Raw genomic sequence first — 49,225 nt, 5'->3', positions numbered from 1 at the left:
ATCGCCACCCGCTGGCGCTGCCCGCCGGACAGCGCCTTGGGCTTGCGGTCCAGGTAGTCGCTCAGGTCCAGGATCTTCGCCGCCTCCTCCACCCGGCGCTTCCGTTCCGTCGCGTCGATCTTGGCGATCTTCAGGGCGAAGCCCATGTTCTCCGCCACGCTCATGTGGGGGTAGAGGGCGTAGTTCTGGAAGACCATCGCGATGTCCCGGTCCCGCGACGGGACGTCGGTGACGTCACGGTCCCCGATGAGGATCCGCCCCTCCGTGACCTCCTCCAGCCCGGCGAGCATGCGCAGGGTCGTGGACTTCCCGCAGCCGGAGGGCCCGACCAGGACGAGGAACTCCCCGTCGGCGATCTCCAGGGAGAGGTCGGTGACCGAGGGCGAGGCCGCCCCGGGGTACTGGCAGGTGACGTGGTCGTAGTGCACGGAAGACATGGTGGTTACCTCTTTCCCGGCAGGCACGTGCCGGACGATCCGAAGGAGAAGAGCACCCCCGCAGGTGACGGGGGTCACTGTGAGCCTAGTCACGGTCCGCGCCCTCGCCAATTCGGGACGTCCGGCGGCGTCACGAGAAGGGCGAGCTGCGGCCTCTTGAATCGGGTATTCCGATTTGGTGTACTCGACGAAGAGTCCGGCAGGAACGAGGACGGCCACCGGGCCGATTTCTGGTGAAGAATTCACCGCCCGTCGATGCGCCGACTCCGGCCGGGCCGGACATTGTTATCCGCCCCGAATTGCGACCATTCCCCCGGTCGGCGGACGAGAACGGGACCGGCGTATTCCGCGCCGTTTCACGACCGCCGGCGACCACGGCCGTTTCGACGGGCCCGTGCGACGCGCATCTCCCAGCGAAAGGCTGTGTTTCCATGCACTACCCCAGTTCCGGCGTCGAGGCCCGGGTGCGCAGGTTCCGCGCGGAGTACCTCCGGCCGGCCCTCCACCGGCGCAGCGCGCCGCTGCGGCTCACCGCCTGGGAGGTGCCGGACGAGCCCGTCCCGTTCGCGGAGGCGGTCGGCAGATCGTTCACCCCGTTCGCCGCAGGGTCCGCGTGGGGCAGACCGTGGGGCACCGTCTGGTTCCACGCCACGGGGTCCGTTCTCTCCGGGTGGCGCGGGGAAGCGGGAACCAGCGCGGAGCTCGTGGTCGACCTCGGCTTCAACGACGCGCTGCCCGGGTTCCAGGCCGAGGCCACCGTCTACACACCGTCCGGCCGGATCGTGAAGGCGATCGAGCCGATGAACCGGTCCGTGGCGCTCGAGGGCCTCGTGGGCGATGACGGCCTGGTCGATCTCTACATCGAGGCCGCGGCGAACCCTCGCGTGAAGCTCCGCGACCTGTTCACCCCGACGCCGTACGGCGACAAGGCGACCGCGGGGACGGACCGGCTCTACCGTCTGGGACGAGCGGACGTCGCCCTGCTGGACCAGGAGGTCTGGGAGCTCGAGCAGGACTGCGCGGCACTCGTGGGCCTGCTGGAGCAGCTGCCCGAGTCCTCCCAGCGCCGCGCGGGCATCCTGCAGGCCCTCGACCAGGCCGTCGACGCCATGGACCCGGACGACATCAGCGGCACGGCGCCGGCCGGCCGCGCCGTTCTGGCCCCGGCGCTGTCCCGGCCCGCGTCGGCCAGCGCCCACCGGTTGCACGCGGTCGGGCACGCGCACATCGACTCGGCGTGGTTGTGGCCCACCCGGGAGACGGTGCGGAAGGTCGCCCGGACCTTCTCCAACGTCTGCGATCTCATCGACTCCCACCCCGGGTTCGTGTTCGCTGCCTCCTCCGCCCAGCAGTACGCCTGGCTCAAGGAGTACTATCCCGACCTGTTCGAGCGGGTCCGGGAGAAGGTCAGGAGCGGGAACTTCGTCCCCGTCGGCGGCATGTGGGTCGAGTCGGACACCAATCTGCCGGGCGGCGAGGCCCTGGTGCGCCAGTTCCTCGCCGGCAAGACCTTCTTCCTGCGGGAGTTCGGCGTCGACACCGAGGAGGTGTGGCTGCCGGACTCCTTCGGCTATTCGGCGGCCCTGCCCCAGATCGTCGCCGCGGCCGGGGCCCGGTGGTTCCTCACCCAGAAGATCTCCTGGAACGAGACCAACGTGATGCCGCACCACACGTTCTTCTGGGAGGGCATCGACGGCACACAGGTCTTCACCCACTTCCCGCCCGTCGACACGTACAACTCCGATCTCGGCGCGGCGGACCTGGCCCGGGCCGAGAGCCAGTACGCCGAGAAGGGGATCGGGACGACGTCGCTGGTCCCCTTCGGGTACGGGGACGGTGGCGGCGGACCGACCCGGGAGATGCTGGCGGCCGCGGCCCGGACCCGGTCGCTCGAGGGATCGCCCACCGTCACCCTGTCGAGCCCGCGGGCCTTCTTCGAGGACGCGGAGTCGGAGTACCCGCAGCCGCCCGTCTGGTCCGGGGAGCTGTATCTGGAGTTCCACCGCGGCAGCTACACGTCCCAGGCCCGCACCAAGCGCGGGAACCGGCGCTCGGAGCACCTGCTCCGCGAGGCGGAGCTGTGGGCGACGACGGCGGCCGTCCGCGTGGGGGCCCCGTACCCGGCGGCGGCCCTGGAACGCATCTGGCACACGGTCCTGCTCCAGCAGTTCCACGACATCCTGCCCGGCACGTCGATCGCGTGGGTGCACCAGGAGGCCGAGCGCAACTACGCCGAGGTCGAGGCCCGGCTGGAGTCGATCATCGGGGCGGCCGTCACGGCGCTGCTGGGCGAGGGCGAGAACTCCGTCGCGCTGAACGCCGGCCCCTACGCGGTGGGCGGCGTCCCGGCCCTGGGCGGCGGCCGCGCCGTCGCGCACGGCACGACGCCGAACGGCCGGGCGGAGCGCCGCATCGAGCGGGTCGACGGGGGGTACGTGTGCGACAACGGCCTGGTGCGTCTGCGGGTGGACGACGCCGGGCTCATCCGGTCGATGGTCGACCTCCGGGCCGACCGGGAACTCCTCCCCGCCGGCCGGACGGCGAACCTGCTGCAGCTGCACCGTGACACGCCCACGCAGTGGGACGCGTGGGACATCGACGACCACTACCGCCGCACCACGGAGGACCTGGACGCGGCGGCCGGCGTGGGGATCGAGCGCCGCGGGGACCGTGACGTCCTGGTGGTCCACCGCGAGTTCGGGGCCTCCTCCGTGACCCAGACGCTGAGCCTCGAGCCGGGCAGCCCGACCGTCGAGATCCGGACGGAGATCGACTGGCACGAGCGCAAGAAGCTGCTGAAGCTGGCCTTCCCGTTCGACATCCACGCCGATCGGGCCACGTCCGAGATCCAGTTCGGACACGTCCATCGCCCGACGCACGCGAACACCTCGTGGGACGCGGCGCGCTTCGAGACCGTCGCGCACCGCTGGGTGCACGTCGGCGAGGCGGACTACGGGGTCGCGGTGGCCAACGACGCGACCTACGGGCACGACATCACCCGCAGCCGCAACGGCAGCAGGGACAGCGCGACGACGGTGCGGCTGTCCCTGCTGCGGGCCCCGGTGTTCCCGGACCCCGGGGCCGACCAGGGCAGGCACACGATGAACGTCTCCCTGCGGGTGGGTGCGGCCGTCGCCGACGCCGTGCGCGAGGGCTACCGCCTGAACCTGCCGGTGCGCACCGTGGAAGGGGTCGGCGACACCGAGATCCGGCCGCTGTTCACGGTGAGCAACGACGCCGTCGTCGTGGAGGCGGTGAAGCCGGCCGAGGACGGCGGGGGCGACGTGGTCGTGCGGCTCTACGAGGCGCACGGGACCCGGGCACGGGCCGCCGTCCGCGCCGACTTCCCCACGGCGTCCGTCACGGAGACGGATCTGATGGAGCGCGACGTGCCGGCGGGCGCGGTCACGGCGGTGGACGGGAACACGGCGCACCTCGAGCTGAGGCCGTTCCAGCTGCTGACGCTCAGGTTCTCACCGGAGGCACGCGGTCCGGCCGCGGGGCGCGACCGGGACGGCTGAGGGCGGACCGCCGCCCCACCCGCGGACGGTCAGCCGGCCGGCCGCGGAGCGAGCCGGAACGCTCCGTGCACGGGCTCCGTGGCCAGCGCCCGGACGTCCGTGATGCCCTCGGTCCCGAGGTCCCTGGTCAAGGACGCGCGCAGCGCGGGCTGGTGGGCCGCGAGGCCGCCCCCCAGAACCACCGGGCCGTCGACGCCGAGGCGGGAGGCGACCTGGAGGACGTCCCTGACCAGGTACGCCGCGCCGAGTTCGATGAGGTCCCGGCTGGGCGCGTGGCCGTCCGCGGCGGCGCGGAAGACCACCCTCGACTTGTCCGCCCAGTAGCGTCTGTCGGTGCCGCCGTGGAAGTGCGCGATGAGCTCGGTGGGCAGCGTGAGCCCGCAGGTCTCCAGCAGGGCGGCCCCCAGCTCGTCGACCGGCAGACCCATGTCGGCCCGGCGGAGGGTGTGGCGCACCGCCTCGCGGCCGAACCAGTAGCCGCTGCCCTCGTCCCCGAGCAGGTACCCCCACCCGCCGGCACGTGCCTCGGTGCCCGCGTCGTTGACGCCCCAGACCGCGGATCCCGTCCCCGCGATGACGGCGATGCCCGTGGTGGTCTCGCCCGCGGCGAGGATGAGCCGGGTGTCGTGGACGACGGTGATCTGGGCACGGCCGGTGTGGGGTGCGATGAGCCCGCGCAGACGTTCGGCGTCCTCGCCGGTGTCGACACCGCCGGAACCGACGACGACGGCCCGTGCGTCGCCGGCGTGCAGGCCCGTGAGGAGCTCGGCCAGGCTGCTCGCCGCCGTGGCCCGTGAGACGTTCTGCACGTTAGCGCTGCCCGTGGTCAGCTCGCGGGTGACGACGCCGTCCTCGAGACGGATTCCGTGCGTCTTCGTCCCGCCGATGTCCACACCGATGACCACTCCGCCGGCGCTGCCCGGCGGACCGTCCGACCGCGAGTCGTTCATGGACGCCTCTCCGGACCCGACGTCGTCTGACCGACCCACTCCAGGGCCGCCGCCGCGGTCCACGCCTGCGACAGGCTGCCGAGCGGTTCGCCCGTCAGCGGTTCGTAGTACTCGCCGAAGGCGAGGTCCGAGAGCTGCTGGAGCGACACGGAGCGGAGCTGCTCGTCCAGGTCGAACTGTCCGTTGCGGGCGCCGGCCCAGCCGAGCAGCAGGTTCAGGAACGGCCACACCGGGCCGCGCCAGTAGGTCCGCGGCCGGAAGGCCGGGCTCGAGGGCGAGGTCGAGGGAGGCAGCGGGAAGCGCAGGGACGGGTGGCCCATCCAGTCCGGACCCTGCAGCAGCGACCGCTGCCGGTCGAGGAGATCGGCGTCGCCGCCGGCGACCAGGGGGGCGAAGCCGGAGACCGTGGCGGTGGAGATCCACTGCCGGGCGAGAACGTCGTAGTCCCGTGCCAGCCCGGTGTCGGGGTCGACCGTCGAGGCCACTCCGTCGCGGAACCGCCGGGCCGTCTCCCGCAGCTCCCGGGCCTCCGCGTGGCGGCCGATCTCCTCGCCGAGACCGGCGAGGACCTCGCTGGCGGCGGCCATGATCCCGGAGAAGAACACGTCCCGCACCCGGAAGTCCACGGTCCGCTCCACCAGCTCGTCGTCGAACCCGACGGAGGCCATCTGCTGGACGAGCCACAGGTACTTCGTGTACTCGGCGTCGTCGGGCCTCTCGTCGACATTGCCGACGTGCTGCGTGTCCTTCCGGACGAACGGCTCCACGTCGCCGGGGACCACGCGGGCATAGGGCCCGTCCCAGCGCGGGGAGTTGTCGAAGCCCGACTCCCAGCCGTGGTGGATCTCGATCAGTCCCACGCCCTCGGGGTCTCGCACGCCCGCCAGCCAGCGGTGCCAGGCGTACCACCCGTCGAAGGACTCCCGCAGGAAGGACTCGGCCGCGGCCTGGTCGGCCCCCCCGTTCTCCCGTGCCCGGTCGACGACGTGCCGCAGGGCGATCGCGTGCACCGGAGGCTGGCAGATGCCGGTGCTGCGGACGCCCTCGGGGCGGGCCGCCGCCCCGGCCGTGCCCCACCGGTCGAACCCGGGGAAGTACCGGGTGTCGTCGTCGCTGAAGACGATGTGCGGGAGCATGCCCGTGCTCCACTGGGCGTCGATGACCGTGCGCAGCTCGGTGATCGCCCGGGGAACGTCGAACCGGGCGAGACCGATCGCGACGAAGGCCGCGTCCCAGCTCCACTGGTGCGGATAGAGATCGGGGGCCGCCGTGGTCATCGTGCCCAGGTCGTTGAGCCGCAGGACCTCGATCGCCCTGGTCCGGATCTCGTCCAGGGCAACGGTCTCGGTGTTCATGTGGCCTCCAGTGCCATTGGGGTCCCGGTCGGGGATGCTTGTCGGGTGCGGTGCGCGCGGCCGCTCATCCCTTCACCGCGCCGCTCGTGAGAGCGCCCACGATGAACCGCTGCAGCAGCACGAAGATGACGATGATCGGCAGGACGCTGATCAGGCTCGCCGCGGCGAGGTAGTGCGTGGTGATCGCCTCCGAGGTCGACTGGAGGTTGATGATGCCCACGGAGACCGGGAACATCTCGCGGTCGTCGAGGAGGATGAACGGGATCACGAACTGCGACCAGCTCTGCACCCCCACCAGGATCGCCACGGACGCGATGCCGGGAGCGGCCAGAGGCAGCAGGATCTTCAGCAGCAGCTGGAGACGGTTGCAGCCGTCGAGGGTCGCGGACTCGTCCAGCTCCCGCGGGATCGAGTCGAAGTACCCCCGGAGGAACCACGTGGCGACCGGCAGGCCGATCGCCACGTAGACGACGATCAGGCTCCCGTAGCTGTTGAGCAGGTCCACCTGGGCGAAGACCCGGTACAGCGGGATCGCGACCACCACCGGGGAGACCATCTGGAAGACGAGCACCAGCAGGAGCGCGGTGCGCTTGTACCGGAAGTTCATCCGCGAGAACGCGTACGCCGAGGGGATCGCGACCAGCAGGACGAGCGCGATGGTCGAGAGCACGATGAGCAGGGAGTTGGCGAGGTACCGCCCCACGGGGGTCCGCTCGAAGACATAGGCGTAGTTCTCGAACTTGGGGTCCGTCGGGAACAGCAGGGGCGGCGAGGCGAAGAGCTCCGGCACGTCCTTCAGCGAGAGTGAGAGCACCCAGAGGAGCGGGAAGATGAAGAACAGCGTGATGACGGCGAACATCAGGTAGTAGACGGCGTCGACCAGGCGTTTGCGGGCGGTCTTGGAGAGGCGCTGACTCTTGACGTTCGTCATGCCTTCTTCGCCTCCTTTCCCTTCTCGAGGAACCGGAAGTACACAACGGTCAGGGCGACGTTGATGACGAGCAGCAGCGTCGCGGTGGCGGCCCCGCTGCCCAGGTCGAAGTTGTTGAAGATCTGGTTGTAGATGCTCAGCGCGATGACCTCGGTGCTCCTGCCCGGCCCGCCTCCGGTCATGGCCATCACCATGTCGAAGGTGTTGAACGTGTCGACGATGATGACGATCATGTTCACCAGCAGGACGGGAAGCAGGATGGGGATGACCACCCTGAAGAGCCGGTTGACGGCCCCGGCCCCGTCCATCTTGGCGGCCTCGATCACGTCCTGCGGGAACGTCTGGAGACCGGCGTAGATGAAGATCATGCTGAACGCCGTGCCACGCCAGATGTTGGCGACCGTCACCGCGATCAGGGCGTTGGTCGGGTTGGACAGGAAGGCGATCGGGTCGTCCACGCCCACGAACGTCAGGAAGTAGTTGAGGATTCCGGTCTCGCCCTCGGCGTAGAGCAGGCTCCAGATGACGCCGATGATGACCCCGGGGATCGCCCAGGCCGAGAGCACGGCCGTTCTCGTGATGACGGTTCCCCGGAGGTTCCGCTTCGTGCCCTGGTCGAGCATCAGCGCGATCGCGAACCCCAGCAGCATCTGGAAGGCCACGCTGAACCCGACGAACAGCGCGGTCACCGTCAGCATGTTCGCGAAGCTGGGCGCCGTGAAGAGCGAGGTGTACGAGCCGATCGTGTACTCGTAGTCCGTGCCCACGAGATCGGCGTCCGTGAAGCCGAGGCGGACGATCTCGATGATGGGATAGAGGAAGACCGCGATCAGGATGAGCGCCAGGGGCAGCACCCAGGGGATCGGGGTGTCCCCCATGCGGGAGAGCAACGATCGCCTGGGCGCCGCGCCGGCGCGCACCGCGGTCTCGGATGCATGTGTCATGGGGGACCCCCGTCTCCGGTCGGTCAAGCTACTGGACTGCCGACCAGGCGTCGTCCAGGGCCTGTTCCGGCGACTTGCTGCCGGAGACCACGCTCGAGACGGCGACCTGGAGCTCGGTCGAGATCTGCTGGTACGAGTCGGCGGAGGGCCGCGACCGGGCGTACTCGGACAGGTGCTGCTGGAAGGTCTCCGAGAACTCGTCGCTCTCGTAGTCGGGGAGCTCGTAGACGGTCTCCCGGACGGGCAGGCTGCCGTGGGCCCCCGTCCAGGAGGCCATGCCCTCGTCGGTGACGAAGGTCTCGGCGAGGAAGTCGACGGCCGTCTGCTGGGTCTCCTCCTCCTCGGCGAAGACGCCCCACGCCCAGCCACCGGCGGTGGTCGCGATCTCCGCGCCCTCGCGGTGGGGGATGGTGGCCACCGCCCAGTTGGCGGCGTCCTCCTCGCTCAGCAGCTCCTTGATCTGCGCGAGCTGCCAGTTCCCGCCCAGGAACATGGCGACGTTGCCGGAGGCGACCTCGGAGTTGAGGTCGTCCTCGGAGCCGTAGGAGGAGACCCGCTGCGGCGTGATCCCGCTGTCGACCGTCTCCTGGAGGAAGGTCAGCACGTTGAGCATCGCCTCCCGGTTGGCGCCCTCGCCGAAGACGGGGTTGCCCTCCTCGTCCACGAGCTCGCCGCCCTGGCCCCAGAACATGGGCAGCACGGTCGCCACGATCGTGCCCTCGCCGCGGCCTCCCGGGTACATGAACGCGGTGTGGCCGTCATCGGTCAGCTGCCGGCCGACCTCGAGGGTCTCGTCCCAGGTCTTCGGCGGGGTCGGGACGAGGTCCTTGCGGTAGAACATGACGCGGACGTCGGTGGTGAACTGCATGCCCTTGATCTCGCCCTCGGGGGTCTCCATGATCTCCTGGGCGAAGGGGAAGTAGTCGTCGAGCGCGATCCCGTGCTCCTCCAGGTACGGATCGAGCGGCTGCAGGTGCTCGTAGTACCGCGGCAGCAGGTGGGCGTCGATCTGTGCCACGTCGGGAGCGCGGCCCTGGGACGCCTGGGTCAGGATCCGGGCCATGGCGTCCTGGATGTCCGAGGAGTACGCCGTGAGTTCGATGTCGGCGTCGCGCTCCTCCTCGAAGGACTCGACGCTCTCCTCGAGGTAGGCTCCGACCGCCGAGTTGGGCGAGTCGAAGGTGTACGAGGGGTGCGCCGAGATGTCCAGGGTGTCGCCCCCGCCACCTCCGCCCCCGCAGCCGGTGAGCACGAGCGCCCCCGCCATCAGGCCGGCGGTGTGGGTCTTCTTGAGCAGTTTCACGATCATTCCTCCATGGATGGTTTTCCGTGCATTTCCGGTCCGGAAATCTTTTCGCCGGGAAATGCCTGCGAGCGGGCCCCGCACTCACGCTCAGAATTCGACGTCGAATTCGGTCGAATTCGCACGGGGCGCGACGTCGTGTCCGCGCGGCCGGATATCCGGTGAATTCCGGCCACGCATTTCAGGACGTGATCTGCGTCATATGGGCCACGCTATGGCAAGATATTCGCCCGGTCCAGAGGGCGCGCGCCGCCCTCCGCCCGGACGGCCGGCGGCCGGCGGCGCGGACCACGCCGCGAGCAGCGGCCGGGGTGGATCCGGGTGGTGGTTCATGGACGGCTCCGATCAGGGGTGCGACGTCGAGGTCATCCGCCGGTGCGGACGTCCGCCCGCCCCGCCCGGGTGACCGGGGACACCGTCTGTCCCACGTGGGACACAGAAGGCCCGCCCGGAGACCGGCGACGGTGCGAAGGGGTGATGTGTGACCCACACTACACACATGTCCCACGTGAGCCAAGCCCCTTGTCCCACGATGGACAGATCGGCGTCCGCTTGCTAGCGTCGCCAGCGTGAGCGACGACGTGACGGCCGACGACGGCCCGGCGGACCGGAGCACCCCTGTCGTGCGCCGCGCGACGACGGCGGACGTGGCCGGCCTCGCCGGTGTCAGCCTCAAGACCGTGTCCAGGGTGTTCACGGGAAGCGCGGGCGTCTCCGCCGGGACCCGGCGGAAGGTGCAGGAGGCCGCCCGTGAGCTCGGCTTCCGCCCCAACTACATCGCCCGCGAGCTCCGGTCCGGCGGGATCTCCACGGATGTCGGTTTCGTGATCGGCGACCTGGGCAACCCCTTCTACTCCAAGGTCGCGGCCGGAGTGGAGCGGGTGCTGTCCGACCGCGGGCTGACGATGATCCTGGCCGCCACCGAGGACGAGGCCGGCGAGGAGCCGCGGGTCGTGCGCGCCATGCTGGACCGGGGTGTGCTCGCCCTGCTCCTCGTGCCGATCGCCGACGACCACTCGTACCTGCGGACGGACAACGTGGCCGGGGTGCCGGTGGTCTCCGTGGACCGGCCCCTGAGCCACCTCGCCGGCGACGCCGTCGTGCTGCGCAACGCGGACGGGGCCGCCCGGGCCGTGCGGCTCCTGCTCGACAGCGGCCACCGGAGGATCGCCTTCGTCGGCAGCTCCGCCGGTCTCTACTCGCACGGGGAGCGGCTCAGCGGCTGCCGGCTGGCCCTGGAGGAGCGCGGACTCGTGCCGGACCCGGCCCTCGAGCGGACGGACGCACCCACCGTGGAGACGGCCGAGGCCGCCTGCGAGGAGCTCCTGCGGATGGCCGATCCGCCCTCCGCGATCTTCGCCGCCAACAACCGGGCGGCCGTCGGCGTCTACACGGCGCTCCGCCGACGCGGGTCGGACACGGCCCTGGTCGGCTTCGACGACTTCGACCTCGCCGACGCGCTCGGCATCACCGTGGTCTCGTACGACCCGGTGCGGATGGGGGTCTCGGCCGCACAGCGCGCACTCGCCAGGCTCGCCGAGGGGCGGGAGCCGGAGCCGGTCCGGACCGTCGAGATCTCGACCTCGCTCACCGTCCGCCGATCCCACCTGTCCCTGCCCTGACCCCGGCCCCGCCGAGCGGGCTCCGGCCACCGGGCCCCGCCGCACCGTGCCGGCGGGGCCAGAAAGCGACCCCGACATGCACCTGCTGCGCAACACGGTACGGCCCTACCCCTGGGGCTCCCCCACGGCCATCGCGGACCTCCTCGGACGGGCTCCCGGCGGCGGGCCCGAAGCAGAGCTGTGGATCGGCGCGCATTCGGACTCCCCCTCCGTCGCCGTCCGGCCCGAGGGCGATCCGGTGCCGCTGGACGCCCTCATCGCGGAGGATCCGGTGCACCACCTGGGACGCGCCGTGCACGAGCGCTTCGGCGGGCACCTTCCCTTCCTGGTGAAGGTCCTCGCGGCGGAGTCCGCCCTGTCCCTCCAGGTGCACCCGACGCGGGAGCAGGCCGCCGCGGGCTACGCCGCGGAGAACGCCGCGGGGATCCCCGCCGGCGCCCCCCACCGCAACTACAAGGACGCGAACCACAAGCCGGAGATGATCCTCGCGCTCACCACCTTCGAGGCCCTGTGCGGCTTCCGCCCCCCGGAGGAGTCCTCGGCCGTGTTCGCCGGTCTCGCCGAGCTGCTGCCGGCGGACTCCGAGGAGTCCCTGTTCCTGGCCACGGTCGCCGCCGACCTGCGGTCGGGGGACCGCCCCTCGGCGGTCCGGCAGGAGCGCTCCCCGGGGGCCGGACTGCGCGCGGCCTTCTCCCGGCTCGCCACGGAACGTCGGTCGGCGGGCAGTGCCCTCGCCGCCGTCACCGGGCTCAGCGGCACCGGCGGTTCCGCGCTCGAGCAGGACCTCAGGACGGTGGCCGAGCTGGACGCGGAGCACCCCGGGGACCCGGGCGTGCTGATCGCCCTCCTCCTCAACCGCGTGGCCCTGCGGCCCGGCCAGGCCCTGTACCTGCCCGCCGGCAACATCCACGCCTATCTGCACGGACTCGGGATCGAGGTCATGGCGTCCTCCGACAACGTCCTGCGGGGCGGGCTGACCACCAAGCACGTGGACGTCCCCGAGCTCCTGAAGACCGTGGTCTTCGAGCCCCTGGCGCCTCCGGTGCTGGCGCCGGAGCGCACCGCGCCCGGCCAGGAGCTGTTCCGTCCGCCGTTCGAGGAGTTCCAGCTGCAGCTCCTCCGGCTGGAGCCGGGGACGGCGAACGGGCGGGGCGCCCCCTCCCGGGCGCAGCTCGTCCAGGAGGGACCGGTCGTCGTCCTGGCCGTGACCGGCGACGTCGACGTCCAGGCGGGCCCGGAGCGCCTGACGCTCCCGCGCGGGGAGTCCGTCTTCGTCCCGGCCGCGGAGTCCCCGGTCGTCCTGAGCGCGGGGAGCTCCGACGCCCCCGCCGGCGGCACGCTCGCCGTCGCCGTGACCGTGGCCCGTGGCGCCGCGGCCCCGCCCGGCTCCTCCCCGGGCGTGCCCGGGTAGAGTCCGAGGCCCGGCCGTCCCTCCGACGGCCCGGGAGACGACCGGACAGACAATTCGGAAAGACGACCGGAAAGAGACACCGTGAGCGAGAGCGCCCTGACCCGACGGCACGACCCCGCCCGGCGCGGCTTCGGCAGCGACAACCACGCCGGGGTCCACCCCGAGGTGCTCCGGGCGCTGGCCGCCGCCAACGGCGGCCACGTGGCCGCCTACGGCGCGGACCCGTACACCGAGGCGCTGCAGGACGTGACCCGCCGGCACTTCGGGGAGCGGGCGGAGTGCTGGCCGGTGTTCAACGGGACGGGCGCCAACGTCGTCGCCCTGGCCGCGATGACCGACCGCTGGGACGCCGTGGTCTGCACGGACGGGGCCCACGTGAACGTGGACGAGTGCGGGGCGCCCGAGAAGCTCGCCGGAGCGAAGCTGCTCCCGGTGCCCAGCCCGGACGGGAAGCTGAGCCCCGCCCTGGTCGACCTGCAGGCCCACGGCTTCGGGGTCGAGCACCACGCCCAGCCGCGCGTGGTGACGGTCTCCCAGTCGACGGAGCTCGGCACGGTCTACACCCCCGAGGAGCTGCGGGCGGTCTGCGAGCACGCCCACGGCCTGGGCCTGACCGTCCACCTCGACGGCGCCCGCCTGGCCAACGCCGCGGCGTCCCTGGACGTGCCGCTGCGGGCACTGACCACCGACGCCGGTGTGGACGTGGTCTCGTGGGGCGGGACCAAGAACGGGCTGATGGGCGCCGAGGCCGTCGTCGTGCTGAACCCGGACGCGGTGCGCCAGCCACGGTTCGTGCGGAAGCTCTCGACGCAGCTGGCCTCCAAGACGCGGTTCGTCTCGGCGCAGCTGCTGGCCCTGCACGAGGGCGACCTGTGGCTGGAGTCGGCCCGGCGGGCCAACGCGATGGCCCGCCGGCTCGCCGACGGCGTCGCGGCGGTCCCCGGCGCCCGGCTCACCCAGTCCCCCGACGCCAACGGGGTCTTCGCGGTGCTCCCGGAGGGAACCGCGGCCCGGCTGCAGGAGCGCTGGCCGTTCCACGTGTGGAACCCGGCCACCGGTGAGGTCCGGCTCATGTGCGCCTGGGACACGACCGAGGAGGACGTCGACGGGTTCGTGACGGCGCTGCGGGAGGAGGCCGGCCGGTGAGCGACGGCGCGGCCGTCGTCGTGCGCGCGTGGGACGACGACGACGCGCGGGCCACCCTCGAGGTCTTCCGCCGCGCCGTCCACGGCACGGCCCGCCACGACTACACCCCCGAGCAGCTCGCGGCGTGGGCTCCGGGGGACATGCCTCTCGCGGACTGGGCCGGCCGGCGCCGGGAGGCCGCCACCGTGGTCGCGGAGCTGGCCGGCCGGGTCGTGGGCTTCGGCGACCTCGACCCGGCGGGCCACGTCGGCATGCTCTACGTGGACCCCTCCGCGGCCCGGACGGGGGTGGCCTCGGCCCTGCTGGAGCATCTCGTCGCGCAGGCACACCGGCGCGGCCTCGCCGAGCTGAGCACCCACGCCTCCATCACGGCGCTGCCGTTCTTCGAGCGGCACGGCTTCGTCGTCGTCGAGGAGCGCCGCCCCGTCCGGCGCGGGGTGGCGATGACCAACTTCGCGATGCGGCGGCAGCTCGCCGCACCGGGGGACGGCGCGCGGATCGACACGGCCGACGCCCCGGAGAGGACGAGCGGCGGCCAGGGCATCGCTCGCTGAGCATGGAGCCGGTTCCGGGACGCTGGAAGCATGTCCCGTACGGCTGTGCTCACCGAGGACCGGTGGGACCGGATCCACCCTCTCCCGCCGTCCTCCGAGGGCAAGGGGTGCCGGTCCTTCCACGAGGACCGCCCCCGTGGTGGAGGGCATCCTCTGTCACTGCCGGTGCCGGCCGTCCCCGGACCCGGCCGCAGCGGTTGCGCGGGGACAAGGCCTGCTCCTCCCGCGGCGGCGATCAGGACACCGGCGCGGCAGGGCTCGGTCACGGCCCGGGGTTCTCGGGCTCCGGTGCGGCGGCCTCCGGGGGCGGTGCCCCCGCTCCGCGGGCCTCTGGGAGCCGTGGATGCATCCACGGCTCCCAGCTGCTGTGGCGGTGGAGGTAGAGGCTCGTGAGGACACCGCCGATGATGACGCCGAGGGCAGCGGGAATCAGCAGGGTGTCCACCACAGCGGCGGTCATCGTGGGATAGCCGGCGGTGAAACCGACCCACAGCGCCGCACTTGTCAGGCCCGTGCCCAGGACGGCGGCCGGAAGAATGCCCTTGGACCCGACGGCGAGCTTCCACGACCTGTAGTAGCGCCGGTAGAGGGGGTGCTTTCCGTCCAGGTATGCCTTGGAGATGCGCCGTCTCTCCAGCACGACCTCCATCCAGCCCAGCAGACCACTACAGACGAAGGCCGGGGCCAAGGCGGCAAGGATGACGCCCTCGAAACCCACGATGTCGTAGATCTCGCCCCACGTCGGATGCAGCTGCACCGTCACCCCCACGCTGTATCCCACCAAGAAGGCCCATCCGAGGCCCACCAGTGCGAGCGCGGCGGCCCCGAGCAGGCTCCTGGCCGGAACGGACTGCAGGGCGATGATCCGGGAGAGGATCTCGCGGTGGAGGCTGCGCAGCACCTGCTGGTCGTGCGCCGGTGAGAGCGAGGACTCCTCGCGCACAGAGGCTGCCAGCCTGCGCAGTCGTGTTGCCGCTGTGAGCTGTTCGACAGTGCCGAGCACGGCGAACACCGAGGCGACCGCGGCCGCCAGCGGGACCAGGAAGTCGTCCAGGACCGTCATGGCCCAACAATAGGCGCCGGCGACGTGGACCCGACGAGGAGCCGCGCGTCAGCGGCCGGGTGGTGATGTCCGGACGGCCGACGGCTCCGTCGCCACGGCGGCGTCGGGGTAGGCCGGCGTTGACGCCGACGGCGGGCGAGGGTTCGGCTGCGTCACGGTCGGGTCCCGGTGGATCAGGCCGCCACGCCTGGAGGGGGCAGGGACACCGTCTTCATGGTCAACGAGACATGCCCTGGCCGGAACCGCCGGCCCGGCGCCGGCGGTAGGCGGTCATGTTGGTGCGGTTGGCGCAGCGCTGGCCGCAGAACCGCTTGGAGCGGTTGCGGGACAGATCCAGGAGCACCGCCTCGCAGTCCTCCGCCTCGCAGACCCGCAGCCGGTCGGTCTCGTCGGCGCGGATGACGTCCACGAGGGCGAACGCCGACTCCAGGCGCAGGCGCGTGGCCAGGGGCGCGTCCGAGGGCGAGGCGTGCAGGTGCCAGTCCTTCCCGTCGTGCCGCGCGAGGTGCGGGGCGAGCTCGGCGGTGTCCAGCACGGCGTTGACCGCCTCCGCCAGGGCGTCGCGCTCCAGCCCCCAGACCTGCCGCAGGTCCCGGCGCACCTCGAGCACCTCCGCCAGCTCCTGGTCGTTCCGGTCGAAGCGCCCCGTCCAGCCGTGCTCGTCCAGCAGCTCCCGCAGCCGGTCCCGGGTGGTGAGCTCCTCCTCCCCGGAGCGCGAGGCTCCCGGCCCGGTGTTGACGAGGGCCACGTCGAACTCGAGGACGTCCTCTGTGTCATAGGCAAAATGCACTTGACTACTTATCCTTCCGAGGTCTAGCGTCAGCGGTGTAAACAGTTTAGCCCATTACGCGACGGCAGTCGCGAGCAAGGAGGTCCCCGTGGCCGGCGGTCTCTTCGTCCTCATCCTCATCGCGGTCCTGGCGGGCGTCGGCCGGTTCTCCGTGCCGCCGCGCGAGCGCGTCGCACTGCGCCGGTGGACCCTCCGCGACCTGGGCGCCAACGTGCTGCGGGGGATCACCGTGCTCGGCGAGCACGGCCCCGCCCTTCCCGTCGGCCGGCGCCCGGAACGAGTCCCCGACGAGCAGCCGCGCTGAGCGGGCCGGGCGGGGGGATCCCTCCGGCCCGGGTCGGGGCTATACTCGACCGCAGTGACACGGGGTGCCGGCCCCGGACGAGGCGCCGGCTGAGATGACACCCGTCGAACCTGATCCAGTTCGTACTGGCGAAGGGATGTCATACCGGGGCCCACCGGCGGATCCCGCGTCCTCTCGCCCTGACCCTCAGGGAAGCTCATGCACATCGCAGACCAGACCGTGCTCGTGACCGGCGGTGGCCGGGGGCTCGGCCGCAGCATCGTGGAGTCCTTCGCCGCCCAGGGCGCGAAGGTCGTCGTCAACTACCGGGAGTCGCGGACGGCCGCCGAGGACCTCGCGGCGCAGTACGGCCCCGACCGGGCCGTGGCCCTGCCCGCCGACGTCACCGACGCCGCGCAGGTCGCGGAGCTGCTCGGCGCCGCCGGGGAGCACTTCGGCTCGCCCGTGACCACCGTGGTGAACAACGCGCTGGCGGACTTCTCCTTCAACGGCGACGCCCGCTCCGGGGCCGAGGAGATCCGGTGGGAGGAGTTCGACGCCCAGTTCACCGGCAGCGTCCGGGGCGCGCTCAACACCGTCCAGCAGGCCCTGCCCGGGATGCGGGAGCAGGGCTTCGGCCGGATCGTGAACATCGGCACCAACCTGTTCCAGAACCCGGTGGTCCCCTACCACGACTACACCGCGGCCAAGGCGGCGCTGCTGTCCCTGACCCGCACGCTCGCCAAGGACCTGGGCACGCACAACATCACGGTCAACATGGTCTCCGGCGGACTGCTGCGCACCACCGACGCGAGCTCGGCCACCCCCGACGAGGTCTTCGACTACATCGCCTCCGCCACGCCGCTGGGGCGGGTCACCACCCCGGCGGAGTTCGCCGACGCCCTCCTGTTCTTCGCCTCCCCGTGGGCGCGGGCGGTCACCGGGCAGAACCTGGTGGTCGACGGCGGCCTGGTCCTGGACTGAGCGGGGACGCCGTGACCTCGCCGCGCCGGCTGCACCTCAACGCCTTCCTGTTCGGCGCCGGGCACCACCAGGCGGCCTGGCGCCGCCCGGAGTCCCCGCTCGAGCAGCTCGGGGACATCGCCTACTGGGAGCGCCTCGCCCGCACCGCCGAGCGCGGGCTCTTCGACGCCGTGTTCTTCGCCGACGGGCACAGCGCCGGGGACGTGGCCACCGCGCCCCGCTGGTTCCTGGAGCCCCTCACCGCCCTGTCCGCCATGGCCCGGGCCACGGAGCGGATCGGGCTGGTCAGCACGATCTCGACCACTTTCTGGACGCCGTTCCACGCGGCCCGGATGCTCGCCTCGCTCGACCACATCAGCGGAGGGCGCGCCGGCTGGAACGTGGTGACCTCCATGTTCGACGCCGAGGCGCGCAACCACGGCCTGGCCGGCATGCCGCCGCACGGCGAGCGCTACGCCCGGGCGGCCGAGTTCGTGGACGTGACCCTGCGGCTGTGGGACTCCTGGGCCGACGAGGCGCTGGTCCGCGACCGCGAGGGGCTGCACGCCGACCCGGACCTGGTCCGGGCGGTGGACCACTCGGGCGAGCACTTCCGGGTGGACGGCCCCCTGACCGTGCCCCGCCCGCCCCAGGGGCGACCGGTCCTCTTCCAGGCCGGGGCCTCGGGGCCCGGCCGGGACCTCGCCGCCCGGATCGCGGAGGGCATCTACGCCGTGGCCTACGACCTGCCCAGCGCCCAGGAGTACACCGCGGACCTCCGGCGGCGCGTCGCCGCGGCCGGGCGGGACCCGCGGTCGGTGGCGGTCATGCCCGGCCTGGTCGCCTACGTGGGCTCCACGGAGCGGGAGGCCCTCGCCCGGCAGGCCGAGGTCGACGCCCTCCTGCCCACGGAGCAGTCCCTGGCCCAGCTGAGCACCTTCGTGCAGCAGGACTGCGGCGACTGGGAACCGGACGCCCCGGTCCCCCCGCTGCCGCCGCTCGAGTCCTTCAGCGGGCCCCAGGGCCGCTACGCCACGATCCTGCGGATCGTGGCCGTCGAGCGGCCGACCGTGCGTCAGCTGCTGGGCCGGCTGGCCGCGGGCGGCGGGCACTGCACCGTGGTCGGCACGCCGGAGACGGTCGCGGACCGGATCGAGGCCTGGTTCCGCGCCGGGGCGGCGGACGGCTTCAACCTCATGCCGCCGACCCTGCCCGACGCCCTGGAGGACTTCGTGGACCACGTGGTCCCGGTCCTCCAGCGCCGGGGTCTCTTCCGCACGGAGTACACCGGGTCGACCCTGCGGGAGCACCTGGGACTGCCGCGCCCCGCGGTCGGCGCCCCCGCCTGAGGCCGGCAGGGAGGACCGCCCCGGCAGAAATTGACAATGATTCTCATTTAGCCTGAGAATCGTTCGCATGAATCGTCGTCGCGCCCTCCTGCTCCCGCTGTCCCTGGCCGCCCTGGCGCTGTCCTCGTGCGCCTCCGCCCCGGAGGAGGCCGCCTCGGCCCCCGGGGCGGAGGCCGGCGAGGCACTGACCGTGCTCGCGTCCTTCTACCCCCTGGAGTACGTGGCGGAACGGGTGGGCGGCGAGCGCGTGCAGGTCTCGTCCCTGACCCCGGCCGGAGCCGATCCGCACGACGTGGAGCTGTCCCCGGCGGCGGTCGAGCAGCTGCGCACCGCGGACGCGGTGGTCCACCTCTCCGGCTTCCAGCCCGCGGTCGACGACGCCGTGGCCGAGACCTCTCCCGAGCACGTCCTCGACGCGGCCGTGGCCGGAGTCGAGGGGGTCGAGGACCACAGCGCCGAGGAGCACGGGCACGCCGGGGCGGACGGTCCCGACGACGAGCACGACGAGCACGCCCAGGAGGCGCACGGCCCGGACGAGCACGGCCCGGACGAGCACGCCCACGAGGGGGCGGACCCGCACTTCTGGCTGGACCCGCAGCGCCTGGCCGCGGTCGCCACGGAGGTGGCCCACGTGCTGGGCGAGGCGGATCCGGAGCACGCCGGGACCTACGAGGCCAACGCGGGACGGCTGACCACGGAGCTGGAGGCCCTGGACCGGGAGTTCAGCGAGGGCCTGCGGACCTGCGAACGGCGCACCGTCGTCGTCTCCCACGACGCCTACGGCTACCTGGCGGAGAGGTACGACCTGGAGCAGGTCGCCGTCGCCGGGTTCGAGCCCGAGACCGAGCCGTCCCCGGCGCGGCTGGCCGAGATCGGCCGGGTCGTGGAGGCCGAGGGCGTGACCACCGTCTTCTCCGAGTCCCTGGTCGAACCCGCGGTGGCCGAGACCCTGGCGGCCGAGCACGGGATCGGGACGGCGGTGCTGGACCCCGTGGAGGGCCTGGCGGACCCGGCCAAGGACTACCAGCAGCTGATGCGCGAGAACCTCGAGGCGCTGCGTGCCGCGCTGGCCTGCTGAGCCCGCGCCGGCCGTCCTGGCCGCCCGGTCGCTGGACGTGAAGCTGGGCTCCGCCGCGGTGCTGCGCGGCGTCGACCTCTCGGTCACGGCGGGCGAGACCGTGGCGGTGCTCGGGGCCAACGGCTCGGGCAAGTCCACTCTCGTCCGGGCCCTCGTGGGCGCGGTGCCGGCGACGGCCGGCCGGGTGCTGCTCTTCGGCGCCGACCTCTCCGGCCCGGCCCGGCTCGTGCCCCGGGACCGCGTGGGCTACGCCCCCCAGCGCACCGGCGCCACCACCGGCGTGCCGGCCACCGCGCTGGAGGTGGTGGTCTCCGGGCTGCTGCACCGGCGTGCCCTGCGCCCCGGCCGGAGCGCCCAGGAGCGGGCCCTGGCGGCGCTCGCGCAGGTCGGCCTGGCCGGACGGGCGCACGAGAGCGTCCAGGTCTTCTCCGGCGGGCAGCAGCAACGGGTGCTCGTCGCCCGGGCCCTCGTCCGCGAGCCGGCCCTGCTGATCCTCGACGAGCCGTTCTCCGGGATGGACCACGAGACCGTGGAGGCCTTGGCCTCCACGGTCTCGGACCTCCGCCGGCGGGGCACCACCGTGGTCGTGGTGCTGCACGAGCTGGGACCGCTGGCCGGGCTGATCTCCCGCACGGTCGTCCTGGACGGCGGGCGGGTCGTCCACGACGGCCCGGCACGCGGGTCGGACGTCCCGGCCGAGGCCCATCCGCACCCGGCCGCGGCGGGCCGCCTCCCCACCGCCCCCGACCTGGAGAAGCTGTGGTGACGGACCTGCTGGGCCCCCTGGAACCGATGCTCGCGAGCCCCCTGATGCGGCGCGGCCTGATCGCGGCCCTGCTGGTGGGGGTGGCGGCCCCCGTGATGGGCACCTACCTCGTCCAGCGGCGGATGGCGCTGCTGGGCGACGGCATCGGGCACATGGCACTGACCGGCGTCGCCATGGGCTGGCTGGCCGGCGCCGCGGCCGGTCCCGGCACGCGTGACGCGCTCGCCGTGCCCGGGGCCGTCGTCGCCGCCGTGACCGGAGCCGTGCTGATCGAGGTCGTCCGCCGCCGCGGCAGGACGAGCGGGGACGTGGCCCTGGCTCTGCTCTTCTACGGCGGGATCGCCGGGGGCGTGCTGCTCATCGGCCTGGCGGGCGGCACGGCCGCCAACCTCACCGGCTATCTCTTCGGCTCCGTGTCGACCGTCACCGGCCCGGACGTGTGGCTCACGGCCGGGCTGGCGGTCCTGGTCCTGGCGGTGGGGGTCGGCCTGCGCCCGGCCCTCTTCGCCCTGTGCCACGACGAGGAGTTCGCCCGCACCTCGGGCCTGCCCGTGGGGGCGCTGAACCTGCTGGTGGCCGTGGTCGCGGCGCTGACCGTGGCGGTGTCCATGCGGGTGGTGGGCGTGCTGCTCGTCTCGGCGGTCATGATCGTGCCCGTGGCCACGGCCCAGCTGGTGGCACGTTCCTTCGCGGCCACCATGGGACTGGCCATGGGTCTCGGTGCCGTCGTCTGCGTGGCCGGGCTGACCATCACCTGGTTCCACCCCCTGTCCCCCGGCGCGACCGTCGTGGTGCTGGCCATCGGCGCGTACGCCCTCGTGGCGCTGGCCTCCCCCGTGCTGAGGATGCGGCCCGCCCGCGCCCCCGGTGCGGCGGCGCGCTGCGGACCGGCTACTCCGAGAACAGGGTGACGATCTTGAGGCCGGTCTGCCAGACCCCGTAGGCGAGCGGGACGGTGACGAGGATCCAGCCCAGGGCGATGCGTACTTGGCTCATCTCAGTTCTCCTTCGCCGCGGCCTCGGAGGCGGTCGCGTCGTCGGCCGCGGGGCGGTCCGGGCCACCGTCCGCGGGCTCGTGGTGCCGGGCGTGCACGGGTCGGATCATCAGGTTGGCGACGAACCCGACCACCAGCAGCGCCACCATGGTCAGCAGGGCGGGCTGGTAGTCCTGGGCCGTCAGCTCGCCCGGAGTGCCCCGCGCGTCCAGGAACGCGTTGACGATGAGCGGCCCGGCGATGCCCGCGGCGGACCACGCGGTGAGCAGCCGGCCATGGATGGCTCCCACCTGGAAGGTTCCGAACAGGTCCCGCAGATAGGCCGGCACGGTGGCGAAGCCACCGCCGTAGAAGGAGATGATGACGAAGCCCAGCAGCACGAACAGCAGCGTGGAGCCGGCGCCGAACAGGGCGAGCACCGTGTAGAGCACGGCCCCCACGCCCAGGTAGACCATGTAGATCCGTTTGCGCCCCAGGATGTCCGAGGTCGTGGACCACACGAATCGCCCGCCCATGTTGCCGATGGACAGCAGTCCCACGAACCCGCCGGCCACGCCGATGGTCACGAGGGACGTCCCGTCCGCCTGGCGGAAGAAGTCCTGGATCATGGGGGCGGCCTGCTCGAGGATCCCGATGCCGGCGGTGACGTTGCAGAACAGCACGATCCACACGAGCCAGAACTGCGGGGTCCGGATCGCGTTCGCGGCGGAGACGTGCTTGTCGGTGACCATGGCCTTGGACGTCACCCTGGTGGGATCGAAGCCCTCGGGCTTCCACCCCGGGGGCGGGACCTTGATCGTGAGCGCACCGAAGAGCATGTAGGCGAAGTAGACGACCGCGAGGGTCAGGAACAGCTTCCCGACGGCGTCGCCGCTCGCCACCCAGCCCTCCGTCCCGGAGGCCGGGTCGTAGAAGTTGAGCAGGGCCGCGGAGAGGGGGCTGGCGATCAGCGCGCCGCCGCCGAAGCCCATGATGGCCATGCCCGTGGCGAGGCCCGGGCGGTCCGGGAACCACTTGATGAGCGTGGAGACCGGGGAGATGTAGCCGATGCCCAGACCGATGCCGCCGATGACCCCGTAGCCGAGGTAGACCAGCCACAGCTGCTCGGCGAAGATGCCCATCGCGGCGACGAGGAAACCGCCCGTCCACAGCAGGGCCGCGGTGAACATCGCCTTGCGCGGGCCGTTGGTGTCCACCCACGTGCCGAAGACCGCCGCCGAGAGGCCGAGCATGACGATCGCGATGGAGAAGATGATCCCGATCTGGGTGAGGCTCGCGTCGAAGTGCTGGACGAGCGCGGTCTTGTAGACGCTCGTGGCGTAGGCCTGTCCGATGCACAGGTGCACCGCCAGGGCGGCCGGTGGGATGAGCCACCGGTTGAAACCGGGCGGCGCAACGGTGTGCTGCCGATCAAGCCATGCCATGCCTCGACTCCTCGTCTCGTGCGGACGCCGCGGGGTGGGACCCGCACGCGGGCCGGAACCCGCTGTGAAGCATGTCACATCAACGTCGCACATGGGAAGCATCCTTCCCGTCCGGCGCGTCGCCGTCATCGGCCCGTCAGGGCCTGCCACAACCTCCGGCAGAAGGCGACCACACCCCTGCGGGCCACGAGGCGCTCGAGCTCCTCGAGCCGGTCCGCCTGGGCCCGCACGACGGCGAGCAGCTCCCGGGTCAGCGCCTCGGAGTCGTCGAGCCGCCCGTGCAGCGCCTCGGCCTGCTCCTCGATCGTCCGGCCCAGGTGCAGCGGAAGGCCGATCCCGTGCTCGGCGGCCCACTGCTTGAGCAGCCGCTCCCGCACCACGAGCTCGGCGCCGCCGCTCCCCGGGGGAACCCCGGCGGCGGAGCGCCGCGGCCGGACGGGACCGGCTCCGGGCAGCAGTCCCACCGTGAACGTCTCGAGGAACCGGAGCGCGAACTCCCACTCCTCCGCGCCCGTGAGGCTCTCGTCGCGGTCGCCCAGCACGTCGTGCACCGCACGCCGGTACAGGAACGGGCCGGGCAGCGCGCGATGTCCGCGCAGCAGGTCGACGAGGGTCAGGGCGGCCGGACCCGCACCGGGGACCTCCCCCGGCCCGGACGAGGTGCGCGCACCGTGGCCCCCTCCGGGCCCGGACTCCTCCGTGCGCACCACCACGCCGTCGTCCCCGGTCAGCGGGTCTTCGAGGTGGGCCACGGCCCGCTGCAGGAGCGTGGGCGGCCACGGCGCGGTGGCCGCGCCCGCGTCGAGGACCACTGCGAACTCGGCGTCCACCGCCCGGAGGCCGAGGTTCGCCGCCGCGCCCGCACCCAGGGTCCGCCCGCCCATGAGCGACGCGCGCCCCGCGAGTCCGAGACGGAGGCCGGGCGGCAGGGCGTCCAGGTGCCCGGCACCCAGGTCACCGGCGCCCGGGTCACCGGTGCCCGTGCCCGCGCCGACCACGACCACACGCCAGTCCGTGAACGTCTGCTGGAGCAGCCCGTCGAGGATCCGGCGCAAGGCCTCGGCGGGGCCCGGCGCCCCGGGGCCGCGGCGGGCGAGGACGACGACCGCCACGGAGGCCCGGGCGGCGGGCGCCGCCCGGGTCCCGGCCGCCTCCGCCGTGGTGTTCGCACCCGGGCCGCCGTCCGCGGAGCCCTCGGCGGTCGTGGCCGTGCTCGCGGTCGTGGCCGTGCTCGCGGTCGTGCTCGCGGCCGAAGGAACCGCATAGCGGCGCCGCAGCGCCCGGGCCACGGGGGCGCCCACCCCGCGCTGCGGGAGGCAGGATGCCGGGAGGTCCCGCGGCCGGCCGCCGCGCAGCGCCTCCACCACCCCGTCCCACCACTGCGCGGACGCCGCGGCGACGGCAGGAGCGGCGTCCAGGAGGGCGGCCCGGACGGCCGCCCGGCCCTCCACGGCTTCGGCGGCCCACTGCTGGACGGCCGCACGGGCGTCCCAGGCGACCTCGCCCGGCGTGAGCAGCGCGGCCAGCGGAACGACGTGCTCCACGAGCCCCCACCGGTCGAGCAGGGCTTGCATGCTCCGATCGGCATACGAGGTCCACGCGACCGGCAGGACGTTCGACCCGACGGGCAGGGCGAGGGCCAGCGCGTCGCGGGAGGACGTCACCACGTGCTCGGCCCCGGAGCGGAGAGCCTCCACCGCCTGGTCCGGCGCGACCACGGTGCGCCGGACGTCCTCCGGGAGCAGCGCCGCGACGGCCGCGCAGAACCGGGCGTCCCGCTCGGCACCGGTGGCCGGGAGGAGCGTGACGGCAGCGCCCGTCCGGTGCACGAGGGCGTCGAGCAGTGCGGCCGGCACCGGCGCGGCCTCCTCCGGCCCGAACGGTCCCGACGGGTGGTCCAGCACCGCCACGACCCGCGGTGACGCTTCCGTCCTCCCGCGGGCTCCGGCGGGACCTCGCGGCACGAGCAGCGCGTCGTCCCACCCGGTGCACAGCGTGGGATGGCCGGGGCACAGCTGCGCGGCCACGGCCCGGGAGATCTCGTCCCGGACCCCCACGAAAGAGGCCGCCGCGAGCAGTTCGGCCAGCGCGGGCGCCGGTTCCGCCCGGTCGTCGAGGGCCAGGCCGCTGATCACCACGCGGCGCCCGCCGCGCACCGCGGCGCGGGCGGCCTCGAGCCAGGCGGCCGCCGTGCCCGCCTCCATCGCACCGCCGGTCCCGGCCAGCAGCAGCGCTTCCGACACGGGTCCGGCGGCACCCGTGGCGTGCTCCTCGACGACGCGGCTCCGGCCGTCTTCGCCCACGGAGCCGCCGTCGTCCTCGGCTCCGGCGAGCTGCCGCGTCACCGGCACCACCCCCGGCCCGGGCAGCCCCAGGAGCACGGGCTCGACCCCGCGGTCGGCCAGCTCCCGGAGGAGTGTCCGCCGCACGATCTCCTCGGCCGTGCCGGGGGCCGGCGCGCCGGGGCCTCCGCGGTCGCCGGCGAGACGGTCGCCGGCGCGGCGCTCGTCCGCGAGGCGGTCGGTGACGACGTCGATGCGCATGGCGGGACCCTCTCCTCGGCTGCTCGTGGACGCCATTGTCCCAGTCCTGGGCGCCTTCTCCGGGCGCCGCCGGCCGGCGGCCGGGCGGCGGCCGGGGCCGTGGCGCGGCCGGACGCCGTCCCCCGCACGCCGGACGCTGTACGAGGTTGCAGGTCCGTACGAAATCGCCTTGTTCCCGCGGGAGGACGTGCGCCACTGTGGAAGTCCACAGAGCACCAACTCCGCCGGCGGCAGCCGCCCGGAGCCTCTCGGGACCGGACCCCGCCCCTGAATATGCCGATGAAGACATGTTGGCACGGGCGGCCGGGACGGTCACGGGACGCCCCTCGTCCGCCACCGGAGCAGGCCGGTCGATCCCCCGGCCCCGGAGTTCCCGCGCACCGCGCCGCGGGAGGAGTCGAGGAGTCCCGCCATGTTGAACGCCGCCGTGATCAGCCCCCAGCCCATGACCCGCATCGCCGTGCAGCGGGAGTCCGTGGAGCACCCCGAGCACGGCGTGCGGGTCGGCATCGCGGCCGGCTCCGTTCCGGAGTTCCTCGCCCAGAACGCGTCCGAGGTGGGAGTGGTGCTGCTGAGCATGAGCACCCTGGACGGGCGGAGCCTCGTGCAGAACATCTCCGACCTCACGGCGCACGAGCACGTGGTGGTCGTGCTCGCGTCGCAGGACGACGTCCATCGGGTCCGCTCCGCCTTCGCCTTCGGCGCCTCGGGAGCCGTGGGCAAGTGCGAACCGATCAGGGACGTCTTCCGGACGCTGCGCCTCGCCAAGCAGCTGGGGCACTTCGTGAGCGACCGCCTCCAGGAGGCGGTCGCCGACCTGCCGGCCCAGGCTCCCGCGAAGCTCTCCGCGAGGGAGCGGGAGGTGCTCACGCTCTACGTCGACGGCCTGCAGGAGCAGGAGGTGGCCCTGCGGCTGGAGATCGCCGAGTCCACCGTCGAGGAGCACCTCAAGCGCATCCGCCGGAAGTACGCGCTCGTGGAGCGCCCGGCCCGTACCAAGCTGGAGCTCTACAAGCGGGCGATCGAGGACGGCATCATCCCGCCCGTGCTGCCGCTCGCCTGACTCCGGCCGTGCCGCGGTCCGGTCCCCCGGGGCGCCCCCCGGGGGACCGGACCGTGCTCCCGCGTCTCGGGTAACAATCCCCGCGGAACCCGGCCGGCCCTCGGAGGCCGGATCGGCGCTCCTACACTGGAGGTGCCCCCCAGCACGCGCCGTTCCGGTTCCGCCCGGCACCGGAACCGTAGCCCCGGCGGGCCCGGCGGGAGCGCCACGGCGAGCTCGCGCGAGGCCTGTCCGGCACCGTCGGCGGCCGGCGGCAGTCCGGCCCCGATCCGATGAGCCGACGGAGGCACGCCTCCGCGCACAGGAAGCCGAGGCCATGGACGCCGAGGACCGCAGGGAACAGGACACCGCACACCCCCGAGAGCTCGAGGACCTCCGGGCCCGGGTGTCGGGGACGATCGTCGAGCCCGACGACCCGCTCTACGACGACGCCCGGCGCGTCTGGAACGGCATGGTCGACGCACGGCCCCTCGCCGTCGTCCGCGCGGGCTCCGTGGCCGACGTCGACCCGGTGCTCTCCCTCGCCCAGCACACGGGACTGCCGCTGGCCGTCCGCGGCGGCGGCCACGGCGTCGCCGGCCACGGCACGGTGGAGGGCGGGATCGTCCTCGACCTGGGCGCGCTGCGGCGCGTCGACGTGGACCCGGCGAGCCGTCTCGTGACCGTGGAGCCCGGTGCCACGCTGGCCGACGTCGACCGGGCGACGAACCCGCACGGGCTCGCGGTGCCCCTGGGCGTCGTGAGCGCCACGGGTGTCGCCGGCCTCACCCTCGGCGGGGGCGTGGGCTGGCTGACCCGCAGCGACGGCCTGACCCTGGACCACCTCGTCGCCGCGGACGTGGTGACGGGCACCCGGGAGCACCTGCACGCCGACGCACGGCACAACCCTGACCTCTTCTGGGGGTTGCGCGGGGGCGGGGGCAACTTCGGGGTGGTCACCTCCTTCACCTTCCGGGCCCGCGAGCTGCCGGTCCCCGTGCTGGGCGCCAACCTGTTCTACCGGCGCGAGAAGTGGCGCGGGGCGCTGCGGGCGTTCGCCCGCTGGACGGCCGACCTCCCGGACGCGATGAACTCCATCGCCTCCGTCCTGTCGCTGTTGCCCGGGTTCGGGCTGGGCGAGGACCCGGTGCTCATCCTGGGCGCCGCCTGGGTCTCCCCCGACACCGAGGAGGGCCTGCGGCTGCTGGAGCGCCTGCGGGCGGAGGCCCCGCCGGACGAGGAGGAGGTCGGCCCGGTGGAGTGGCCCGCGTGGCAGTCGGCGCTGGACGAGCTCTTCCCGAAGGGGTCCCGCGCCTACTGGAAGAACGCGGCGTTGCCGGCCCTGACGGACGAGGTCCTCGACGTCCTGGTGGGGCTCGCCTCGGAGATCTCCTGGTACGGCACCGGCTTCGACCTCCACCACATGGGGGGCTTCTTCGGCCGAGTGCCCGCTGGGGCCACGGCGTTCCCGAACCGCTCCGCCCGCTACTGGCTCAACGTCTACGGCTACTGGCAGGACCCCGCCGAGGACGCGCGCCTGACCGCCTTCGCCCGGCGGGTCCACGCCGCGGTCGAACCGTTCACGGAGTCCGGCCAGTACGTGAACTTCCTCGGCGCCGAGCACGGGGCGGCATCCCCCGAGGCGGCCCGCCAGGCCTACGGGGAGCGCACGCACGCCCGGCTCGTGGCCCTCAAGGACCGGTTCGACCCCGGCAACGTGCTGCGCCGCAACCACAACATCCCGCCGAGCTCGTCCTGACGCGGCGCCTCAGGGGGCGCCGAGCAGCCGCAGGAGGGCCGCCGCGGCCGCCCCGAGGACCACGACCAGGAGGAAGGGAGCGCGCAGCATCAGCGCCGCCCCGGCGACGACGAGCGCCCCGAGCCGGGCGTCGAGGGCCAGCTCCCGGGCGGAGCCGAACGCGTTCATCACCACGAGAGCGGCGAGCAGGCCGACCGTGACGGTTCCGGCCGTTCTCCCCACCCGCGGATCGTCCAGGACGCGGTCGGGCACGAGGTAGCCCACGAGCTTGAGGGCGTAGGACAGCGCGCATGCCGCCAGCACCCAGAACCACAGGCTCATCCGCCGGCCCCCGTCCCCCCACGGCCGGCCGAGCGGTCCCGGACCTCCACCCGCCCGGACAGGCCCAGGGCCGCCGCGACGACCGCGGCCACGAGGATCGGCAGGCCCGCCGGGAGGACCGGGATGGTCAGGGCCGTCACCAGTGCGCACACCACGGCCACGGCCACGGGCTCCCGGGCGCTCAGCCGCGGCCACAGCAGGGCCAGGAAGGCGGCCACGGCCGCACCGTCCAGCCCCCAGCGGGCGGGATCGCCCAGGGCGTTGCCCAGCAGGGCGCCCAGCACGGTGAACAGGTTCCACAGCGCGAACACGCCCAGTCCGGCGGCCCAGAACCCGCGGCGCTCCTCGACGGCGTGGGTCTGCGAGGAGGCGGTCGCGTTGGACTCGTCGATGGTCACGTGGGCGGCGACCAGCCGCTTCCAGCCGCGCGGGCGGACGAGGGCGTTCATGTTCATGCCGTAGACCGCGTTGCGCACCCCCAGCAGGGTGGCCGCGCCCAGTGCCGAGGCGCCCGAGCCGCCGCCGGAGACCACGCCGATGAACGCGAACTGGGACCCGCCCGTGAACATCAGCGCCGACAGCGCCACGGTCTGCCAGAAGCTCAGGCCGGCCGCCACGGACAGGGCGCCGAAGGAGATGCCGTACAGTCCCGTGGCCACGGCCACGGACAGCCCGATGCGCACCCCCGGCGAGGACCGCCAGCCGAGGGGAACGGCGTGGCTCACGGACGACGCTGCCCGGCGCCCGCGCCGTCCGGGGAGACGCCCCCGGGGACGACGCCGGGAACGCCGCCGGGGAGGTCCTGGGGGTGGTCCTCCGAGGCGGTGCGGGAGACGTCCTCCGGGCGCCCCGGGCCGGCCTCCCGGGCGGCCGACCCGGCCTCGGCCGCGTCGAGGGCGTCCAGCGCCTGGACGAGGGCGAGGTGGGCGAAGGTCTGGGGGAAGTTGCCGGTCATCCGCCGCTCCTCGGGCGACCACCCCGCGGCGAGCAGGCCGAGGTCGTTGGCCCGCGACAGCACGAGGTCCACGAGCCGCCGCGCCTCCTCGGTCCGCCCGGTGCGCGCGTACTGGACGGCCAGCCACAGGGAGGCCCCCAGGTGCGGCGGGTCCTGGCCCACGAACCCGTCCACGCCGATCACCCCGGCGTAGGCGTCCGGGTCGGCGGGGTCCACGGGGCCCAGGACGTTGCGGTAGCGGTGGATCAGCCCGCAGGGGTGGCGCAGCTCCTCCTCGATCCGACGGACCGTGCCCAGCATGCGCTCGTCGTCGTGGGCCACGAAGCCCACCTGCGGCAGCTGGAGCAGCGAGGCGTCGACGGTCCGCGCGCCGTAGTACTGGACGAAGGAGCCGTGCTCGGGGTCGTAGCCGCTGGTCCAGATCTCCTCGGCGAGCGCGTCCCGCAGCTGCTCCCACAGCGGGGCGTCCCCGGGCAGGCCGTGCACGCGCACCGCGTCGACGCCGGACTGCAGCGCCGCCCACATGAGCACGCGGGAGTGCGTGTAGTACTGCCGCTCCCCCCGCATCTCCCACAGGCCCTGGTCCTTGACCTCGTAGTTCTCCACGACGGAGCGCAGCATCGCCTGCTGCAGGGGCCAGGACAGGTGGTCCTCGACGGCCCCGCGGCGGCGCAGCTTCTCGAACACGACCATGACGTGGCCCACGGCGTCCGACTGGTGCTGGGCGGCCGCGCCGTTGCCCTCCCGGACGGGCCGCGAGCGCTCGTAGCCCGGGAGGTCCAGCTGGTGCTCGCGGCCGCGGCGCTCCCCGGCCAGGCCGTAGATGTTCTGCAGGTCGTGCGGGTCCCCGGCGACGGCGCGCAGCAGCCAGTGCCGCAGCTGCACGGCCTCACGGTCGTGGCCGTGGTCCAGCATCACCTCGAGCGCCGTCGCCGCGTCCCGCAGCCACGCGAAGCGGTGGTCCCAGTTGCGCTCCCCGCCCACGACCTCCGGCAGGGACGTGGTCGGGGCGGCCACGAGCCCGCCGGTCTCCTGGTGCATGAGCGCCCGGACCACGAGCAGGGACCGGCGCACGACGTCGGGGCGGTCGGCCGTTGCGTGCCCGCGCGCGGGCGCCGTGCTCGGCGGCTCGCCCGCGCCGGCGGCCGGCGGGGCGTAGTGCCCGGACCAGTCCTGCCACAGCTCCACGGTGCGCGTGAGCTGCTCGTTGACGTCGATGGGCGCGGGCGGGGTGCGGTGGGACGGGAAGTGGGTGAGGACGAAGTCGCGGGCCTGGCCGGCCGAGACCGTGAACGTCCCGCGGTGGCGGCGCTCGTCGTCGTCGCCGGAGGCCTCCGGGAGGGGCTCCCCGCGCAGGACGAGGGCGTCGGGGCCGGCCATCGCCACGAGCATGGGCGGCGCGGGGTCACCGCCGTCCGGGTCCTCCTCGCCCTCGAAGCGGCTGACCCAGGGCACCATGGCGCCGTAGCCGAAGCGGATCCTCAGCTCCTGGTACATCTCGACCTCGCCGGTGAGCCCCTCGACGCGCCGGACCATCTCGGTGCGGGAGGTCAGCGGCAGGAAGTCGGTCACGCGCACCGAACCGGAGTCCGTGACCCACACGGTCTGGAGCACGAACGTGTTCTCCACGTAGAACCGCTCGGCCACCTCGGCGCCGCTCTCCTCCTCGTCGAGGGGCCCCTCGTCGCCGTCCGCGGGGACCGTGCAGGCCGGGGCGAGCAGCCAGCGCCCGTGGTCCGCCTCGCCCAGCAGGGCGCTGAAGACCGAGGGCGAGTCGAACCGGGGTGCGCACAGCCAGTCGACGGAGCCGGTGCGGGAGACCAGCGGACCCGTGCGCATGTTCGAGAGCAGGGCGTAGTCCTCGATCAGTGAAGCCATGCCTCATAGATTCGCACATCCGCGGCGCACGTCCCGCCCGGGGCGTTCACCCCGCCCGGCGGCGCACCACGACGGCCACCGCCGCCGCGACCGCGACGGCGGCCACGGCCAGCGCGGCCCACACCGCCGGTGGCGGGCCGGTGCCCCCGGCGTCCTGGGGGGCCGCCGCGGGCTGCTCCGCGGCCGCACGCGGCTCCTCGGTCGCCGGGCCGGGAGGGTCCGTGGGCGCCGGCCTGCCGTACGCCTCGGTGAAGGAGAGCTCGTAGCTGTCCGCCACCCCCTCGGCGGCGACGATCGGCGTGGCCTCCGCGACGGTCGGGGACTGCCCGTGGTAGACCGCCTCGGTCGCCCCGCCCGGCAGGACCTGGACCGCACGCAGGTGGATCGGCAGAGCGTGGCCCTCGACCACCTGCGGGTCGACCGAGAACGTCCCGTCCTCGGCGACCGGGGCGGAGGAGATCCCGACGAGCTCGCCGTCGCGGTCCGAGAGCACCTCGACGACCACGCTCGAGGCGTCCGGCGCCGCGCCCTCCACCCGCCCGGTCAGGGGCGCGAGCATGCCGGGCCCCTGTCCTGGTGGCGGGCCGTCGAAGACGAGGGTCATGGCCCCGTTGTCCCCGGGCCGGAGGGTGACCGGAGTGGCCGGGCCCGTGGTGCCGCTCGCCGGGTGCCTGGCCTGCACGAGGTACTCCCCCGGCTGCACGCCCGTGAACTCGAACGTCCGGCCGTCCCCGGTCGACACGGAGCGGGCCGGACCGGTCTCCCCCGGCCTGATCAGCTCCACGGTCCACCCCGACCCGTGGTGGCCGAAGATCTCGCCCGAGACCCGGGCCGACCCCTGCTGGGCCAGGATCGCGGGACCGGCCGCAGGGGCGTCCGCGGCCGCCGGGAGCGCCGGAACGAGCGCCGCGGCGAGGGCGAGGCCCGGCACGACCGCGGCGAGGATGCGGACGGGGTGCGGGATCATGGGGGAACTCCTGGGTCGCGGGGCGCGGCGACCGGTCGGGTCACCGCCGGGCACCTCCATTCCAGGCACGGCCCGGGCGTGCGCAGAAGGGAACGGGCGGCACCGTGACCGGATCGTTGGATTCGGCCGGGAGTTCCGTTATACCCCCTAAGGGTATATAGTGGACGGCACGACCGAGGAGGACGCATGCCCCACAACCTGCCGCCGCACGGGTACACCGCCGAGAAGGACGCCTGGCTCAAGCGCCTGCGCCGCATCGAGGGACAGGTCCGCGGCGTGCACCGGATGGTGGAGGAGGACCAGTACTGCATCGACGTCCTCACCCAGATCTCCGCGATCCAGTCCGCGCTCAAGGCCGTCAGCCTCGGCCTGCTGGACGAGCACCTGAACCACTGCGTCGTGGGCGCGATCGAGGCCGCCCAGGAGTCCGGGGACACCACCCAGGTCGACGACAAGCTGCAGGAGGCCTCTGCCGCCATCGCGCGCCTGCTGAAGAGCTGACGCCCGGCAGGACGGCCCCGGGGCGGGCCCCGCCGAGGTGAGGGCCCCGGAACGCGCGGCCCCGACGAGAACACCCCCCCAGAGAAAGAGGAGAACATCGTGCAGACCACCGTCAACGTCTCCGGCATGACCTGCCAGCACTGCGTCCGGTCCGTGACAGAGGAGCTCGGCGAGCTGGACGGCGTCGACAACGTCGACGTCGAGCTCGTCCCCGGCGGGGTCTCCCACGTCGTGGTCACCGCCTCCCGGGAGCTGAGCGACGAGGAGGTCGCGGAGGCCGTGGAGGACGCGGGGTACTCGATTGGCTGAGACCCGCGCCGCCGTCCCCGACCGGGTCGCCGGGCCCCTGCGCACGCTCGAGCTCGACATCACGGGCATGACGTGCTCGTCCTGCGTCAGCCGGGTCGAGCGGAAGCTGGGCAGGCTCGACGGCGTGGACGCCTCCGTGAACCTGGCCCTGGAGACGGCCACCGTCCACGCCCCCGAGGACGTGAGCGACGAGGAGATCGTCGAGACCGTCGAGAAGGCCGGCTACGGGGCCGCGGTGCGCCACGCCCCCGGGCGCCGCGGGGCGCAGGACGCCCCGGCGATGGACCGGGTGGCGGGCCGGGAGTCCTCCTCCCTGCGCTCGCCGGAGGCCCTGCGGCGGCGCCTCCTGGTGGCGGCGGCGCTCTCCGCCCCGGTGTTCGTGATCTCGATGCTGCCCGGCTTCCAGTTCCCGCACTGGGGCTGGGTCGTCGCGGTCCTGAGCCTGCCGGTCGTGACGTGGGCGGCGTGGCCGTTCCACCGCTCGGCGGCCGTCAACGCCCGCCACCTGACCTCCACGATGGACACCCTCGTCTCGCTCGGCGTCTCGGCCGCGTACCTCTTCTCGCTGTGGAACCTGCTGCGCGAGCCGGCCATGACGGCGGGGGCCATGCCCGGGCACGCCATGGACATGGCCGCCCACCAGCTCTACTTCGAGACCGGCGCCCTCGTGACGGCGTTCCTGCTGCTCGGCCGCTGGCTGGAGGCCCGGGCGAAGGCCCGCTCCGGGGAGGCGCTGCGCGCGCTGCTGGAGCTCGGCGCCAAGGACGCGGTGGTGCTCCGGGACGGCGTCGAGACGCCGGTGCCCGCGGACCGGCTGCGGCGCGGGGACCGGATCGTGGTGCGCCCCGGGGAGAAGATCGCCGCGGACGGCGTGGTCGTCGAGGGCCGCTCGGCCGTGGACACCTCCCTGCTGACCGGGGAGTCGCTGCCCGTCGAGGTGGAGACCGGCGACGCCGTCACCGGCGCCACGATCAACACCAACGGCCGGCTGGTGGTCGAGGCCACCCGCGTGGGCTCCGAGACGACCCTGGCCCGGATGGGCCGGATGGTCGCGCAGGCCCAGGCGGGCAAGGCACCCGTGGCGCGGCTCGCGGACCGGATCTCCGGGGTCTTCGTGCCCGTGGTCCTGGGCATCGCGCTGCTCACGCTGACCGGGTGGCTCGTGCTGACCGGGGACGTCCACGCGGCGTTCGTGGCGGCCGTCTCCGTGCTGGTCATCGCGTGCCCGTGCGCGCTCGGCCTGGCCACCCCCACGGCCCTGCTCACGGGCACCGGCCGCGGTGCGCAGCTGGGGATCCTGATCAAGAGCGCCGAGGTGCTCGAGGACACCCGCAGCGTGGACACCGTGGTGCTCGACAAGACGGGCACCGTGACCAGCGGCCGGCTCTCCGTGGCCTCCGTGGTCCCCGTGTCCGGGTACTCCCGGGAGCAGGTCCTGGACCTCGCGGCGTCCGTGGAGCACCACTCCGAGCACCCCATCGCCCGCGCCGTGGCCGCGGCCACCCCGCACCGGCTGCCGGTCTCGGGGTTCGACTCGGCCCCCGGCGGCGGCGTGCGCGCGCGCGTGACGGACGGGATGCACTCCCGGTCGGTGGTCGTCGGGCGGACCACGTGGCTCACCGAGAACGGCGTGCGGCTCGCCGGCTCCCACCTGGAGGCCCTCCGCCGGGCCCAGGAGGGCGGGTCCACCACGATCCTGGTGGCCGTGGACGGCGCCCTCGTGGGCTTCGTGGACCTGCGCGACACCGTGAAGGAGGACGCCCGCGAGGCGATCGGCCGGCTCGTGGACCTGGGCCTGCGCCCCGTCCTGCTGACCGGTGACAACGAGCCCGTGGCCCGGTCCGTGGCCGCCGAGGCCGGCATCCCGGCCTCCGACGTCGTCGCGGACGTCAGCCCGGCGGGGAAGGTCGCGGTGGTCCGCGACCTGCAGGACGACGGCCGCGTGGTGGCCATGGTCGGCGACGGGGTCAACGACGCCGCGGCCCTGGCCCAGGCCGACCTCGGGATCGCGATGGGCTCCGGCACGGACGCGGCCATCGAGGCCGCGGACATCACGATCGTGCGCAGCGACGTCGGCTCCGTCCCGACGGCGATCGCCCTGTCCCGCCGGACGCTGTCGATCATCAAGTCCAACCTGTTCTGGGCCTTCGCCTACAACACGGTGGCCATCCCGGTGGCCGCGGCGGGGCTGCTGAACCCGGTGGTCGCCGGCGCCGCCATGGCGTTCAGCTCGGTGTTCGTGGTGCTCAACTCCCTGCGGCTGCGCGGCTTCGGCCGCTGACGCGGGACGGCGCGCGACGCCCCGGGAGGATGTCCTCCCGGGGGGCGTCGCACGTCGTGGGGCGCCGCTCAGCCGTCTGCGGTGCCGGGGTTGACGGGGCTGTCCTCCTGCTCCCCGAGCGGAGGCAGCTCCTCCTTGTTCTGCTCCTGGGCCACGTCGCCGCCGGTGGTCTCCTGCCCGTCGTGCTGCCGTCCCAGGCGCTCGTCGACGGCCTGCTCGAAGCCCTCGGTGTCCAGGCACTCCGGCCGGCCGGCGGAGTCCTCCGGCGGGGTCGACCGGTTGCTCATCCGTGCTCCCGTTCCGCGGATCCCACGGGCGTGGGCCGCTGCTGCTCACGGCTCCAAATCCAGTGAGCGGCGGCCCGGCGGCCAAGGCCCCGCCGGCCGCGGGTCAGGCGCGCGCGGGTCCGTCGTCGTCGCCGTCCGCGGGGCGCCGCGCGGGCCCGGAGCCGTCGGCGGGGTCACGGCCCGGGAGGCCCTCGCCGACCGTGTCCGGGCGGACGCGCTGGCCGAACTCGGCCTCCTCGGCGGGCTCGCCGCCCTCCCCGGAGGGCGCCCCGGCGGCCCGGCGACGGGCGCGGGCCTCGGCGTAGAGCTTCGCGGAGGAGCGGTTCACACCGGTCCCCCGGCCGAGGTGCGGGTCGTTGGGCTTCTCGACGATCATGAGCGTCGCGCTGACCACGAGCGTCACGATGAACACGACGCCGGCGGCGACGAAGGCGAGGTCCAGGCGCAGGGGGTTGTCGGTGCCGCCGCTGGCGAAGATCGCGACGGCTCCGAACACGACCGCCGCGAGCACCCCGGAGAGGATCAGGGGTCCCTTGACGTCGGCCCCGGGGCCGCCTCTCGAGCCCTTGCGCTGTGCCACTCGTCCTCCTCGTGAACCGGTTCCGCCGGCGGGGCGGGGCCCGCCGTGCGGTTGACCAGTCTACGCCGTTCCCGCCGGCGCCCGTCCCCGGCGGTCCTCGTGCCGGAGGGTCAGGGCGGCCAGCAGGTGCGTGACCCCGATGACGACCGCGGCCGCTCCCACCACCCCGAAGAGCGCCTTCGGGCCGAGGTCCGCCACGAGCACGAGGCCCGTGGCGGCGAACACCGTCGCGAGCCCGGCGATGGTCCAGTCCCGCCCCAGCGGGAACGTGGTGCGGAACTTCAGCCCCAGGGCCAGCTCCGTGAGGCCGGCGAAGCCCATGATCAGGCCCGCGGAGAGCACGATGCCGCCGGCGCTGTCCCCGCCCAGGACCGTGAGGACCCCGCCCACGACGTAGAGCAGGCCGTAGGACTGCGGGATCTGCCGGCTGGGCCCCAGGTCCACGGCGTCGTTGCCGTTGAGCCGCAGCTGCAGGAGGATGCTCGCCGCCCCGGTGAGCGCCAGCCACAGGCCCGTGCCCCAGGCCACGACGGCGAGGGTCGGCTGCTGCCAGAAGATGGTCACCGCGGCGAAGACCAGCGCCACGAGCGCGCGCACGAGCGTGGGCGCGAAGAGGTCGCGGTGGATGCCGGTGCTCGGGTCGGGGTGCACGGTGCGCCTTTCGGAGGGTGCGGGGAGGCCCGCGGGCCGGGGACAGTCTAACGACCGGCGCCGTGCCCGGGCCCCGCCAGCACCCGCGCGAGGGCCTCGAGCCCCTCGGTCAGGGCCTCCCCCTCGGGGGCCGCGCCCGTGGCGCCGAAGCCGACGACGACGCCGCGCCGGCCGCCCCCGGCGCCGTGGGCCCAGTAGGAGCCCAGCGCCGCGACCCGCACCCCTGCCGCGGCGGCGCGGGCGACCACGTCCTGCTCGTCGAGCGGGACCTCGCCGGTGAACTCGAGGACGGCGTGCAGCCCCCCGTCCATCGGCACGGCCCGCACGCCCTCGACGTCCCTGAGCGCGCCGGTGAGCAGGTCCCGCCGGCGCCGGTACTCGCGGCGCATCCGGGCCGTGTGCCGGCGCAGCCCGCCGCCGGCGAGAAAGCGTGCCATCGCGTCCTGGACGACCGCCGACGCCGGGTTCCCCAGGTCCGTGCGCAGCCACAGCAGCTCCTCCCGGAGCGCGGGCGGGGCGAGCAGGTAGCCCACGCCCAGGCCGGGGGCGAGGACCTTGGTGAAGGACCCCAGCGTGGCCACGTGCCCGCCGGTGCCCAGCAGCCGGCCGGGCGCGGGCGGCTCGGGGACGGCACCCGGAGGACGGTCCAGCGAGGCGAGGGCCGGCAGCGGTTCGCCCACGTAGCGCAGCTCGGAGTCGTAGTCGTCCTCGACGACCAGCGCGTCCTGCGCCCGGGCCCAGGCCAGCAGCTCGAGCCGGCGGGCCGCGGGCATCGACGCCCCCAGGGGGTACTGGTGGCTGGGAGTGACGACCACCGCGTCGGGGGCGCGCTCGACCTCCCACCGCCCCGCCCCCGACCACGCGCCGGAGGGCAGGTGCGCCGGGTCGAGGCCGTGGTCGTCGATCGGGACCGGCAGCACCTCGTGGCCGAGCCGCTCCGGCACGCGGCGCAGCGAGGGGTAGCCGGGGTCCTCGACGGCCACCCGCAGCCGACGGCCGGCGTGCGCGCCGAGCACCCCCAGCAGCAGCTGCAGGCCGTCCCGGGCGCCCGCCGTGACGAACAGGTCCGCGGGATCCCGGACCACCCCGCGCATCAGCCGCAGGTGCTCGACGATCTGCTCGCGCAGCTCCCGGGAGCCCTGCGGGGGCGGGGCGGCGGTCCCGGCGGCGGCGGCGGCGTCACGCCACGCGGCCCGCCACTGCGGCGTCGCCAGCCGCGCGGTGTCCGGGCGCCCGGGCGTGAGATCGATCACCGGGCGCGCCCGTGCCCGGCGCGGGGGCGCCGGCGACCGGACGGGTCCGGGGCGGGCGGCGGGGGGCTCGACCCGCGAGCGCGCCAGGTCCGGGTGGACGACCGTGGCCCCGTTCGTGGCGTGCAGGTAGCCCTCGCCGTGGAGCTGGTCGTAGGCGGTGACCACCGATCCGCGAGAGATGCCCAGCCGGGCCGCGAGGCCCCGCGTGGAGGGCAGCGGGTCCCCGGGACGCAGGGCCCCGGAGACCACGAGCTCCCGCAGCTGCTGGACGAGCTGGGCGGGCAGGGGTGCGGGGTCGGCGCGGTCCACGCGCACCGGCAGCTCCACGTCGTGGGGGTGGCGCACGGTTCTGCTCCTTCCCGGTTCCGGCCCCTTCCCGGGCCTGCTCCGCTTCCCGGGCCTGCTGCGTCCCGGGGCCCGGCCGTCACCGGGACGGCCTGAGGCCTCCGGGCCGGTGCCCGGCGCTTCCCCGGCGGGTGGTCCAACAGATTCTACGGTTGGTGGACTTGTTCATGGACCACTTCACTCCGCAGAATGGGGGCATGACCGATCTGCAGACTGCTGCCGCCCAGAACTCCTCCCGCCCCGCCGCCGGGAGCGCCACCCCGCTCACCGGTTCCCCGCTCGTCAAGCGCGGGCTGGCCGACATGCTCAAGGGCGGCGTCATCATGGACGTCGTCACGGCCGAGCAGGCGCGCATCGCCGAGGACGCCGGCGCCGTGGCCGTCATGGCGCTCGAGCGCGTGCCCGCCGACATCCGCGCCCAGGGCGGCGTGGCCCGCATGTCCGACCCCGACCTCATCGAGGGCATCCAGGCCGCCGTCTCGATCCCCGTCATGGCGAAGGTCCGGATCGGGCACTTCGTGGAGGCCCAGGTGCTCGAGCACCTCGAGGTGGACTACATCGACGAGTCCGAGGTCCTCTCCCCCGCCGACTACGTGAACCACATCGACAAGCAGCGTTTCACCGTCCCGTTCGTGTGCGGGGCCACCAACCTGGGCGAGGCCCTGCGCCGGATCGCCGAGGGTGCGGCCATGATCCGCTCCAAGGGCGAGGCCGGCACCGGCGACGTGTCCGAGGCGACCAAGCACATCCGCACGATCCGCGGCGAGATCGCCGAGCTGCAGGCCGTCCACAAGGTCTCCCCGGACGCCCTCTACGTCAAGGCGAAGGAGCTCGCCGCCCCCTACGACATCGTCCTCGAGGTCGCCCGCACCGGGAAGCTGCCCGTGGTGCTGTTCACCGCCGGCGGTGTGGCCACGCCCGCGGACGCCGCGATGATGATGCAGCTCGGCGCCGACGGCGTGTTCGTGGGCTCCGGCATCTTCAAGTCCGGCAACCCCGCGGCCCGCGCCCAGGCCATCGTGAAGGCCACCGCGTACTTCGACGACCCCGAGAAGATCGCCGAGGCCTCCCGCGGGCTCGGCGAGGCGATGGTCGGGATCAACGTGGCCGACCTCGCCGCGCCGCACCGGCTCGCGGAGCGCGGCTGGTGACTCCGGCGCCCCGGGTGGGCGTCCTCGCCCTCCAGGGCGGGGTGGCCGAGCACGCCCGGATGCTCGAGGAGCTCGGCGCGGAGCCCGTGCTGGTCCGGACCGCGGAGCAGCTCGCCGGGCTGGACGCGATCGTCCTGCCCGGCGGGGAGTCCTCGACCGTGGACCGGCTGCTGCGCCTGTTCGGGCTGCGCGAGCCGCTGCGGGGCGTGATCCTCGAGGGGCTGCCCACGCTGGGCACCTGCGCCGGGCTGATCCTGCTCTCCTCCGGCATCGAGGACCCCGCCCCCGGCCAGCGGACCCTCGAGGTCCTGGACGTCACCGTCGCCCGCAACGCCTTCGGCTCCCAGACGGCCTCCGAGGAGGTCGAGCTCGCGTGGGGCGAGGACGGGGCCGCGGTCCGGACGGCGTTCATCCGCGCTCCGGTGGTCACCCGGGTGGGCGAGGGCGTCGCGGTCCTGGCCCGCCACCGCGGCCAGGTGGTCGCCGTCGCGAGCGGGAACGTCCTCGGGATCTCGTTCCACCCCGAGCTGACCGGGGAGACCACGGTGCACCGGCACCTGCTGGAGCTCGTGGCCGCCCGGCGCGCGCTGGCCGCCTGACCCCGTTCGCGGCCCGTCGCGCCCCGACGAGCACCTCTCTCGCGCCCCGGGGAGCACCTCGCGCCCGTTGAGCGCACACGCGATGTCGATCTCCGTCACCGAAAACACGGCATCACGTGTGCACTCGACGGGAGTGTGAGAAACCGGGGTGGGCGGACCGGGGCGCGCTCAGCGCGGCCTGCGGGTGGGGACCACCATCACCGGAGCCTCGCTGTCCGCCAGCACGGCCTGCGAGACGGAGCCCATGAGCAGCCCCCGGAACCCGCCGTAGCCCCGGCTGCCCAGCACGAGGAGCTCCGCCGAACGGCTCGCCTCGGCGAGCCGTTCGGCGGGGGGCCCGGTGCGCACGGCCGTCAGCACGTCCAGCCCCGGGTGGTCCTCCCGCGCCGCCTCGGCGACCTGCTCCACGAGCGCCCGCGCGGGTTCGGCGAGCTGCTCGCTGACGGCGAGATCCAGCTCCGGGGAACCCGTGGGGACGCTCACGGCGTCGGGCGCCACCGTGAGCAGGGCCAGTCCGAGGCCGTGGCGCTCCGCGTGCCGGGCGGCCGCCCACACCGCCGGGTTGTCCGCTCCGAGCCGGTCCACGCAGGCCACCACCCGGCCCTCCAGGGGCCCCGGAACGAGCTCGCGGGCGCCGCCCGGCACGACCACCACGGGGCACGCGGCGTGCGCCGAGGCCGCGGCGGAGACCGAGCCCAGCCGGCCGCGCACGCCGTGCCGGCCGCGGCGGCCCAGCACGAGGACGGAGGCTCCCTCCGACTCGCCGACCAGGACGCCGGCGGCGTCGCCGCGCTCCACCACGCCCACGGCCGCGACCCCCCGGGCACGGGCCCGGTCGACGGCGCGGGCGGCGGTCTTCTCGGCCTCCTCCTCGATCGCCTCCAGGAACGGCCCGTACAGGCTGGGGTCCACGGCCACCGGCCGGCCCATCGAGACCACGACCTTGAGCTCGCCCGCGGAGGCCTCGGCCTCTCGGACGGCCCAGTCCAGGGCGCGGTCGCTGTTCTCGGAGCCGTCGTACCCGACGACGATCTGCTCGGCCATCTGTCGCTGCTTCCTGCCGTGGGGTGGGGGGCGGGCTCCTGCCGGTGGCGCCGGGTCAGGCCCGGCGCGAGGGCACCACCATGACGGGTCCGGACGCGTTGTCCAGCACGGCCTGGGAGACCGAGCCGAGGAGCAGCCCGCGGAACCCACCGATGCCACGGGAGCCGACCACGACCAGGTCCGCGGACCGCGTGGCGTTCGTGAGGATGCGTCCGGGGCGCCCGACGAAGATGTGGTGCTCGACGGTGAGCTCGGGGTGCTCCGCGGCGATCTCGTCGGAGATCTCGGTGAGCTTGCGGTCCGCCTCCTGGAAGTACCGGGCCTGGTTGAACTCGTCCTGGAACCACTCGGGGGTCCCGGAGAGCGCGCCGTTCACGGAGACCAGCGCGAGGGGCTTGCCGTGCTCCTGCGCGTACTCCATCGCCTGGGCGAGCGCCGGGTTGCGAGAGCCCAGGGCGTCCAGGCCGACGACCACACGGCCGCTGAAGTCGACCTTCTCCGCCTTCACCGGCCCGTCGGCCTCGAGCGCGAGGTCGCCGGCGCCCAGGTGGCGCTCGGTGTGCTTGGCCTCGGCGGCCTCCGGGACGATGATCACCGGGCACTTGGCGTGCGCCGCGACCGCCGCGGACACGGAGCCGAGACGACCGCGCAGGGCGCCGCCGCGGCCGCGCTTGCCCATGACGACGAGGGCGGCCTCGCCCGACTGCTCGACGACGGCCTTGGCGGCGTCGCCCGCGGCCTCGACCGCCTCCACGGGCAGGCCGGCCGCCTCGGCGACCTGCCGCGCCTCGGCGAGGTTCTCGGCGTTCTCCTTCATCACCGCGTCCGTGAAGCGCATCTCGAGGCCGGGATCCCCGACGCCGATGACGGGGTAGGCCCCGACCAGGCGGATCGAGAAGTCGTGGGCCCTGGCTTCCTCGAGGGCCCGGTCGAGAGCGTGACGGGCCTGGTCCGAGCCGTCGACCGCGACGACCACGACGTCGTGTCCGCCGGTGGGCTGGTTCGCTGTGCTGGAGTCACTGTTCATACTTTGCATCGTAAGTGATCCACGGCACGCTTCCCGGGCGAGTCCGCGTTGTTACCGAGCGTTCCGGAGCAGCCAGGCGTCTCCCCGGGCCCGCAGCCCCAGGGTCAGCGCACGGGCCCCCAGGTATCCGCCCGCGTACGCGGTCCACAGCCACACGAGCCCGCCGGTGCCCGATCCGGCCGTGGTCGCCACGAGGAGCAGCAGGGGGCCGTAGACGGCGAGGTTGAGCACCCCGGCCAGCGCGAGGTAGCGGGCGTCCCCCGCCCCGATGAGCACGCCGTCGAGGACGAACACGTAGGCGGCCAGCGGCTGGCCGGCCGCCACCACGAGCAGGGCGGCCGCGAACAGGGCCTGGACCGCCGGGTCGGGGGTGAGCAGGAAGCCCAGCCGCGTGCCGGCCACCGCCACGACCAGCCCGGTCACGACGCCGAAGCCCAGCCCCCACAGCACGAGCCGGTTCATGAGCGCGCGCACGGCCCGGCGCTCGGCCGGGTCCCCGACGTCCCGGGCACCCATGTCGCGGCCCAGCAGGGCCTGCGCCGCGATGGCCAGGGCGTCCAGGGCGTAGGCCAGGAAGCTGAAGACCGTCATCACGAGCTGGTGGGCGGCGAGGTTCTGCGCGCCCTGGGCCGTGACGACCAGGACGGTCGCGAGGATGGCGGCCCGCAGGGAGACCGTGCGGAGCATGAGCCAGGAGCCCACGGCGAGGTGGGTGCGCAGCCGGACCCACGACGTCGCCGGCCCCACCCCGTGCTCCCGGGCCGCCGTGCGCAGGATCACGAGGTAGGCCAGGGCCATGGCCCACTGCACGGCGCTCGTGCCGATCGCGGCGCCGGCGACGCCCAGGCCCACGCCGTGCACCAGCAGGAGGTTGAGCCCGGCGTTGGACGCCGCGCCGACCCCGGCGATGAGCAGCGGGGTCCGCGTGTCCTGCATCCCGCGCAGCACGCCGGTGGCCGCCAGCACGAGGAGCATGGCGGTCAGCCCGGGCAGGGACCAGTGCAGGTAGACCACGGCGTGCTCCAGCACCTCGCCGCGCGCGCCCATCGCCCGCAGCAGCGGCCGTGCCGCCACCCACCCGGCGGCGGAGAGGACCACCCCGAGGCCCGCGGCCACCCACAGCCCGTCCCGGCCCACCGCCACGGCCTCCGGCAGCCGGCCGGCGCCGAGGTGCCGGGCGACCGCCGGGGTGGTGCTGTAGGCGAGGAACACCATGAGCCCGACGACCGTCTGCAGCACGGCGGCGGCCACGCCCACCCCCGCGAGCTCGGGGGTGCCGAGGTGGCCGACGATCGCGGAGTCCGCCAGCAGGAACAGCGGCTCCGCCACGAGCGCCCCGAAGGCCGGGACGGCCAGGGCGAGGATCTGCCGGTTGAGGTCCCGGGAGCGGGAGGTCGTGGTCACCGGACCAGGCTAGCGGCCACCTCCCGCACCCCGGGCACCGGTCAGAACGGGTACTGCGGGACGTCCGGGCTGATCGTGATCCACTGCGTCTCGGTGAAGGCCTCGATGTTGGCGGTCGGCCCGCCGAACCGCGATCCGGTGCCCGAGGACCCCGTCCCGCCGAACGGGGCGTTCGCCTCGTCCGCCACGGTCATCTCGTTGATGTGGATCTTGCCGGAGTGGACCCGGTCGGCGACCTTCAGCGCCTCGCCGACGTCGCCGATGACGGAGACCGAGAGCCCGTACTCCGAGGCGTTGGCGTACTCGATGGCCTCCTCGGTGCCCGAGACCTTCATGACGGGGGCGACCGGCCCGAAGATCTCGTCCTTCCACGCCGTCATCTCGTGGGTCAGCTCGCTGAGCACGGTCGGCCGGTAGAACAGCCCCTCGTGGCTGCCCCCGGCGACCACCCGGGCGCCTGCGATGGCGGTCTCCTGCACGATCGCGTCGATGGCCTTGAGCTGGCGCTCGTCGATGATCGGTCCCATGTGCACGGGCCCCGCGGAGGGGTCGCCGACCACGAGGGCCTCGGCCTTGGCCGCGAGCTTGTCCACGTACTCGTCGTGCAGGTCCTCGTGCACGAGGTGGCGCCCGGTGGTCATGCAGATCTGGCCCTGGTGGAAGAACGAGCCCATCGCCCCGACGCCCGCGGCCAGGTCCACGTCGGCCCCGGGCAGGACGATCACGGCGTTGTTGCCGCCGAGCTCCAGGTGGGCGCGCTTGAGGTGCTGCGCCGCCGCGGCGCCCACGTGCCGGCCGGCCGCCGTGGACCCCGTGAAGGACACGATCCGCACCTGGGGCGCCTCGACGGTGGCGGCTCCGACGTCCCCGCCGCCGGGCACCAGCTGGAGCACGCCGGGCGGCAGCCCGGCCTCCTCGAGGACCCGCATGATGAGTGCTCCTCCGGCCACCGAGGTGCGCGGGTCCGGCTTGAGCAGCACCGCGTTGCCGAGGGCCAGAGCGGGGGCCACGGAACGGATCGAGAGGATCAGGGGGAAGTTGAAGGGCGAGATGACCGAGACCACGCCGGCCGGCACCCGGCGGGACAGCGACCAGTGCGGGGCGTCGGAGGGAAGGTACTCGCCGTGCGGGAGGGTGGGCAGCGCGGAGGCCTCGTAGCACTCCGCCGCGGCGACGGAGGCCTCGAGCCCGGCCTTGGGCTGGATCGCGCCGGTCTCCCGGACCACCCAGTCCATGACCTCCTCGACGTGCTCCTCGAACAGCAGGCCCGCCCGGCGCAGCACCCCGGCGCGCTCCGAGGGCTTCAGCGCGGCCCACTGCTGCTGCGCCGCGGCGGCCTTCTCCGCGGCCTCGTACACGTCCTCCGGGGAGGCGTGCCCGATCTGGCCGAGCGTCTCGTCCGTGGAGGGGTTCTTGACGTCCTCCGTGCCGCCGCGGCCGTCGCGCCAGCCGTCCACATAGATCTTGCCGTTCCAGACCGACGTGTCGAGAAGTGCCATGAATGGTTCTCCTTCGTTCCGGCCGCGGGCCGGACCACCGGACGGCGACGTGACCCGCGGCACATGTGCGCTCGGGACCATCCTGCCTGTTCCTGGGAACGGGCACGGAACATGACGCGCCCCGGATCAGAGGCGGCGCAGGCGGTCCATCTCCCGGCGGTCCTTCTTGGTGGGGCGCCCGGCGCCCCGGTCCCGGCGCGGAACGGCGGCGTACCGGGCCGGCGGCCGGGGCGCGCTGTGGTCCACGTAGGCCGTCGCGGCCACGGGCGCGCCCACCCGCTTGGTGAGCAGCCGCACGACCTCCAGGACCTGCTCGTGGCCGGGCCGCCGCACCGTCACCCGCTGCCCGGGCCGCACCGGCTGGGCGGCCTTCACCGAGGTCCCGTCGATCTTCACGTGACCGGCCCGGCAGGCGGTCGTGGCGGCGGAGCGGGTCTTGAACACGCGTACCGCCCACAGCCACACGTCCACCCGCACACTGGTGGGCTGCTCCGGGGATTCCGTCCGTGTCATGAGCCCATTGTGCCGAAACCGGCGCCGGAGCGCGCCGGCCCCGTCACGGCCCCCTACACTGAGGCACATTCACCGAGGCACATTCATCGGTCGGCTGCTCACCGGTCACCGCCGCGTGCGGCCGGCCACCTCCCGAGGGAAGGACAGATCCATGAAGAGCAGGTTCCACGGGGCGGCGACCCTGTCCGTGCTGGCCGTCTCCGCACTGGCCCTGAGCGCGTGCGCCGGCGGGGACGGGGACGGAGGCGCGGAGTCCGAGGGCGGCGGCGAGGTGAACCTGATCCAGCCGGGGACCCTGACGGTGTGCTCGGACATTCCCTACGCGCCGTTCGAGTACGTCGAGGACGGCGAGACCGTGGGCTTCGACATCGACCTGGTGAACCGCATCGCCGAGGACCTCGGCGTCGAGCCGAACATCATCACCACGTCCTTCGAGGCCATCGAGACGGGCTCCGCGCTCGACACCGACCAGTGCGATCTCGCGGCGTCGGGCATGACCATCAACGAGGAGCGCGAGTCCGTCATGGACTTCTCGCAGCCCTACGTCGAGGACAACCTGGGTCTGCTCGTGGCCCCGGGCTCCGACATCGGGTCCGTGGCCGACATCGAGGGCCGCCGGGTGGGCGCCCAGCAGGCCACCACCGGCGAGGACCACGCCCGGGAGAACGGCGCGGACGTCGTCCAGTACGAGGACTCCGCCCTCATGATCCAGGGGCTGAACACCGGCGACGTCGAGGCCGTGGTCGCCAACATCTCCGTGGCCGGCCCCGCGATCGACGACAACCCCGAGCTGGAGCTCGTGGAGGAGATCGAGACCGGCGAGGAGCTGGGCCTGGCGGTCAAGACCGGCAACACGGCGCTGCTGGAGAAGGTGAACGAGTCGCTGAGCGCGATGGAGGAGGACGGCACCCTCGAGGAGCTCAAGGCCGAGTGGCTGGGCTCCGCGGAGAACTCCGAGTCGGGCGCCGCCAGCCCGGAGCCGGCCGAGAGCTGACCCGCCGTCCCGGGGCCCGGCCGGCGCGCCGTCGGCCGGGCCCCGGGACGAGCACGCCACGCGGAGGACGCCCGTGGCGGGTTCGCGCCCCCTGACGGGGCAGGATGGTCCCGTGAGCACCGTCTCCCGCCTCGAGCTGCGGCACGTCCACCCCGGGGTGCGCCCGCAGGACGACCTCCACCGTCACGTCAGCGGAACCTGGATCGAGGCCCACGAACTGCCGGAGGACCGCTCCTACGACGGCGTCGCCGCGGAGCTGACCGAGCGCACCGCCGAGCGCGTCCACGAGGTCATCCGGGCCGCCCCCACCGGGTCCCGGACGGAGGTGCTGTACCGCTCCTTCCTCGACGAGGAGGAGATCGAGCGGCGCGGCCTCGCCGCGCTGGACCCGGACCTCGAGGTGCTCGAGGCGGCGGTCGGCAAGGAGGACCTCGCCCGGGCCTCGGCCGCCCTCCACCGCACGGGCGTGGACGGGTTCCTGGCCTTCTTCGTGGACAACGACCCCCGGGACTCCTCGCGGCGGTCGTTCTTCCTGTGCCAGGGCGGGCTGTCCCTGCCCACGCGCTCGTACTACTCGGACTCCGTGCACGAGGAGCTGCGCCTGCGGTTCGCGGAGCACGTCGCGGCGATGCTCGACCTGGCGGGTCTGCCCGGGCGCGGGGGCACGACCGCCGCGGAGGCCGCGGCCACGGTGCTGGCCATGGAGACCCGGCTCGCGGCGGCGCACTGGGACGCCGTCGAGGCCCGGGACGTCGAGCGGATGTACAACCCGGTCGACGTCGCCGGCCTGCGCGCCCTGGCGCCGGGGTTCCCGTGGACGGCGTGGCTCGAGGGCGCGGCCCCCGGACACGGCCCGGCGGCCTTCGACCGGGTCATCGTCCGCCAGCCGTCCTTCGTGACGGCCCTGGGCCGGCTGTGGGAGGAGTGGTCCGAGGAGCAGATCCGCCTGTGGCTGTCCTGGCGGACCGTCTCCCGGCGCGCCCCGTTCCTGCCCCGGTCCTTCGTCGAGGAGAACTTCCGCTTCTACGGCACCGCACTGGCGGGGACCGTCCGGCCGCGGGAGCGGTGGAAGCGCGCCGAGTTCCTCGTCACCCGGGTGCTCGGCGACGACGTCGCCCGCGGCTATGTGGCCCGCTGGTTCCCGGCGGAGCACCGGCAGCGGGTGGAGCAGCTCGTGGGGCACCTGCTGGACGCGTACCGGGAGCGCATCGCCGGGCTGGACTGGATGTCCGAGGCGACACGGGCCCGGGCCCTGGAGAAGCTGGCCGCGTTCACGGTCAAGACCGGCTGTCCCCGCGCGTGGCGGGACTACTCCTCCCTGGTGCTGGACCCGGCGGACCTGCTCGGCAACGTCCGCTCCGGGCTGGCCCTCGAGCACGACCGCGTCCTCGCCACGATGGGCACGGCCGGGGACGGGGACGAGTGGTTGCTGCAACCGCACTGGGTCAACGCCTATTTCCACCCCGTGCTCAACGAGGTCGTCTTCCCCGCCGCGATCCTGCAGCCCCCGTACTTCGACCCGGAGGCCGACGACGCCGTGAACTACGGCGCGATCGGGGCCGTGATCGGACACGAGATCGGCCACGGGTTCGACGACCAGGGCTCCCGCTACGACGGCCGCGGGCACCTGGAGAACTGGTGGACGGACGAGGACCGCGCCGAGTTCGCCCGGCGCACCGCCGCGCTCGTGGCACAGTACGACGGCTTCACCCCGCGGGGGCTGGACCCGGCGGAGCACCACGTGAGCGGGGCCTTCACCCTGGGCGAGAACATCGGCGACCTCGGCGGCCTGGAGATCGCGCTCGCGGCCTACCGCCGGTCCCTCGCCGAACGGGGCCTGGATCTGGCCGGCGCGCCGGTGCTGGACGGGCTGACCGGGGCGCAGCGGTTCTTCTGCGCCCACGCGGCCCTCCGTCGCTCCACGGCCCGGGCCCAGGAGCGGATCAACCGGCTGGCCACGGACCCGCACGCCCCGGACGAGTTCCGCTGCAACGGGGTGGTGCGCAACATGGACGCCTTCCACGACACCTTCGGCACCCGCCCGGGGGACGGCATGTGGCTGCCCCCCGAGGACCGCATACACATCTGGTGACCCTCCCCCGCCTTCCCCTCCCCGCGAGTTTGCAGAAGAGGGAGGAAGAGCGGAGAGCGGGGCTTCGGCGCGTGGGGTCGGAGGCCGGCGCGGGCCGGGATCGCGGGGCCCACCGCACCGGGGATACCGGTGGGGAGGTTCGCGGCCGGTGCGGCGAGGCTGCCCTCAGGTGGGTGCTGCGGGTGTGCTGGGTCGTGACCGTTGGCGGTCGGTCTCATCGGTGGTCGGTCTCGGTGAGGTCCATGCGCTGGAGGATGGTGGCGGAGATCTCCTCGACGGACATGAACGCGGAGTTGAGGTGGGCGATGCCGTGGCGGGCGTAGAGCTCCTCGGCGTTGCGCAGTT

44 protein-coding genes and 1 riboswitch are annotated in these 49,225 nt (G+C 73.8%); of the genes, 20 read left to right on the top strand and 24 right to left on the bottom strand.

Annotated features, from left to right (window positions below; genetic code table 11):
* Positions 1–437, bottom strand: a 437-nt coding sequence (locus ACH9EU_RS16290; protein ID WP_396414951.1) for an ATP-binding cassette domain-containing protein, incomplete at its 3' end; no start/stop codon positions are given.
* A 431-nt stretch (positions 438–868) separates the two neighbouring features.
* Between ACH9EU_RS16290 and ACH9EU_RS16285 the strand changes: the two genes are divergently transcribed.
* Complete coding sequence (locus ACH9EU_RS16285; protein WP_396414950.1) at positions 869–3,958, top strand: alpha-mannosidase; 3,090 nt, start codon at positions 869–871, stop codon at positions 3,956–3,958.
* 29 nt (positions 3,959–3,987) lie between these two features.
* On the opposite strand, the gene ACH9EU_RS16280 is transcribed toward ACH9EU_RS16285, so the two are convergent.
* From ACH9EU_RS16280 to ACH9EU_RS16260, 5 genes are all read right to left on the bottom strand, one after another.
* Positions 3,988–4,908: a BadF/BadG/BcrA/BcrD ATPase family protein gene (locus ACH9EU_RS16280; protein ID WP_396414949.1), complete on the bottom strand. Its 921-nt coding sequence runs from the start codon at positions 4,906–4,908 to the stop codon at positions 3,988–3,990.
* Positions 4,905–6,263, bottom strand: a complete 1,359-nt coding sequence (gene ggh, locus ACH9EU_RS16275) for a glucosylglycerate hydrolase (RefSeq protein WP_396414948.1) — start codon at positions 6,261–6,263, stop codon at positions 4,905–4,907. Before ggh ends, ACH9EU_RS16280 begins: the two co-directional genes overlap by 4 nt.
* Positions 6,264–6,327: 64 nt before the next feature.
* Entirely contained in the window at positions 6,328–7,194 is an 867-nt protein-coding gene (locus ACH9EU_RS16270; RefSeq protein ID WP_396414947.1) for an ABC transporter permease subunit, read from the bottom strand.
* Positions 7,191–8,138 carry an ABC transporter permease subunit gene (locus ACH9EU_RS16265; protein ID WP_396414946.1) on the bottom strand — a complete coding sequence of 316 codons (948 nt, stop codon included), beginning with the start codon at positions 8,136–8,138 and terminating at the stop codon, positions 7,191–7,193. Before ACH9EU_RS16265 ends, ACH9EU_RS16270 begins: the two co-directional genes overlap by 4 nt.
* Positions 8,139–8,166: 28 nt before the next feature.
* Positions 8,167–9,441, bottom strand: coding sequence for an extracellular solute-binding protein (locus ACH9EU_RS16260; protein WP_396414945.1), 1,275 nt, complete (start codon positions 9,439–9,441; stop codon positions 8,167–8,169).
* 569 nt (positions 9,442–10,010) lie between these two features.
* On the opposite strand from ACH9EU_RS16260, the gene ACH9EU_RS16255 reads away from it, so the two are divergent.
* From ACH9EU_RS16255 to ACH9EU_RS16240, 4 genes are all read left to right on the top strand, one after another.
* Positions 10,011–11,063 (top strand): substrate-binding domain-containing protein, encoded by a 1,053-nt coding sequence (locus ACH9EU_RS16255; protein WP_396414944.1) that lies wholly within the window; start codon positions 10,011–10,013, stop codon positions 11,061–11,063.
* A gap of 76 nt (positions 11,064–11,139) precedes the next feature.
* On the top strand, positions 11,140–12,474 hold the full coding sequence (gene manA, locus ACH9EU_RS16250) for a mannose-6-phosphate isomerase, class I (RefSeq protein ID WP_396414943.1): 1,335 nt from the start codon (positions 11,140–11,142) through the stop codon (positions 12,472–12,474).
* An 81-nt stretch (positions 12,475–12,555) separates the two neighbouring features.
* Complete coding sequence (locus ACH9EU_RS16245) at positions 12,556–13,620, top strand: beta-eliminating lyase-related protein (protein WP_396414942.1); 1,065 nt, start codon at positions 12,556–12,558, stop codon at positions 13,618–13,620.
* Positions 13,617–14,174: a GNAT family N-acetyltransferase gene (locus ACH9EU_RS16240; protein ID WP_396414941.1), complete on the top strand. Its 558-nt coding sequence runs from the start codon at positions 13,617–13,619 to the stop codon at positions 14,172–14,174. The genes ACH9EU_RS16245 and ACH9EU_RS16240 overlap by 4 nt, the downstream gene beginning before the upstream one ends.
* 262 nt (positions 14,175–14,436) lie before the next feature.
* On the opposite strand, the gene ACH9EU_RS16235 is transcribed toward ACH9EU_RS16240, so the two are convergent.
* Together ACH9EU_RS16235 and ACH9EU_RS16230 are read right to left on the bottom strand one after the other, a co-directional pair.
* Entirely contained in the window at positions 14,437–15,237 is an 801-nt protein-coding gene (locus ACH9EU_RS16235) for a hypothetical protein (protein WP_396414940.1), read from the bottom strand.
* A 217-nt stretch (positions 15,238–15,454) separates the two neighbouring features.
* Complete coding sequence (locus tag ACH9EU_RS16230) at positions 15,455–16,027, bottom strand: CGNR zinc finger domain-containing protein (RefSeq protein ID WP_396414939.1); 573 nt, start codon at positions 16,025–16,027, stop codon at positions 15,455–15,457.
* Positions 16,028–16,115: 88 nt separating this feature from the next.
* Between ACH9EU_RS16230 and ACH9EU_RS16225 the strand changes: the two genes are divergently transcribed.
* The 6 genes from ACH9EU_RS16225 (at position 16,116) to ACH9EU_RS16200 (ending at position 21,377) form a co-directional block, all read left to right on the top strand.
* The gene (locus tag ACH9EU_RS16225; RefSeq protein ID WP_396414938.1) at positions 16,116–16,331 is read left to right on the top strand and encodes a hypothetical protein; all 216 of its coding nucleotides are present in this window, start codon (positions 16,116–16,118) and stop codon (positions 16,329–16,331) included.
* Between the two features lie 50 nt (positions 16,332–16,381).
* Positions 16,382–16,485: riboswitch (TPP riboswitch) on the top strand.
* A 44-nt stretch (positions 16,486–16,529) separates the two neighbouring features.
* A complete protein-coding gene (locus ACH9EU_RS16220) occupies positions 16,530–17,294 on the top strand; it encodes a 3-oxoacyl-ACP reductase (protein ID WP_396414937.1) in 765 nt (254 codons plus the stop codon).
* An 11-nt stretch (positions 17,295–17,305) separates the two neighbouring features.
* A complete protein-coding gene (locus tag ACH9EU_RS16215; RefSeq protein ID WP_396414936.1) occupies positions 17,306–18,622 on the top strand; it encodes an NtaA/DmoA family FMN-dependent monooxygenase in 1,317 nt (438 codons plus the stop codon).
* Positions 18,623–18,689: 67 nt separating this feature from the next.
* Positions 18,690–19,700: a metal ABC transporter solute-binding protein, Zn/Mn family gene (locus ACH9EU_RS16210; RefSeq protein ID WP_396414935.1), complete on the top strand. Its 1,011-nt coding sequence runs from the start codon at positions 18,690–18,692 to the stop codon at positions 19,698–19,700.
* Positions 19,681–20,466, top strand: a complete 786-nt coding sequence (locus ACH9EU_RS16205; RefSeq protein ID WP_396414934.1) for an ATP-binding cassette domain-containing protein — start codon at positions 19,681–19,683, stop codon at positions 20,464–20,466. Before ACH9EU_RS16210 ends, ACH9EU_RS16205 begins: the two co-directional genes overlap by 20 nt.
* 26 nt (positions 20,467–20,492) lie before the next feature.
* On the top strand, positions 20,493–21,377 hold the full coding sequence (locus tag ACH9EU_RS16200) for an iron chelate uptake ABC transporter family permease subunit (protein ID WP_396414952.1): 885 nt from the start codon (positions 20,493–20,495) through the stop codon (positions 21,375–21,377).
* On the opposite strand, the gene ACH9EU_RS18315 is transcribed toward ACH9EU_RS16200, so the two are convergent.
* The 3 genes from ACH9EU_RS18315 to ACH9EU_RS16190 form a co-directional block, all read right to left on the bottom strand.
* A complete protein-coding gene (locus tag ACH9EU_RS18315; RefSeq protein WP_449555793.1) occupies positions 21,358–21,462 on the bottom strand; it encodes an MFS transporter small subunit in 105 nt (34 codons plus the stop codon). The genes ACH9EU_RS16200 and ACH9EU_RS18315 overlap by 20 nt on opposite strands.
* A 1-nt stretch (position 21,463) precedes the next feature.
* Positions 21,464–22,885 (bottom strand): MFS transporter, encoded by a 1,422-nt coding sequence (locus ACH9EU_RS16195; RefSeq protein WP_396414933.1) that lies wholly within the window; start codon positions 22,883–22,885, stop codon positions 21,464–21,466.
* Between the two features lie 125 nt (positions 22,886–23,010).
* Positions 23,011–25,428, bottom strand: a complete 2,418-nt coding sequence (locus ACH9EU_RS16190) for a hypothetical protein (RefSeq protein WP_396414932.1) — start codon at positions 25,426–25,428, stop codon at positions 23,011–23,013.
* Positions 25,429–25,840: 412 nt separating this feature from the next.
* Here ACH9EU_RS16190 and ACH9EU_RS16185 point away from each other — a divergent pair, with 412 nt between their 5' ends.
* Both ACH9EU_RS16185 and ACH9EU_RS16180 read left to right on the top strand, forming a co-directional pair.
* Entirely contained in the window at positions 25,841–26,491 is a 651-nt protein-coding gene (locus ACH9EU_RS16185) for a LuxR C-terminal-related transcriptional regulator (protein ID WP_396414931.1), read from the top strand.
* Between the two features lie 316 nt (positions 26,492–26,807).
* The gene (locus ACH9EU_RS16180; RefSeq protein WP_396414930.1) at positions 26,808–28,229 is read left to right on the top strand and encodes an FAD-binding protein; all 1,422 of its coding nucleotides are present in this window, start codon (positions 26,808–26,810) and stop codon (positions 28,227–28,229) included.
* A gap of 9 nt (positions 28,230–28,238) precedes the next feature.
* On the opposite strand, the gene ACH9EU_RS16175 is transcribed toward ACH9EU_RS16180, so the two are convergent.
* The 4 genes from ACH9EU_RS16175 to ACH9EU_RS16160 are packed head-to-tail and all read right to left on the bottom strand — an operon-like array spanning position 28,239 to position 32,350.
* On the bottom strand, positions 28,239–28,550 hold the full coding sequence (locus ACH9EU_RS16175) for an AzlD domain-containing protein (protein WP_396414929.1): 312 nt from the start codon (positions 28,548–28,550) through the stop codon (positions 28,239–28,241).
* A complete protein-coding gene (locus ACH9EU_RS16170; RefSeq protein WP_396414928.1) occupies positions 28,547–29,275 on the bottom strand; it encodes an AzlC family ABC transporter permease in 729 nt (242 codons plus the stop codon). The genes ACH9EU_RS16175 and ACH9EU_RS16170 overlap by 4 nt, the downstream gene beginning before the upstream one ends.
* Positions 29,272–31,383, bottom strand: coding sequence for a glycoside hydrolase family 15 protein (locus ACH9EU_RS16165; RefSeq protein ID WP_396414927.1), 2,112 nt, complete (start codon positions 31,381–31,383; stop codon positions 29,272–29,274). Before ACH9EU_RS16165 ends, ACH9EU_RS16170 begins: the two co-directional genes overlap by 4 nt.
* A 46-nt stretch (positions 31,384–31,429) precedes the next feature.
* The gene (locus ACH9EU_RS16160) at positions 31,430–32,350 is read right to left on the bottom strand and encodes a hypothetical protein (protein ID WP_396414926.1); all 921 of its coding nucleotides are present in this window, start codon (positions 32,348–32,350) and stop codon (positions 31,430–31,432) included.
* Positions 32,351–32,536: 186 nt separating this feature from the next.
* Here ACH9EU_RS16160 and ACH9EU_RS16155 point away from each other — a divergent pair, with 186 nt between their 5' ends.
* From ACH9EU_RS16155 to ACH9EU_RS16145, 3 genes are all read left to right on the top strand, one after another.
* Positions 32,537–32,851 (top strand): metal-sensitive transcriptional regulator, encoded by a 315-nt coding sequence (locus ACH9EU_RS16155; protein WP_396414925.1) that lies wholly within the window; start codon positions 32,537–32,539, stop codon positions 32,849–32,851.
* Positions 32,852–32,950: 99 nt separating this feature from the next.
* The gene (locus ACH9EU_RS16150) at positions 32,951–33,160 is read left to right on the top strand and encodes a cation transporter (protein WP_396414924.1); all 210 of its coding nucleotides are present in this window, start codon (positions 32,951–32,953) and stop codon (positions 33,158–33,160) included.
* A complete protein-coding gene (locus ACH9EU_RS16145) occupies positions 33,153–35,441 on the top strand; it encodes a heavy metal translocating P-type ATPase (RefSeq protein WP_396414923.1) in 2,289 nt (762 codons plus the stop codon). The genes ACH9EU_RS16150 and ACH9EU_RS16145 overlap by 8 nt, the downstream gene beginning before the upstream one ends.
* A gap of 68 nt (positions 35,442–35,509) precedes the next feature.
* Here ACH9EU_RS16145 and ACH9EU_RS16140 read toward each other — a convergent pair whose 3' ends face one another.
* The 4 genes from ACH9EU_RS16140 to pdxR all read right to left on the bottom strand — a co-directional run bounded on the left by ACH9EU_RS16140 (position 35,510) and on the right by pdxR (position 38,557).
* Complete coding sequence (locus ACH9EU_RS16140; protein ID WP_396414922.1) at positions 35,510–35,728, bottom strand: hypothetical protein; 219 nt, start codon at positions 35,726–35,728, stop codon at positions 35,510–35,512.
* A gap of 103 nt (positions 35,729–35,831) precedes the next feature.
* Positions 35,832–36,308: a hypothetical protein gene (locus tag ACH9EU_RS16135; RefSeq protein ID WP_396414921.1), complete on the bottom strand. Its 477-nt coding sequence runs from the start codon at positions 36,306–36,308 to the stop codon at positions 35,832–35,834.
* 60 nt (positions 36,309–36,368) lie between these two features.
* Positions 36,369–36,959 carry a hypothetical protein gene (locus ACH9EU_RS16130; protein WP_396414920.1) on the bottom strand — a complete coding sequence of 197 codons (591 nt, stop codon included), beginning with the start codon at positions 36,957–36,959 and terminating at the stop codon, positions 36,369–36,371.
* A gap of 47 nt (positions 36,960–37,006) precedes the next feature.
* Positions 37,007–38,557: a MocR-like pyridoxine biosynthesis transcription factor PdxR gene (pdxR, locus tag ACH9EU_RS16125; protein ID WP_396414919.1), complete on the bottom strand. Its 1,551-nt coding sequence runs from the start codon at positions 38,555–38,557 to the stop codon at positions 37,007–37,009.
* 197 nt (positions 38,558–38,754) lie between these two features.
* Between pdxR and pdxS the strand changes: the two genes are divergently transcribed.
* Positions 38,755–39,708 carry a pyridoxal 5'-phosphate synthase lyase subunit PdxS gene (gene pdxS / locus ACH9EU_RS16120; RefSeq protein ID WP_396414918.1) on the top strand — a complete coding sequence of 318 codons (954 nt, stop codon included), beginning with the start codon at positions 38,755–38,757 and terminating at the stop codon, positions 39,706–39,708.
* A complete protein-coding gene (gene pdxT / locus ACH9EU_RS16115; protein ID WP_396414917.1) occupies positions 39,705–40,307 on the top strand; it encodes a pyridoxal 5'-phosphate synthase glutaminase subunit PdxT in 603 nt (200 codons plus the stop codon). The genes pdxS and pdxT overlap by 4 nt, the downstream gene beginning before the upstream one ends.
* A 168-nt stretch (positions 40,308–40,475) precedes the next feature.
* Here pdxT and ACH9EU_RS16110 read toward each other — a convergent pair whose 3' ends face one another.
* The 5 genes from ACH9EU_RS16110 to ACH9EU_RS16090 form a co-directional block, all read right to left on the bottom strand.
* Positions 40,476–41,351, bottom strand: a complete 876-nt coding sequence (locus ACH9EU_RS16110) for a universal stress protein (RefSeq protein WP_396414916.1) — start codon at positions 41,349–41,351, stop codon at positions 40,476–40,478.
* Between the two features lie 55 nt (positions 41,352–41,406).
* Positions 41,407–42,378, bottom strand: a complete 972-nt coding sequence (locus ACH9EU_RS16105) for a universal stress protein (RefSeq protein ID WP_396414915.1) — start codon at positions 42,376–42,378, stop codon at positions 41,407–41,409.
* Between the two features lie 51 nt (positions 42,379–42,429).
* Positions 42,430–43,782: an MATE family efflux transporter gene (locus ACH9EU_RS16100; RefSeq protein ID WP_396414914.1), complete on the bottom strand. Its 1,353-nt coding sequence runs from the start codon at positions 43,780–43,782 to the stop codon at positions 42,430–42,432.
* 41 nt (positions 43,783–43,823) lie between these two features.
* A complete protein-coding gene (locus tag ACH9EU_RS16095; RefSeq protein WP_396414913.1) occupies positions 43,824–45,281 on the bottom strand; it encodes an aldehyde dehydrogenase family protein in 1,458 nt (485 codons plus the stop codon).
* 126 nt (positions 45,282–45,407) lie between these two features.
* Positions 45,408–45,794 (bottom strand): S4 domain-containing protein, encoded by a 387-nt coding sequence (locus ACH9EU_RS16090; protein ID WP_396414912.1) that lies wholly within the window; start codon positions 45,792–45,794, stop codon positions 45,408–45,410.
* Positions 45,795–45,945: 151 nt separating this feature from the next.
* On the opposite strand from ACH9EU_RS16090, the gene ACH9EU_RS16085 reads away from it, so the two are divergent.
* Together ACH9EU_RS16085 and ACH9EU_RS16080 are read left to right on the top strand one after the other, a co-directional pair.
* Positions 45,946–46,788, top strand: coding sequence for a transporter substrate-binding domain-containing protein (locus ACH9EU_RS16085; protein WP_396414911.1), 843 nt, complete (start codon positions 45,946–45,948; stop codon positions 46,786–46,788).
* A 112-nt stretch (positions 46,789–46,900) separates the two neighbouring features.
* The gene (locus ACH9EU_RS16080) at positions 46,901–48,880 is read left to right on the top strand and encodes a M13-type metalloendopeptidase (protein WP_396414910.1); all 1,980 of its coding nucleotides are present in this window, start codon (positions 46,901–46,903) and stop codon (positions 48,878–48,880) included.
* Positions 48,881–49,225 lie beyond the last annotated feature (345 nt).

Source organism: Kocuria rhizosphaerae (genome assembly GCF_044462265.1).
Taxonomy (GTDB): domain Bacteria; phylum Actinomycetota; class Actinomycetes; order Actinomycetales; family Micrococcaceae; genus Kocuria; species Kocuria rhizosphaerae.
The sequence above is the reverse complement of the archived record's forward strand: the minus strand, read 5'-3'. Positions and strand labels throughout refer to the sequence as shown.

Coding starts and splice junctions, on each gene's coding strand:
- ACH9EU_RS16280 (WP_396414949.1), bottom strand. CDS start 4,908: ATGAACGACTCGCGGTCGGACGGTCCGCCGGGCAGCGCCGGCGGAGTG.
- ACH9EU_RS16110 (WP_396414916.1), bottom strand. CDS start 41,351: ATGGCCGAGCAGATCGTCGTCGGGTACGACGGCTCCGAGAACAGCGAC.
- ACH9EU_RS16210 (WP_396414935.1), top strand. CDS start 18,690: ATGAATCGTCGTCGCGCCCTCCTGCTCCCGCTGTCCCTGGCCGCCCTG.
- ACH9EU_RS18315 (WP_449555793.1), bottom strand. CDS start 21,462: ATGAGCCAAGTACGCATCGCCCTGGGCTGGATCCTCGTCACCGTCCCG.
- ACH9EU_RS16085 (WP_396414911.1), top strand. CDS start 45,946: ATGAAGAGCAGGTTCCACGGGGCGGCGACCCTGTCCGTGCTGGCCGTC.
- ACH9EU_RS16200 (WP_396414952.1), top strand. CDS start 20,493: ATGCTCGCGAGCCCCCTGATGCGGCGCGGCCTGATCGCGGCCCTGCTG.
- ACH9EU_RS16270 (WP_396414947.1), bottom strand. CDS start 7,194: ATGACGAACGTCAAGAGTCAGCGCCTCTCCAAGACCGCCCGCAAACGC.
- ACH9EU_RS16235 (WP_396414940.1), bottom strand. CDS start 15,237: ATGACGGTCCTGGACGACTTCCTGGTCCCGCTGGCGGCCGCGGTCGCC.
- ACH9EU_RS16195 (WP_396414933.1), bottom strand. CDS start 22,885: ATGGCATGGCTTGATCGGCAGCACACCGTTGCGCCGCCCGGTTTCAAC.
- ggh (WP_396414948.1), bottom strand. CDS start 6,263: ATGAACACCGAGACCGTTGCCCTGGACGAGATCCGGACCAGGGCGATC.
- ACH9EU_RS16180 (WP_396414930.1), top strand. CDS start 26,808: ATGGACGCCGAGGACCGCAGGGAACAGGACACCGCACACCCCCGAGAG.
- ACH9EU_RS16090 (WP_396414912.1), bottom strand. CDS start 45,794: ATGACACGGACGGAATCCCCGGAGCAGCCCACCAGTGTGCGGGTGGAC.
- ACH9EU_RS16285 (WP_396414950.1), top strand. CDS start 869: ATGCACTACCCCAGTTCCGGCGTCGAGGCCCGGGTGCGCAGGTTCCGC.
- ACH9EU_RS16265 (WP_396414946.1), bottom strand. CDS start 8,138: ATGACACATGCATCCGAGACCGCGGTGCGCGCCGGCGCGGCGCCCAGG.
- pdxS (WP_396414918.1), top strand. CDS start 38,755: ATGACCGATCTGCAGACTGCTGCCGCCCAGAACTCCTCCCGCCCCGCC.
- ACH9EU_RS16155 (WP_396414925.1), top strand. CDS start 32,537: ATGCCCCACAACCTGCCGCCGCACGGGTACACCGCCGAGAAGGACGCC.
- ACH9EU_RS16190 (WP_396414932.1), bottom strand. CDS start 25,428: ATGCGCATCGACGTCGTCACCGACCGCCTCGCGGACGAGCGCCGCGCC.
- ACH9EU_RS16185 (WP_396414931.1), top strand. CDS start 25,841: ATGTTGAACGCCGCCGTGATCAGCCCCCAGCCCATGACCCGCATCGCC.
- ACH9EU_RS16165 (WP_396414927.1), bottom strand. CDS start 31,383: ATGGCTTCACTGATCGAGGACTACGCCCTGCTCTCGAACATGCGCACG.
- ACH9EU_RS16095 (WP_396414913.1), bottom strand. CDS start 45,281: ATGGCACTTCTCGACACGTCGGTCTGGAACGGCAAGATCTATGTGGAC.
- ACH9EU_RS16220 (WP_396414937.1), top strand. CDS start 16,530: ATGCACATCGCAGACCAGACCGTGCTCGTGACCGGCGGTGGCCGGGGG.
- ACH9EU_RS16140 (WP_396414922.1), bottom strand. CDS start 35,728: ATGAGCAACCGGTCGACCCCGCCGGAGGACTCCGCCGGCCGGCCGGAG.
- manA (WP_396414943.1), top strand. CDS start 11,140: ATGCACCTGCTGCGCAACACGGTACGGCCCTACCCCTGGGGCTCCCCC.
- ACH9EU_RS16105 (WP_396414915.1), bottom strand. CDS start 42,378: ATGAACAGTGACTCCAGCACAGCGAACCAGCCCACCGGCGGACACGAC.
- ACH9EU_RS16160 (WP_396414926.1), bottom strand. CDS start 32,350: ATGATCCCGCACCCCGTCCGCATCCTCGCCGCGGTCGTGCCGGGCCTC.
- ACH9EU_RS16175 (WP_396414929.1), bottom strand. CDS start 28,550: ATGAGCCTGTGGTTCTGGGTGCTGGCGGCATGCGCGCTGTCCTACGCC.